53 protein-coding genes and 1 tRNA gene (2 of these 54 cut by a window edge) are annotated in these 56,076 nt (G+C 72.2%); 27 read left to right on the forward strand and 27 right to left on the reverse strand.

Features of this window, described 5'->3' with window-relative positions:
* From AC0NZQ_RS03450 to AC0NZQ_RS03460, 3 genes are all read left to right on the forward strand, one after another.
* A protein-coding gene (locus AC0NZQ_RS03450) for a molybdopterin-dependent oxidoreductase (RefSeq protein ID WP_474528243.1) crosses the window boundary here: on the forward strand, nt 1–1,706 show its 3' portion. The gene continues 838 nt to the left of window position 1, outside the view; the window shows 1,706 of its 2,544 coding nt (coding positions 839–2,544); the start codon falls outside the window, past its left edge; its stop codon occupies nt 1,704–1,706.
* Nucleotides 1,703–2,563, forward strand: coding sequence for a factor-independent urate hydroxylase (pucL, locus tag AC0NZQ_RS03455; protein WP_474529410.1), 861 nt, complete (start codon nt 1,703–1,705; stop codon nt 2,561–2,563). The genes AC0NZQ_RS03450 and pucL overlap by 4 nt, the downstream gene beginning before the upstream one ends.
* Nucleotides 2,564–2,894: 331 nt before the next feature.
* Nucleotides 2,895–3,050 (forward strand): hypothetical protein, encoded by a 156-nt coding sequence (locus AC0NZQ_RS03460; RefSeq protein WP_474528244.1) that lies wholly within the window; start codon nt 2,895–2,897, stop codon nt 3,048–3,050.
* A gap of 305 nt (nt 3,051–3,355) precedes the next feature.
* On the opposite strand, the gene AC0NZQ_RS03465 is transcribed toward AC0NZQ_RS03460, so the two are convergent.
* From AC0NZQ_RS03465 to AC0NZQ_RS03490, 6 genes are read right to left on the reverse strand one after another with little or no spacing between them, the layout of a single operon-like run.
* Entirely contained in the window at nt 3,356–4,057 is a 702-nt protein-coding gene (locus AC0NZQ_RS03465; RefSeq protein WP_474528245.1) for an urease accessory protein UreD, read from the reverse strand.
* A 1-nt stretch (nt 4,058) separates the two neighbouring features.
* Nucleotides 4,059–4,742, reverse strand: coding sequence for an urease accessory protein UreG (gene ureG, locus AC0NZQ_RS03470; RefSeq protein ID WP_474529411.1), 684 nt, complete (start codon nt 4,740–4,742; stop codon nt 4,059–4,061).
* Nucleotides 4,743–4,758: 16 nt separating this feature from the next.
* Complete coding sequence (locus AC0NZQ_RS03475) at nt 4,759–5,379, reverse strand: urease accessory protein UreF (protein ID WP_474528246.1); 621 nt, start codon at nt 5,377–5,379, stop codon at nt 4,759–4,761.
* Nucleotides 5,379–7,094: an urease subunit alpha gene (locus AC0NZQ_RS03480; RefSeq protein WP_474528247.1), complete on the reverse strand. Its 1,716-nt coding sequence runs from the start codon at nt 7,092–7,094 to the stop codon at nt 5,379–5,381. Before AC0NZQ_RS03480 ends, AC0NZQ_RS03475 begins: the two co-directional genes overlap by 1 nt.
* Nucleotides 7,087–7,389 carry an urease subunit beta gene (locus AC0NZQ_RS03485; RefSeq protein ID WP_474528248.1) on the reverse strand — a complete coding sequence of 101 codons (303 nt, stop codon included), beginning with the start codon at nt 7,387–7,389 and terminating at the stop codon, nt 7,087–7,089. Before AC0NZQ_RS03485 ends, AC0NZQ_RS03480 begins: the two co-directional genes overlap by 8 nt.
* Entirely contained in the window at nt 7,386–7,688 is a 303-nt protein-coding gene (locus tag AC0NZQ_RS03490) for an urease subunit gamma (protein ID WP_474528249.1), read from the reverse strand. The genes AC0NZQ_RS03485 and AC0NZQ_RS03490 overlap by 4 nt, the downstream gene beginning before the upstream one ends.
* An 85-nt stretch (nt 7,689–7,773) precedes the next feature.
* Here AC0NZQ_RS03490 and AC0NZQ_RS03495 point away from each other — a divergent pair, with 85 nt between their 5' ends.
* From AC0NZQ_RS03495 to AC0NZQ_RS03505, 3 genes are all read left to right on the forward strand, one after another.
* Nucleotides 7,774–8,124, forward strand: coding sequence for a 2-oxo-4-hydroxy-4-carboxy-5-ureidoimidazoline decarboxylase (locus AC0NZQ_RS03495; RefSeq protein ID WP_474528250.1), 351 nt, complete (start codon nt 7,774–7,776; stop codon nt 8,122–8,124).
* Nucleotides 8,121–9,584, forward strand: coding sequence for an SDR family NAD(P)-dependent oxidoreductase (locus AC0NZQ_RS03500; RefSeq protein WP_474528251.1), 1,464 nt, complete (start codon nt 8,121–8,123; stop codon nt 9,582–9,584). The genes AC0NZQ_RS03495 and AC0NZQ_RS03500 overlap by 4 nt, the downstream gene beginning before the upstream one ends.
* Before the next feature lie 116 nt (nt 9,585–9,700).
* Complete coding sequence (locus AC0NZQ_RS03505; RefSeq protein ID WP_474528252.1) at nt 9,701–13,726, forward strand: Ig-like domain repeat protein; 4,026 nt, start codon at nt 9,701–9,703, stop codon at nt 13,724–13,726.
* 25 nt (nt 13,727–13,751) lie between these two features.
* Here the strand turns inward: AC0NZQ_RS03505 and AC0NZQ_RS03510 are convergent, their stop codons facing one another.
* A complete protein-coding gene (locus AC0NZQ_RS03510) occupies nt 13,752–14,132 on the reverse strand; it encodes a VOC family protein (RefSeq protein ID WP_474528253.1) in 381 nt (126 codons plus the stop codon).
* An 84-nt stretch (nt 14,133–14,216) separates the two neighbouring features.
* Nucleotides 14,217–15,116, reverse strand: coding sequence for a bestrophin family protein (locus AC0NZQ_RS03515; protein ID WP_474528254.1), 900 nt, complete (start codon nt 15,114–15,116; stop codon nt 14,217–14,219).
* Between the two features lie 124 nt (nt 15,117–15,240).
* Here AC0NZQ_RS03515 and AC0NZQ_RS03520 point away from each other — a divergent pair, with 124 nt between their 5' ends.
* Nucleotides 15,241–16,041, forward strand: a complete 801-nt coding sequence (locus tag AC0NZQ_RS03520) for a tyrosine-protein phosphatase (protein WP_474528255.1) — start codon at nt 15,241–15,243, stop codon at nt 16,039–16,041.
* Between the two features lie 20 nt (nt 16,042–16,061).
* Here AC0NZQ_RS03520 and AC0NZQ_RS03525 read toward each other — a convergent pair whose 3' ends face one another.
* Together AC0NZQ_RS03525 and AC0NZQ_RS03530 are read right to left on the reverse strand one after the other, a co-directional pair.
* Complete coding sequence (locus AC0NZQ_RS03525; protein WP_474528256.1) at nt 16,062–16,745, reverse strand: TetR/AcrR family transcriptional regulator; 684 nt, start codon at nt 16,743–16,745, stop codon at nt 16,062–16,064.
* Nucleotides 16,746–16,788: 43 nt separating this feature from the next.
* Nucleotides 16,789–18,315 (reverse strand): MFS transporter, encoded by a 1,527-nt coding sequence (locus AC0NZQ_RS03530; RefSeq protein WP_474528257.1) that lies wholly within the window; start codon nt 18,313–18,315, stop codon nt 16,789–16,791.
* Nucleotides 18,316–18,524: 209 nt separating this feature from the next.
* On the opposite strand from AC0NZQ_RS03530, the gene AC0NZQ_RS03535 reads away from it, so the two are divergent.
* Nucleotides 18,525–19,181, forward strand: coding sequence for a hypothetical protein (locus AC0NZQ_RS03535; RefSeq protein ID WP_474528258.1), 657 nt, complete (start codon nt 18,525–18,527; stop codon nt 19,179–19,181).
* A 38-nt stretch (nt 19,182–19,219) separates the two neighbouring features.
* On the forward strand, nt 19,220–20,461 hold the full coding sequence (locus tag AC0NZQ_RS03540; RefSeq protein ID WP_474528259.1) for an MFS transporter: 1,242 nt from the start codon (nt 19,220–19,222) through the stop codon (nt 20,459–20,461).
* On the opposite strand, the gene AC0NZQ_RS03545 is transcribed toward AC0NZQ_RS03540, so the two are convergent.
* Nucleotides 20,458–21,135 (reverse strand): hypothetical protein, encoded by a 678-nt coding sequence (locus tag AC0NZQ_RS03545; RefSeq protein ID WP_474528260.1) that lies wholly within the window; start codon nt 21,133–21,135, stop codon nt 20,458–20,460. The genes AC0NZQ_RS03540 and AC0NZQ_RS03545 overlap by 4 nt on opposite strands.
* 149 nt (nt 21,136–21,284) lie before the next feature.
* On the opposite strand from AC0NZQ_RS03545, the gene AC0NZQ_RS03550 reads away from it, so the two are divergent.
* Nucleotides 21,285–21,373 (forward strand) — tRNA-Ser (locus AC0NZQ_RS03550).
* A 116-nt stretch (nt 21,374–21,489) separates the two neighbouring features.
* Here the strand turns inward: AC0NZQ_RS03550 and AC0NZQ_RS03555 are convergent.
* A complete protein-coding gene (locus AC0NZQ_RS03555) occupies nt 21,490–22,296 on the reverse strand; it encodes an RES family NAD+ phosphorylase (RefSeq protein ID WP_474528261.1) in 807 nt (268 codons plus the stop codon).
* Entirely contained in the window at nt 22,179–22,790 is a 612-nt protein-coding gene (locus AC0NZQ_RS03560; RefSeq protein WP_474528262.1) for a helix-turn-helix domain-containing protein, read from the reverse strand. The genes AC0NZQ_RS03555 and AC0NZQ_RS03560 overlap by 118 nt, the downstream gene beginning before the upstream one ends.
* A gap of 154 nt (nt 22,791–22,944) precedes the next feature.
* On the opposite strand from AC0NZQ_RS03560, the gene proS reads away from it, so the two are divergent.
* Complete coding sequence (proS, locus tag AC0NZQ_RS03565) at nt 22,945–24,354, forward strand: proline--tRNA ligase (RefSeq protein WP_474528263.1); 1,410 nt, start codon at nt 22,945–22,947, stop codon at nt 24,352–24,354.
* A gap of 112 nt (nt 24,355–24,466) precedes the next feature.
* On the opposite strand, the gene AC0NZQ_RS03570 is transcribed toward proS, so the two are convergent.
* From AC0NZQ_RS03570 to AC0NZQ_RS03580, 3 genes are all read right to left on the reverse strand, one after another.
* Nucleotides 24,467–25,402 (reverse strand): peptidoglycan-binding protein, encoded by a 936-nt coding sequence (locus tag AC0NZQ_RS03570; protein ID WP_474528264.1) that lies wholly within the window; start codon nt 25,400–25,402, stop codon nt 24,467–24,469.
* A gap of 103 nt (nt 25,403–25,505) precedes the next feature.
* Entirely contained in the window at nt 25,506–26,294 is a 789-nt protein-coding gene (locus tag AC0NZQ_RS03575; protein WP_474528265.1) for a citryl-CoA lyase, read from the reverse strand.
* Complete coding sequence (locus AC0NZQ_RS03580) at nt 26,294–27,418, reverse strand: CaiB/BaiF CoA transferase family protein (RefSeq protein WP_474528266.1); 1,125 nt, start codon at nt 27,416–27,418, stop codon at nt 26,294–26,296. Before AC0NZQ_RS03580 ends, AC0NZQ_RS03575 begins: the two co-directional genes overlap by 1 nt.
* An 87-nt stretch (nt 27,419–27,505) precedes the next feature.
* Between AC0NZQ_RS03580 and AC0NZQ_RS03585 the strand changes: the two genes are divergently transcribed.
* Nucleotides 27,506–28,933 (forward strand): amidohydrolase family protein, encoded by a 1,428-nt coding sequence (locus AC0NZQ_RS03585; protein ID WP_474528267.1) that lies wholly within the window; start codon nt 27,506–27,508, stop codon nt 28,931–28,933.
* Between the two features lie 4 nt (nt 28,934–28,937).
* Here AC0NZQ_RS03585 and AC0NZQ_RS03590 read toward each other — a convergent pair whose 3' ends face one another.
* Complete coding sequence (locus tag AC0NZQ_RS03590; protein ID WP_474528268.1) at nt 28,938–29,732, reverse strand: IclR family transcriptional regulator domain-containing protein; 795 nt, start codon at nt 29,730–29,732, stop codon at nt 28,938–28,940.
* An 80-nt stretch (nt 29,733–29,812) separates the two neighbouring features.
* On the opposite strand from AC0NZQ_RS03590, the gene AC0NZQ_RS03595 reads away from it, so the two are divergent.
* Both AC0NZQ_RS03595 and AC0NZQ_RS03600 read left to right on the forward strand, forming a co-directional pair.
* Nucleotides 29,813–30,673 (forward strand): DODA-type extradiol aromatic ring-opening family dioxygenase, encoded by an 861-nt coding sequence (locus AC0NZQ_RS03595; protein ID WP_474528269.1) that lies wholly within the window; start codon nt 29,813–29,815, stop codon nt 30,671–30,673.
* Nucleotides 30,670–31,032 (forward strand): hypothetical protein, encoded by a 363-nt coding sequence (locus AC0NZQ_RS03600; RefSeq protein WP_474528270.1) that lies wholly within the window; start codon nt 30,670–30,672, stop codon nt 31,030–31,032. The genes AC0NZQ_RS03595 and AC0NZQ_RS03600 overlap by 4 nt, the downstream gene beginning before the upstream one ends.
* Nucleotides 31,033–31,059: 27 nt before the next feature.
* Here the strand turns inward: AC0NZQ_RS03600 and AC0NZQ_RS03605 are convergent, their stop codons facing one another.
* Nucleotides 31,060–31,506: a hypothetical protein gene (locus AC0NZQ_RS03605; RefSeq protein WP_474528271.1), complete on the reverse strand. Its 447-nt coding sequence runs from the start codon at nt 31,504–31,506 to the stop codon at nt 31,060–31,062.
* Between the two features lie 33 nt (nt 31,507–31,539).
* Nucleotides 31,540–32,556: an aldo/keto reductase family protein gene (locus AC0NZQ_RS03610; protein ID WP_474528272.1), complete on the reverse strand. Its 1,017-nt coding sequence runs from the start codon at nt 32,554–32,556 to the stop codon at nt 31,540–31,542.
* Nucleotides 32,557–32,615: 59 nt separating this feature from the next.
* On the opposite strand from AC0NZQ_RS03610, the gene AC0NZQ_RS03615 reads away from it, so the two are divergent.
* The 3 genes from AC0NZQ_RS03615 (at nt 32,616) to AC0NZQ_RS03625 (ending at nt 36,044) form a co-directional block, all read left to right on the forward strand.
* On the forward strand, nt 32,616–33,455 hold the full coding sequence (locus AC0NZQ_RS03615) for an LLM class F420-dependent oxidoreductase (protein WP_474528273.1): 840 nt from the start codon (nt 32,616–32,618) through the stop codon (nt 33,453–33,455).
* Nucleotides 33,456–33,466: 11 nt separating this feature from the next.
* On the forward strand, nt 33,467–34,195 hold the full coding sequence (locus AC0NZQ_RS03620; RefSeq protein ID WP_474528274.1) for an NRDE family protein: 729 nt from the start codon (nt 33,467–33,469) through the stop codon (nt 34,193–34,195).
* A gap of 97 nt (nt 34,196–34,292) precedes the next feature.
* Entirely contained in the window at nt 34,293–36,044 is a 1,752-nt protein-coding gene (locus tag AC0NZQ_RS03625; protein WP_474528275.1) for a PAS domain-containing protein, read from the forward strand.
* A 43-nt stretch (nt 36,045–36,087) separates the two neighbouring features.
* Here the strand turns inward: AC0NZQ_RS03625 and AC0NZQ_RS03630 are convergent, their stop codons facing one another.
* The 3 genes from AC0NZQ_RS03630 to AC0NZQ_RS03640 all read right to left on the reverse strand — a co-directional run bounded on the left by AC0NZQ_RS03630 (nt 36,088) and on the right by AC0NZQ_RS03640 (nt 41,090).
* Nucleotides 36,088–39,087: a fibronectin type III domain-containing protein gene (locus AC0NZQ_RS03630; protein ID WP_474528276.1), complete on the reverse strand. Its 3,000-nt coding sequence runs from the start codon at nt 39,085–39,087 to the stop codon at nt 36,088–36,090.
* A gap of 87 nt (nt 39,088–39,174) precedes the next feature.
* Complete coding sequence (locus AC0NZQ_RS03635; RefSeq protein ID WP_474529412.1) at nt 39,175–39,858, reverse strand: response regulator transcription factor; 684 nt, start codon at nt 39,856–39,858, stop codon at nt 39,175–39,177.
* Nucleotides 39,852–41,090 carry a sensor histidine kinase gene (locus tag AC0NZQ_RS03640; RefSeq protein WP_474528277.1) on the reverse strand — a complete coding sequence of 413 codons (1,239 nt, stop codon included), beginning with the start codon at nt 41,088–41,090 and terminating at the stop codon, nt 39,852–39,854. The genes AC0NZQ_RS03635 and AC0NZQ_RS03640 overlap by 7 nt, the downstream gene beginning before the upstream one ends.
* 151 nt (nt 41,091–41,241) lie before the next feature.
* Here AC0NZQ_RS03640 and AC0NZQ_RS03645 point away from each other — a divergent pair, with 151 nt between their 5' ends.
* Nucleotides 41,242–42,147 (forward strand): ABC transporter ATP-binding protein, encoded by a 906-nt coding sequence (locus AC0NZQ_RS03645; protein WP_474528278.1) that lies wholly within the window; start codon nt 41,242–41,244, stop codon nt 42,145–42,147.
* Nucleotides 42,144–42,920 carry an ABC transporter permease gene (locus AC0NZQ_RS03650; protein WP_474528279.1) on the forward strand — a complete coding sequence of 259 codons (777 nt, stop codon included), beginning with the start codon at nt 42,144–42,146 and terminating at the stop codon, nt 42,918–42,920. Before AC0NZQ_RS03645 ends, AC0NZQ_RS03650 begins: the two co-directional genes overlap by 4 nt.
* Here AC0NZQ_RS03650 and AC0NZQ_RS03655 read toward each other — a convergent pair.
* Nucleotides 42,913–43,956: a DUF371 domain-containing protein gene (locus AC0NZQ_RS03655; protein ID WP_474528280.1), complete on the reverse strand. Its 1,044-nt coding sequence runs from the start codon at nt 43,954–43,956 to the stop codon at nt 42,913–42,915. The genes AC0NZQ_RS03650 and AC0NZQ_RS03655 overlap by 8 nt on opposite strands.
* Nucleotides 43,957–43,978: 22 nt before the next feature.
* Here AC0NZQ_RS03655 and AC0NZQ_RS03660 point away from each other — a divergent pair, with 22 nt between their 5' ends.
* Nucleotides 43,979–44,635 carry a class I SAM-dependent methyltransferase gene (locus AC0NZQ_RS03660; protein ID WP_474528281.1) on the forward strand — a complete coding sequence of 219 codons (657 nt, stop codon included), beginning with the start codon at nt 43,979–43,981 and terminating at the stop codon, nt 44,633–44,635.
* Nucleotides 44,636–44,751: 116 nt separating this feature from the next.
* Here AC0NZQ_RS03660 and AC0NZQ_RS03665 read toward each other — a convergent pair whose 3' ends face one another.
* The gene (locus tag AC0NZQ_RS03665) at nt 44,752–45,243 is read right to left on the reverse strand and encodes a TrmH family RNA methyltransferase (protein ID WP_474528282.1); all 492 of its coding nucleotides are present in this window, start codon (nt 45,241–45,243) and stop codon (nt 44,752–44,754) included.
* Nucleotides 45,244–45,252: 9 nt separating this feature from the next.
* Nucleotides 45,253–46,095 carry a PaaX family transcriptional regulator gene (locus AC0NZQ_RS03670; protein ID WP_474528283.1) on the reverse strand — a complete coding sequence of 281 codons (843 nt, stop codon included), beginning with the start codon at nt 46,093–46,095 and terminating at the stop codon, nt 45,253–45,255.
* Nucleotides 46,096–46,226: 131 nt separating this feature from the next.
* Between AC0NZQ_RS03670 and boxC the strand changes: the two genes are divergently transcribed.
* The 6 genes from boxC to AC0NZQ_RS03700 all read left to right on the forward strand — a co-directional run bounded on the left by boxC (nt 46,227) and on the right by AC0NZQ_RS03700 (nt 54,298).
* Nucleotides 46,227–47,867, forward strand: coding sequence for a 2,3-epoxybenzoyl-CoA dihydrolase (gene boxC, locus AC0NZQ_RS03675; RefSeq protein WP_474528284.1), 1,641 nt, complete (start codon nt 46,227–46,229; stop codon nt 47,865–47,867).
* Between the two features lies 1 nt (nt 47,868).
* Entirely contained in the window at nt 47,869–49,287 is a 1,419-nt protein-coding gene (gene boxB, locus AC0NZQ_RS03680) for a benzoyl-CoA 2,3-epoxidase subunit BoxB (protein ID WP_474528285.1), read from the forward strand.
* A gap of 161 nt (nt 49,288–49,448) precedes the next feature.
* Nucleotides 49,449–51,002, forward strand: coding sequence for a benzoate-CoA ligase family protein (locus AC0NZQ_RS03685; protein WP_474528286.1), 1,554 nt, complete (start codon nt 49,449–49,451; stop codon nt 51,000–51,002).
* Nucleotides 51,003–51,091: 89 nt separating this feature from the next.
* On the forward strand, nt 51,092–51,949 hold the full coding sequence (locus AC0NZQ_RS03690; protein WP_474528287.1) for an amidohydrolase family protein: 858 nt from the start codon (nt 51,092–51,094) through the stop codon (nt 51,947–51,949).
* 11 nt (nt 51,950–51,960) lie between these two features.
* On the forward strand, nt 51,961–53,397 hold the full coding sequence (locus AC0NZQ_RS03695; protein ID WP_474528288.1) for a DHA2 family efflux MFS transporter permease subunit: 1,437 nt from the start codon (nt 51,961–51,963) through the stop codon (nt 53,395–53,397).
* Between the two features lie 91 nt (nt 53,398–53,488).
* A complete protein-coding gene (locus tag AC0NZQ_RS03700; RefSeq protein WP_474528289.1) occupies nt 53,489–54,298 on the forward strand; it encodes a hypothetical protein in 810 nt (269 codons plus the stop codon).
* On the opposite strand, the gene AC0NZQ_RS03705 is transcribed toward AC0NZQ_RS03700, so the two are convergent.
* Nucleotides 54,295–55,074, reverse strand: coding sequence for a lysophospholipid acyltransferase family protein (locus AC0NZQ_RS03705; RefSeq protein WP_474528290.1), 780 nt, complete (start codon nt 55,072–55,074; stop codon nt 54,295–54,297). The genes AC0NZQ_RS03700 and AC0NZQ_RS03705 overlap by 4 nt on opposite strands.
* A 119-nt stretch (nt 55,075–55,193) precedes the next feature.
* On the opposite strand from AC0NZQ_RS03705, the gene AC0NZQ_RS03710 reads away from it, so the two are divergent.
* Nucleotides 55,194–55,769: a 23S rRNA (adenine(2058)-N(6))-methyltransferase Erm(C) gene (locus tag AC0NZQ_RS03710; RefSeq protein WP_474528291.1), complete on the forward strand. Its 576-nt coding sequence runs from the start codon at nt 55,194–55,196 to the stop codon at nt 55,767–55,769.
* On the opposite strand, the gene egtD is transcribed toward AC0NZQ_RS03710, so the two are convergent.
* Nucleotides 55,711–56,076 carry the 3' end of an L-histidine N(alpha)-methyltransferase gene (gene egtD / locus AC0NZQ_RS03715; RefSeq protein ID WP_474528292.1) on the reverse strand. The gene runs 615 nt beyond the window's last position, so 366 of the gene's 981 nt are visible here — the last part of the coding sequence; the start codon falls outside the window, past its right edge; it ends in the stop codon at nt 55,711–55,713. The genes AC0NZQ_RS03710 and egtD overlap by 59 nt on opposite strands.

A 56,076-nucleotide genomic window follows, 5' to 3' on the forward strand; every position in this document is an offset into this window, starting at 1 on the left:
TCCATCCCGACCGCGTCGCCGCCCACGGCATCGCCGACCCGTCGCGCAATCTCGCCGCCCGGGTGACCGGCGATGTCGGGGACGTCGACACCGCCTGGCGCGAGAGCCCCCACCGCTGGTCGGGGACCTTCGACATCCACCGGGTGCAGCACGCTGCCCTCGAGACGCATGCGGCCCTCGGCCGGATCGACGACGACGGGCGGCTGGTGATCCGGACCTCCAGCCAGGTGCCCTTCCTCACCCGTGACGCCCTGGCACGGATCTTCGACCTCGACCGCGAGCGGATCCGGGTGCACGCCGCCCGGGTCGGCGGCGGGTTCGGCGGCAAGCAGGAGCTTCTCGTCGAGGACGTCGTCGCACTGGCCGTGCTGCGGCTGCGCCGGCCGGTGCAGCTGGAGCTCACCCGTGAGGAGCAGTTCACGGCGACGACCACCCGGCACCCGATGCACGTCGAGGTACGGGTGGCGGCGAGTGCGGACGGCACCCTCACCGCGTTGGACGTCAGGCCCCTGGCCGACACCGGCGCCTACGGAAATCATGCGACCGGCGTGCTCTTCCACTCCTGCGGTGAGGCGCTCGCGCTCTATCGGTGCCCGAATAAGCGCGTTTCCGCGCAATCGGCGTACACGAACAGCGTGCCGTCGGGCGCGTTCCGAGGCTACGGGCTGTCGCAGACCCTCTTCGCCGTCGACTCCGCCCTCGACGAGCTGGCCCGGCTGGCGGGTTTCGACCCGCTCGAATTCCGGCTGGTCAATGCCGTCCGCCCTGGCGACCCACTGGTCAGCATCGCCGAGGACGAGTCGGACGTGACCATCGCCAGCTACGGCCTGCCCGAGTGCGTCGAGCTGGTCCGGACGGCGCTGGCGTCGGGGCGCGGCCGTCCCGTCCCGCCCGGCGACGGCTGGCAGGTGGGCACCGGGTATGCGGTGACGATGCTCGACACCGTCCCGCCCAACGGGCACATCGCGCACGCCCGCATCACCCGCGCCGGCAGCGGCTACCGCCTCGCCGTCGGCACCAGCGAGTTCGGCAACGGCACCGCCACGGTGCACCGCCAGCTAGCGGCGCGGGCCCTCGGCTGCGCGGTCGACGACATCGTCCTCGAGGCCGCCGACACCGACGCCGTGGCCCACGACACCGGCGCCTACGGCTCGACGGGGACGGTGGTGGCCGGCACCGCGACGCTGCGCGCCGCGTCGGCGCTCGCCGCGGACCCGACCCTGCCGCACGCCGACGGGTACGCCGACGGCACGCCGCGCTCCGTCGCCTTCAACGTCCAGGGCTTCCGGGTCGCCGTCCGCCCCGCGACCGGCGAGATCGAGATCCTGCAGAGCGTCCACGCCGCGGACGCCGGCACGGTGATCAACCCGATGCAGTGCCGTGGCCAGGTCGAGGGCGGCGTGGGGCAGGCGCTCGGCGCGGCGATGTTCGAGCACCTGGACATCGACGACGCCGGCCGCGTCACCACCCGCGCGCTGCGCGAGTACCACCTGCCGGCCATCGGCGACCTGCCCGCCACCGAGGTCTACTTCGCCGACACCCACGACCCGCTCGGCCCGCTCGGGGCCAAGCCGATGAGCGAGGCGCCGTTCAACCCGGTGGCGCCGGCGCTTGCCAACGCCGTCCGCGACGCCACCGGGGTCCGGATCACCCGCCTGCCGCTGACCCGCGATCGGGTGTGGCTCGCCCTCGAAGGGAATCGCTGATGGTCGTGCTCGGACCCAACCGCTACGGCAAGGCCGAGGTCCGCGTCGTGCGGGTGACCCGCGACCCGGCCGGGGACGTCATCCGTGACCGCTCCGTCTCGACGAGCCTCTCCGGCGACCTCGCCGCCACTCATCTGTCCGGCGACAACGCGCAGGTGCTGGCCACCGACACCCAGAAGAACGTGGTCAACGCCTTCAGCCGCAGCCTGGGCGACACCGAGCCGGAGGCCTTCGCACTCGCCCTGGCCGAGCACTTCGTCACCGGGCCGATCACCCGCGCCCGCGTCGCCGTAGACGAGGTGGCCTGGACTCGCCTCGGCCCGAACCCGCACGCCTTCTCGCGCGACGGCTCCTCGACGCGCACCACCGTCGTCGTCCGCGACGCCGCCGCCGGCACCAGCGTGGTGTCGGGCATCCGGGACCTCGTCGTCCTCAAGACGACGGAGTCGGAGTTCCACGGCTTCCCGCGCGACGAGTACACGACGCTGGCCGAGACCGACGACCGGATGCTGGCGACCTCGGTGACGGCGTCGTGGCGGCACACCGGCACCGACGCCGACTGGTCCGCCGCCTTCACCACGGCTCGCGACGCGATGCTCGCCGCCTTCGCCGACACCTACTCCTACTCGCTGCAGCAGACGCTTTTCGCGATGGGGACGGCGATCGTCGAGGCCGTCCCCGGCATCTGCGAGGCGCGGCTGGCGCTGCCGAACAAGCACCACTTCCTCGTCGACCTCTCCCCGTTCGGCCTCGACAACGACAACGAGGTCTACTACGCCGCCGACCGCCCGTACGGCCTCATCGAGGGGACGGTGCTGGCCGACGATGCACCGCCGGAGGGCCTGGCCTGGAGCTGACGGAGTCGGAGCAGGATCCGGCGGCTGCCGGTCAGCGGACATCTCCCGGAAACGTTCGCGTATCGGGAAGCCGCTAGCGTCCTGGAGCTTCAAGGACGGTCGCGATCCGTCCACATTGCGGAGGGAAACGCAGATGAACCGAGTCGTATCAGTGACGGCAACCGTCGTGTTGACGCTCTCGCTGTTGGTGGTGATTGCGTTGGCCGGGCCATCCAAGGCCTCGGCATGCACGAACTCACGCAGCGGGTCCCCCGGCTCGACGTCGTACACCATCACGTTCACGACGTGCTCATCGCACTACATCTTTCGGACCTTGGCCGTGGTCGTTGACGTGTACGGCGACCATGTGCGGAAGTACGGCGACTGGGTCGTGAACGGCAAGAGCAAGGCGTCCTGGTCGTGGACCGACGACCTCGTCTGCTGGGGCTACCAGGGTCAGGCCCAAGGGGGTCCAGTGCAGACGACATGGCAGAAGGGCCCCTGCTGATCTCGCCGCAGCGCGATAGTTCCGAAGCGCGCGTGACGCCGGTGTCGGTGTCACGCGCGTTGTCGGGTCGGCACCTGCCGACGTCCGTGCGGGCGAAGCGACGCCAGTAGGCGGGCCACTGCGGCGGCGTCGTCACCGAGGACCGTCGTGAACTCCGTGCGGGCGTCGACCTTGTGGATCACTGCGGTCGGCGATCGTCGCGGTCAGCGTCATCGCCTCGGTGCTGCTGTACCTGGTGGCGACCATCGTCGAGTCGGCCGTGCTGGCGGCGTGGGGCCCGGAGGCCGGGACGCGCTGACGGCCGGTCAGCGGACGGGCAGCGGCGCCCCGGCACGGGCCGTGAGCGCGTCGACATCGCGGGCGACGTCGGCGGCGTCCCGACCCAGGACGGTGAGCAGCAGCGTGTCGGCGTCCACCCGCTGCGCGACCGCGGTCGGCGAGTGGACGGCGGTGGCGGCGGCGAGGCCGGGGGCCGAGACCAGCACCGAGGCCATGACGCGGTACGGGGCGAGGTCCGCCGACGCGATCTGCTGCCGCAGTACCGGTCGGCCGGCGCGGGTGACGTCCCAGCGCAGCGTCGCGGTGCCGGGGACGGTATCGCCGCTGCGGCCCAGCACCACCAGCTCCTGCCACCGGACGGCGCCGGTCGCACCGAGGTCGATCGCCACCGTCACCGAGACGTCGCTACCGGTCGCGACCACGAGCGGCCCGGGGTCGGCGTGGAGCTGACCGTCGATCCGCGCGCGGACGTGCACCGCAGCGTGGCCGCCACCGCGTCCCTGGGCCAGCGAGGCTCCGGTCGCGACCAGCTCGGCCCGACCGCCGGTCGCGACCTCCAGCTCGAGGGTCAGGTCGTCGCCGGCCAGCGGCCCGGCGGCGCTGCCGACCAGGCAGAGCCGGCAGACGTCCGGAGCGGCGTGGACGCGGCGCAGCGTGAGCGGTGGCGCGCTCGTCAGCTCGACGAGCCGGCTGTCCGCGGCGACCCGGGCACGCGAGACCGTCCGCACGTCAGACGAGCTCGGCGTGCACCTGCCGGACCCAGTCCGCGATCTCGCTCGCGGCCGGGTCGGCGGTGAGGCTCGAGAAGAGGAAGGGTCGCTCGCCGCGGATCATGCCGGCGTCGCGCGACATGACGGAGAGGTCGGCGCCGACCATGGGGGCCAGATCGGTCTTGTTGATCACGAGCAGGTCCGATCGGGTGACGCCGGGGCCGCCCTTGCGGGGCACCTTGTCGCCGCCGGCGACGTCGATGACGAAGATCTGCCGGTGCACCAGACCGTAGGAGAACGTCGCGGTCAGGTTGTCACCTCCGCTCTCGACGAGCACCAGGTCGAGTTCGGGATGGTCGGCCTCGAGCTGCTCGACGGCGTCCAGGTTGGGGGTGATGTCGTCGCGGATCGCGGTGTGCGGGCAGGCGCCGGTCTGCACGGCACGGATGCGCTCGTCGGGCAGCACACCCTTGCGACGCAGGAAGTCGGCGTCCTCGGTGGTGTAGATGTCGTTGGTGACAACGCCGAGCGTGAGCTCGTCGGAGAGCGTGCGGCACAGTGCGGCGACGAGGGCGGTCTTGCCGCTGCCGACCGGCCCGCCGATGCCGATCCGTGGCACCGTGGCGCCGGCCGGTGACCCGCCGCCGGTTGCGGCGTGCTTGTGGTCGTCGTGGTTGCCGTGCGCCGGTGGGGCTGGGCGCAGGGCGGCGGGCAGCAGGTCACGAAGCAAAGAGACGCACCTCCGTGGTCAGGTGGAAATCGGCGAGCAGGTCGAGGGCGGGCGCGCTGTCGGCGGGGAGCGCGGCACCGGTGGTGATCGTCATGCGGTCGATGTCGGCGGCGAGGCCGGCGAGCATGCCCTGCACCGCGAACGGGTCGAGGCCGAGAAGCCGGACGGCGGCCGACGCCGGGCCGGTCACGGCACCGAGCGCGGCGGCCCGGCCGGCCAGCTCGGGCGTGCCGCCGGCGGCGCGGACGGCCGCGCCCAGCACCAATGGATGGTGCTCGGCCGGGACGGCGAAGCCGGGCAGCATCGAGCGGACGAGGCGCCGCAGCCCGCGGCCCAGCTGCCGCGAGCTGTCACGCACCGCCGCGGACGGGGTGCGGGCGTCGTACTCGGCCTCCAGCACGTCCCATTCCGGGGCATCGTCGGCCGCCGCGGCAGCGAAGGCGGCGGCGACTCGGCCGGCCGTCCGCAGCCGCAGCGCGCAGAACCGCTCGACGCCGGCGAGGTCGTGCACGGTTCCCGTGGTGATCGCCGCCTCCATGCCGGAGGAGTGGTTGTGTGCACCCGCGGGCGAGCGCGAGTCGAGCAGCAACAGCAGCAGCGCACCGGCCATCAGAAGAGGAAGTACCGCTGCGCCATCGGCAGCTCGGCGACCGGTGCCGGCTCGATCAGCTCGCCGTCGACGCGGACCTCGAAGGTTTCGCTGTCGACGTCGATGGTCGGCAGCGCGGTGTTCTCGGGCAGGTCCGCCTTCGTCAGGGACGAGACGTCGTCGGTGGCCACGAGCGGACGGTCACTGTCCCAACGGTCGGCGAAGCCGTCCTCGAGCGCCACCGCCGAGACGAAGGCTCGACCGAGCCGGGACGGCAGCGTGCCGAACGCACCGAACATCGGCCGTGGCAGCTGGGGCTGCGGGGTGGGGATGGAGGCGTTGGCGTCGCCCATCGTCGCCCACGCGATCACGCCGGACTTGAGGACGACGTGCGGCTTCACGCCGAAGAAGGCGGGCTCCCAGAGCACCAGGTCGGCGAGCTTGCCCGCCTCGATCGAACCGATCTCGGCGGCGAGACCGTGGGTGACGGCCGGCGCGATCGTGTACTTGGCGACGTAGCGGCGGGCGCGGTGGTTGTCGGCGGGGCCGTCGCCGGGCAGCGACCCGCGGCGTTGCTTCATGACGTGCGCGGTCTGCCAGGTGCGCATGATCGTCTCGCCGATGCGTCCCATGGCCTGCGAGTCCGACCCGATCATGGAGATGGCGCCGAGGTCGTGCAGCACGTCCTCGGCGGCCATCGTCGAGGGCCGGATCCGCGACTCGGCGAAGGCGAGGTCCTCGGGGATCGACGGCTTGAGGTGGTGGCAAACCATGAGCATGTCGAGATGCTCGTCGAGGGTGTTGCGGGTGTAGGGCCGCGTCGGGTTCGTCGAGGACGGCAGCACGTTGGCGTGGGCGGCGATGCGGATGATGTCCGGCGCGTGCCCGCCCCCCGCACCCTCGGTGTGGTACGTGTGCAGCGAGCGGCCGCCGATCGCGGCGAGCGTCGACTCGAGGTAGCCGGCCTCGTTGAGGGTGTCGGTGTGGATCGCCACCTGCGCGCCCGCCTCGCGCGCGACGGTGAGGCAGGCGTCGATGACCGCCGGGGTGCTGCCCCAGTCCTCGTGCAGCTTGAACCCTGACGCGCCGGCGCGCAGCTGCTCCCACAGCCCGTCGGCGGACATGGTGTTGCCCTTGCCGAGCAGCGCCACGTTCACCGGCCATGCGGTGGTCGCCTGCAGCATCGCCTCGAGCCAGAACGCGCCGGGTGTGACGGTGGTGGCCTTGGTGCCCTCGGCCGGTCCGGTGCCGCCGCCGATGAGCGTGGTGATGCCGGCCGCCAGCGCCACCGGGATCTGCTGCGGGGCGATCATGTGGACGTGGCTGTCGACGCCGCCGGCGGTGACGATGAGGCCGTTGCCGGCCAGCACCTCCGTCGACGGGCCGATGACGAGGTCGGGGTGGACGCCGTCCATGGTGTCGGGGTTGCCGGCCTTGCCGAGGGCCACGATCCGGCCGTCGCGGACGCCGATGTCGGCCTTCACCACGCCCCAGTGGTCGAGCACGACGGCACCGGTGATCACCAGGTCCGGCGTCCCCTGCGCCCGGGTCGCGACGGCCTGGCCCATCGACTCGCGAATGACCTTGCCGCCGCCGAAGACGGCCTCGTCACCGGGCGCCGGGGCCGACAGGTCCTCGGTGATCTCGATGAGCAGGTCGGTGTCGGCCAGCCGCACCCGGTCGCCGGTGGTGGGGCCGTAGAGCGCGGCGTAGCGGGCCCGTGAGATCTCAGCCATCGAGGCCGTCCAGCCGCAGTCCGGGCACGACGCGCGCGCCGGCGAGGCGCACGAGGGCGATGTCGACCGAGATGCCGGGCTCGAAGCGCACCGACGTGCCGGCGGGGATGTCGAGGCGGAAACCGGTGGCGCCGGCACGGTCGAAGGCCAGCGCCGGGTTCGTCCGCTCGAAGGAGTAGTGCGAGCCGACCTGGATGGGACGGTCGCCGGTGTTCTCGACCCGCAGCTCGATGCGGTCGCGGCCGGTGTTGAGGGCCAGGTCCTCGTCCGGCGTCAGCACCTCACCCGGCGTCACGCGATCGGCCCGTGGACGGTGACGAGCTTGGTGCCGTCGGGAAAGGTCGCCTCGACCTGCACCGATTCGATCATCTCGGGCACGCCGGGCATGACGTCCTCACGGCTGAGCACCTCGCGTCCCGAGGTCATCAGCTCGGCGACCGTCCGTCCGTCGCGCGCCCCCTCCAGCACGAACGAGCTGATGATCGCGACTGCCTCGGGATGGTTGAGCCGCAGCCCCCGCTCCCGGCGGCGCCGGGCGACGTCGGCCGCGTAGCTGATGAGCAGACGCTCCTGCTCGTACTCCGTCAGGCGCATGGCCGCACCGTATGCCAAGGTCGTTTCGTGGCGATGACGCCACGTCGTTCCGGACCGCGGTGGCGCCGCCACTACCGTTGCGGGCATGTCCGAGACCGAAGACATGCGCCTGGCCGTCGCCGCCTACGACGCCATCTCGCCTGCGGCCGCGCTCGAGGTGGTGCGGCCACTCTGCGCCAGCCCCGCATGGCTGGACGGCATGGTCGCGCGACGCCCGCTCCGCACGCTGGAGCGTGCCCTGCAGATCAGCGATGCCGTGGTGGCGGCGCTGTCGTGGCAGCAGGTGGAGAAGGCTGTCGCCGGGGATCTGGAGCTGCAGGCCGCCGACGAGAGCGCCACCGCCGAGGCCGCCGGCGACCGGGTGCGGCGGCAGCTCGCGCTGCGCGCCGCGCTCGCCGAGCACCTGCGGGGTCGGCTGCGGGAGGCCCTGGCATGACCGGCACCCGGACCGAGTCGGTCATCGACCCCGACGACTTCGAGACTTTCCGTCGGGTGCTCGCCATCGCCGAGCAGCTTCCCGGCGACCATCCTGACGCGGTGGCGGTGCGACGGGCGACGCATCGGATGTACAAGGTCGTGAAGAAGGCCCGCCGGGACGAGCGGCGCGACGCGATCAGCAGCGCCGATCGCGCGGTCGTCCACGCCACCGCGACCGGATCGCCGCAGCGCATCGACGACGAGACCGCGGGATTGCCGCTGACCTCCACCGCGCGCGGTGCGCTCGCCGGTGTCTTCATCCGGCCGCGTCCCTGCTACATCTGCAAGACCGACTACACCGAGGTGGACGCCTTCTACCACCAGCTCTGCCCCGCCTGCGCGGCCGCCAGCCACGCCAAGCGGGACGCGCGGACCGACCTCACCGGCCGCCGCGCGCTGCTCACCGGTGGCCGCGCCAAGATCGGCATGTACATCGCGCTGCGGCTTTTGCGCGACGGTGCGCATACGACGATCACCACCCGGTTCCCGAAGGACGCGGTGCGCCGCTTCGCGGCCATGCCCGACAGCGGTGACTGGCTGCACCGGCTGCGCGTCGTCGGCATCGACCTGCGCGACCCCGCCCAGGTCATCGCGCTGGCGGACTCCGTCGCTGCCGCCGGTCCGCTCGACATCCTCATCAACAACGCCGCGCAGACCGTCCGGCGCAGCAGCGGCGCCTACGCCCCGCTCGCCGCGGCCGAGGAGGAGCCGTTGCCGGCCGGACTGCTGCCGGAGGTGCTCACCTTCGACCATGTCTCGGACGCCCATCCCGCCGCGCTCGCCGGCTCGCTCTCGGCGCAGTCGCTGCACCGACCCGACGGGGCAGGCGGTGCCGGGGGTGCCGAGCTCTCCCGGCTGGCGTTGCTCGCCGGGTCCGCCTCGGCCGAGCTCGGCGACCGCGCCATCGACGCCGGCGGCCTCGTCCCCGACCAGGTCTCGGTCAACTCGTGGACGCAGACCGTCGACCAGGTCGAGGCGTTGGAGTTGCTCGAGGTGCAGCTCTGCAACGTCACCGCTCCCTTCGTCCTGGTGTCCCGGCTGCGGCCGGCGATGCGGGCCAGCACCGCACGGCGCAAGTACGTCGTCAACGTCTCGGCGATGGAGGGCGTCTTCGGCCGCGGCTACAAGGGTCCGGGACACCCGCACACGAACATGGCGAAGGCTGCGCTGAACATGCTGACTCGCACCAGCGCCGGCGAGCTCTTCGACGACGGCATCCTCATGACCTCGGTCGACACCGGCTGGATCACCGACGAGCGGCCGCACACGACCAAGCTGCGACTGGCAGAGGAGGGCTTCCACGCCCCGCTGGACCTGGTCGACGGCGCCGCGCGGGTCTACGACCCGATCGTCCGGGGCGAGGCCGGCGAGGATCTCTACGGCTGCTTCCTCAAGGACTATCAGCCCAGCCGCTGGTGAGCCGGGGCGGGACCTAGGTCCCCGATCCTGCCGCTGATCTTCAGACTTGATTATGGCGGTCGATCGTGCGAGCGGCGCCACACACCGTGACGACCAGCTGTCGCGAGGGACCCCCGTTGCCGAAACTCGTCCGATCACGCGCCGCCAGGCGGATCACCGCTGTCACGACCATCGTCCTGCTCGCCGCCGGTATCGCGGCCGCGGTGCCGGCCCAGGCGGTGCCGACCCTCACGGCGCTGACGACGGAGTCCTTCACCAACGCGATGACCCAGTCGGCGGGCTGGACGCGGCCCGGCGGCGCCGGTAACCAGGCGTGCCTGACCGCCGGCGGCGACGCCGCGCAGCGGCCGATCCCCGGCTGCGCCCTGGCTACCAGTGACAGCGCCGGCAGCGGCACCCTGCGGCTGACCACCAACGTCAACAACGCCGTCGGCACGGTCTACAACACCACCAGCCTGCCGACGACCAAGGGCCTCGACGTCCGCTTCAACACCTACCAGTACAACTCCACCACGAACCCGGGCGCGGACGGCATCGCCTTCATCCTCGCTGCCACCGACCCCACCAACCCCGCGCCGCCGGCCACCCTCGGCCCGCTCGGGGGGTCACTGGGATACAGCGCGGCCGGCGGGACGCCCGGCGTGAGCTACGGCTACCTCGGCTTCGGCGTGGACGTCTTCGGCAACTACCGCAACTCCGCCTTCGGCGGCAGCGGCTGTGCCAGCTCGTCGGCCAATCCGCAGAACATCACCGTGCGCGGTCCGGGCAACGGCACGGTCGGCTACTGCGTGGCCGGCACGCAGCAGGTCTCGGCCGGTGCGCTCGACGCCCGGACCACCACCTCGCGACCGGCTGCGGTCCCGGTCGAGATCGCCGTCAACCCCGATTCCGCGGCGGCGACGGCCCAGGGCGGCTTCACCGTTCCGGCCAAGAGCTGGGCGATGCAGGTGACGCCGCTGGGCGGGTCGGCGCAGCTGCTGACCGGTGCGCTGCCCAGCGCGGCGACGCTGGGTGGGTTGGGCTTCCCGTCGTCCTATGTCGACCCCGACACCGGCCTGCCGTATCAGCTCACCTTCGGCTGGGCGGCCTCGACCGGAGGCAACAACGAGATCCACGAGATCAACACGCTCGCCTCGCAGACCCTCACCGGCAAGCTGCCGGTGTATCGACTCGACGTCTCCGACGACGAGGCCGGGACGCTGCTGGCCGGCAACCGCGCCGTCGTCTCCGTCACGCCCTCTCTCGACGCCGCCGAGGGCGGCGAGGCCAAGGCCCCGACCGTCACGACCACCTTCCCGAGCGGGATCACGCCCGCCTCGTCGGTCACCACGGCCGGGTACTCGTGCGCGACGAGCGGCCAGGTGGTCACCTGCACCTTCACCGGAACCCTCCCCGTCGACCCCGGCGGCAGCTTCCCGGCCGTCCGCATCCCGGTCACCGTGGCGGCGAACGCCGGCGGCAACTACAGCGTCAGCAGCAAGGTCTCGTCGGTGGACGGAAACCCCGCGGTGGCGACGCGCACCGTGGTCGTCTCGGCCCTCGCCGCCACCGCGACACCCGCCTCGGTCAACCACGGCACGGCCGCCACGCTCGCGGTCACCGGCATGCCCGCCTCGGCGACCGGGACGGTGACCTTCGTGTCGGGCGCCACCACGCTGTGCACGGCCACCCTGCCGGCGACCTCGTGCACCACGTCGACCGCGACGACGGCCGGTTCGTACCCGGTCACGGCCAACTACAGCGGCGACTCCGCCTTCGCGGCGCAGGCGGCCACGACGAACCTCACCGTCACCAAGGCGACGGTCACCGTCACCGCCTCGGCCACGCCCGCCTCGGTCGTGCACGGCGCGGCGTCGACGCTCGCCTTCGCCGGCCTGCCCGGCGACGCCACCGGGACGGTCAGCTTCGACGACGGCGGCACCCACCTCTGCACCGCCACGCTGCCGGCGACGTCCTGCCAGACCTCGACGTCCCTGGCCGCGGGCGGATACACGGTGATGGCCCACTACAGCGGCGACGCCAACTACACCTCCCGTGACGCCGGCACCTCGCTCACCGTCACGAAGGCCACGCCCTCGCTCACCGCGGCCCCGGCCAGCGCGAAGGTCGGCTACGGCACTGCCCAGACCCTCGGCGCGACCGGTCTGGCCGCCGACGCCACCGGCTCGGTCACCTACACCTCCGGCGGTGCGACGCTCTGCACGCAGGCCGTCCCTGCGGCGACCTCCTGCCTCACCTCGGCCGAGCTCCCCGCCGGGAGCTATGCGGTGGTGGCCTCGTACTCCGGCGACGCGAACTACACCGCGGCGAGCGACGGCTTCGCCTTCGAGGTCACGCGCGCCGTCAGCACCCTGGTCGCAGGTGCCACCAGCCCCGCGGTCGTCTACGGCACCTCCGACACCCTCACCGCGTCGGGGCTGCCGACCTCCGGCGCCACCGCGGCGACCGGCACCATCACCTTCACCGCGGGCGGCGCCACGCTCTGCAGCGCCACCCTGCCGGCGACCTCCTGCGCCACTGCCACCTCGCTGGGGGCCGGGACCTACGCCGTCACCGCGGCCTACTCCGGCGACGCGAACCACCAGGCTGCGAGCGCGACGACGACCTTCCAGGTGACGAAGAAGAGCGTCGGCAGCGGTCTCGCCGCATCGGCCACTCCGGCCACGGTCGCCTACGGCAGCACCAGTCTGCTGGCGCTGACCGGACTCCCCGCCGGCGCGACCGGCACCGTCCGGTTCGGTCACGGCGACGAGACGCTCTGCACCGCCACCTTGCCGGCGACGTCCTGCACGACCGACCGCTGGCTCGACGCCGACGAGTACGACCTCACCGCGGCCTACTCCGGTGACGACAACCATCAGGGCGCCAGCACCACGACCGCGCTGACGGTGACCAAGGCGGCGACCCCGCTCACCGCGGCCGCCGCTGATCCGACGGTCACCTACGGCACGGCACAGACCCTGCTGGCCGGGGGCTTCGACGGGCATGCGACCGGGACGGTCACCTTCACCGGGGGCGGGACGACGCTCTGTGTCGCCACCCTCCCTGCGGTCTCGTGTGCCGCGGCCGCCGAGCTGCCCGCGGGGAGCTACCCGGTGAGCGCCAGCTACTCCGGCGACGCGAATCACCAGGCTGCCACGGCCACCGCGACGTTCGTGGTCGCCAAGCGCGCCACGGCCGTCACCGCAGCGGTGTCGCAGCCGTCCGTCGCCTACCCGGCGGCGCCCCGCGTCGTCGCCGGCGGACTGCCGACCGGTGCCACCGGCAAGATCGTCTTCGCCTCGGCAGGCCGCGAGCTCTGCAGCGCGACGCTGCCGCAGACCGGCTGCGAGGTGCCCGGCCGGCTGTCGACGGGGACCTACCCGGTTGACGCCAGCTACTCCGGCGACGACAACTTCACCGGTTCCTCGGCCGACACGACCTTCGCCATCGAGAAGGGTCGTGTGGCGGTCCTGATGCCGGTGCCACCGGCCGCCGTGGACGCCGGGGACCCGACGCGGTTGACCGTGACCGGTGTCCCCGCCGGTGCCGGCGGAACCGTCACCTTCACCGCGGGTGGCAAGCAGCTCTGCATGGTCACCCTGCCGGCGGCGTCGTGCACCACGACCGACCTCATCGCGGGTCACTACGACGTCACCGCGACCTACTCCGGCGACGCCGACCACACCGCGGCCACCACGACGCGGACCTACACCGTCGCCGCCGTGGTCCCGACGACGGCGACCTCGGGTCAGCCGCGCAGCGTGACGCTGCCGGGCGGGGGCACCGCCACGAAGATCACCATCACCGGACCGCCCCGCCGCGGCGAGGCGAAGATCGTGAACGGCCGCCTCGTCTACACCCCCCCGGCCGGCTGGACCGGTACCGAGAGCGTCACCGTCACCGTGGTCGGCGCCGACGGGGAACCGCAGGTGCTCACCTATCGCTTCGCCGTCGACGCTGCGAGCTCCGTCCGACCGCAGCCGGTCGCACCGCGGGGTGCGGCACCGGCCGGCGGCTCGGCGCAGCCGGTGACCGGGACCGCGGCGACGGGGGCACCCGTCGTCCCGCTGCTGGTCGGTGCGATGGCGTTGCTGGCCGCGGGTGCGGCGCTGCTGCTCGGCGCGCGTCGTCCGGGACGGCTCGTCACGGGGCGGGACTGAGCGGTCGGAGGCGGTTGGGTCTTCGTCAGCGCAGCTGCTCGCCGACGTCGATCCGGTTGCCGTCCGGATCGGCGAAGACGAAGCCCCGCACACCCTCGGTGACGGTGCGCAGCGACTTCACGATCCGGACGCCCGCCGCCTCGAGGTGCCGGTACAGCGCGTCGGCGTCCGAGACGAGGATGTGCGCCACGTTGTTCGTGCTGCCACGGTGACCGCGGGCAAGGGTCAGGTGCAGCTCGGCGGCGTCGCGCCGCAGGATCGCGAAGCCCACGGGGGAGCCGTTGCTGAAGGTCAGCTGCATGCCGAGGGTCTCGGTGTAGAAGCTGATCGCCCGCGGCATGTCGCTCACGGCGACGGTGGGGGCGGCGCGGCCGAAGCTGACGCCGGTAAGGGGTTGATCGGTCATGACCGCTCCTCAAGAGCAGACCCGGCGGGAGCGGTGTCCCGGTGGGTCAGGTGCGGCGCGGTGGCCCTCGGCGAGGAGCTTAGATCACCAGAGCACCTCGTCCACGGGCCGGACGGCCTCCGGCGCGCTCTCGCCGATCATCTCGAGCAGATCGATCTCGATGGTGCGGCAGATGGTGGTCATGGGGACGTCGTGGACGTCGTCCACGAAGGGCTCGGCCAGGTCCTGACCGACCTGGACGGCGAGCAGGAACATCAGCGCAACGAGTCCGGACCCCACCGGCGTGAACCAGTGCAGGTCGCGGACGATGGCGAAGGGCAGGATGAGCGCGAAGACGCGGGAGAAGAACGACGGCAGGAAGCGGTACTGCACCGGCAGCGGGGTGTTCTTGATCCGTTCCAGACCGCCCTGGGCGTCGCTGAGGACGGTGAGCGTCGACTCGATCCGCTGCCGCGAGATGTCGCTGACCATGCCGCGGCGCTCGGCCTCGGAGAGCAGCAGCCCGATGTGGGTGAGGATGGCGGTGGGGACGTTGGTGGCCCGCGAGGCGCCGAGGTGGGCCTCGGCGGTGAGGTAGGTCCTGACCTCGGCGGGCAGCTCCTGCCTGCGCAGCGAGGTCCGCAGCGAGTGGACGTAGGCGATCTGGGCCCGGACCAGCTCGTCCACCAGGTCGGGGCGGGTGTCGGCCGACGGCCGGTCCAGGGTCGTCACGGCCTGGCGGGCGAGGCTGCGCGAGTTGTTGACCACCGACCCCCACAGGGTGCGTGCCTCCCACCACCGCGCGTAGGAGGCGTTGACCATGAAGCCTAGGAAGAGCGCGATCGCGGTGCCGAAGAGCGAGTACTGGATCGAGATGCCGTTGAGGCCCGGGATGCCGAACTCATAGGCCAGGACGACGCCGACGTCCCACGCGAGGATGGCCGCCATGGGAGCCACCAGCCGTCGCCACGCGCGTCCCGGACGGGGCACCTGCGAGATGATCATGTCCTGACTGTTGCCGGGCCCGGCGGGCTCCTCACCGAATGTGGCCGACTCGTCGCGCACAATCTGCTTTCCGGTCACGGGACCGCCGGCCCGCGTCCGGCCGCGGCGAATCTAGGCTCGAGGGGTGACCACCCCCCACTGGATCGACCTCGACGGTGCCGCCAACGTCCGCGACCTCGCCGGGTTGACGACGCAGGACGGTCGGCGGCTTCGGCCGCGCCGGCTGATCCGGTCGGACAACCTGCAGGGACTCAGCCAGCGCGACGTCCGCCGGCTCGTCGACGAGGTCGGCGTCCGGGATGTGGTCGACCTGCGCACCGGGGTCGAGGTGCGGGCCGAGGGACCGGGGCCGATGACGCGGGAGCCGGCGGTCCGGGTGCAGCACCTCTCGCTCTTCCCGGAGGCGGGGCAGGCCACCGACGTGGTGGCGGTCGACGGGCCGGTCGTCCTGCCGTGGCAGGAGCGTGCGACCGACGGGCGGGAGGAGACCCGTCCGGGGGCGGTCGGGGTGTATCTCGGCTATCTGCGCGACCGTCCCGACTCGATCGTGACGGCGTTGCGCACGATCGCGACCAGTGCCGGCGCCACCGTCGTCCACTGCGCGGCCGGCAAGGACCGGACCGGCGTCGTCGTGGCGCTCGCCCTGACCGAGGTCGGCGTCCCGGCCGCCGACATCGTCGCCGACTACGCGCTCACGGCCGACCGCATCGACGCCATCCTTGCCCGGCTGCGGGCCAGCGACACCTACCGGGCCGACATCGCCGCGGCGGGTGCGGATGCGAGCCGACACACGCCTCGCGCCGAGACGATGGCGGGTCTGCTCGCCGCGCTCGACGAGGACTTCGGCGGGGCGGGCGCGTGGCTGCGGGACCACGGCTGGAGCGAGGACGACTCCGCAGCGCTTCGGGCCGCTCTGGTCGAGTAGGGCCTCGGGTCGAGCAGGGCTCAGCCGCAGCCGCGCTGCTTGTAGGAGACCATCGCCCGGCGCAGGTCGTCGAGGCTGAGGGGTGACTCGTCCAGGGCCGGGCCGCCCGGCCGCAGACCGGCGAGCAGCAGCGGTAGGTAGCGACGCCACAACCCGGTGTTGGCGTCCCCGCCGATGTCGGCGACCGTGCCGAGCATGATCACGATGACGCCGATGTCCGTCGGGGCGGCGTCCGGCCGCAGCGCGCCGGCCTCGCGGCCGCGGGCGATGATCGACTCCAGGGCGACGGTGAGCCGCTCCTGGATCCGGTCGAAGGACTCGACGTCGTGGAAGCCCATGAGGGTCTCCCGCAGGCCGCGGTCGGCACACTGCGCCTCGGCCGCGCCCTCCAGGAAGCGCACCAGACCCGCCCACGGGTCGGGATCGGCCGCGGCGGAGTCGGCGAGATCGAGCATCCGGTCCACGCCCTCGGCGAAGATCGCCCGCGCCAGCTCTCGCTTGTTGGCGAAGTGCCGGTAGGCGGTGCCGACGCCGAGCCCGGCGTGGTGGGCGACGTCGTCGAGGCTGGCGTCCAGTCCGCGCTCGGCGAAGACGACGCGGCCGGCGTCGATGAGGGCCTGCCGGTTGCGCGCCGCGTCCTTGCGCAGCGGACGGGAGCTTCCCGTGACCGAGTCCTGCTCGACGTCACTGTCGATGGTGGTCATACGAGAAACTCCCGTCCGTCGTGCGTGGTGGGTAGCTGACGTGTCAGCCTACGTGCGCCATCGGCGCATCCGGGTCGGCCTGAGCGATCCCCGACTTGAGGATGAGGGCCGCGATCACACCACCGGCGGCGAAGACGGCGGCCGCGATCCAGAAGGCGACCTGGTAGCTGTGCACGGCGGCCTGCGCCTGCAGCAGCTGTCCGGCCTGCTCCCGCAGGCTGGCCGGTGCGGCGGCCACCTTGGCCTGGTTGTCGGTGACGTAGCTGGTCAGCACCGAGGCGGCGACCGTGTTGAAGAGCGCGGTGCCGACGGCGCCGCCGACCTGCTGCATCGCGTTCACCGACGCCGAGGCGACGCCGGCGTCGTGCGGTTCGACGCCGAGCACGGCGAGGTTGAAGCCGGGTGCGAAGACCAGGCCGAGCCCGACGCCCATGATGATCGTGGCGGGCAGCACGCTGCTGACGTAGTTGCCCTCGACCGTGATGCGGGTGAGCAGCGCCAGACCGACGGCGGCGATGATCATGCCGGCCGGGATGAGCACGCGTCCGGAGAACTTCTGCACCAGGATCGTGCTGCCGACCGAGGCGACGACGATGATCGCCGCGGTGAGGGGCAGGAAGGCCACGCCGGACTTCACCGGGCTGTAGCGCAGGTTGCCCTGCAGGTAGTAGGTGAGGAAGAGGAACACCGCGAACATGCCGATGCCGGCGAGGAACATGACCAGCAGCGCGCCACCGCGGTTGCGGTCGGTGACGATGCGCAGCGGCAGGATCGGGTGCTCGACGACCCGCTCCACGAGGACGAAGGCCGCGAGCAGGACGGCGGCCGCGACGAGGCAGACGATGGTCAGCGGGTGCGACCAGGACTCCTGCTCGGCGTTGCTGAAGCCGTAGACCAGGGCGAAGAGACCCAGCGTGACGGTGATCGTGCCCCAGGTGTCCGAACGCTGCCGCTCGGCCGGCCGCTCCCACTTGGGCAGCAGCAGCACGGCGCCGATGATGGCGGCGACGGCGAAGACGAGGTTGACGTAGAGCGTCCAGCGCCAGTTCGCGTACTCGGTGAGGAAGCCACCGAGGAGTAGGCCGATCGAGGCGCCGGCGCCGGCGATGGCACCGAAGATGCCGAAGGCCTTGCCACGCTCCTTGGCCTCGGTGAAGGTCGTGGTGAGCAGCGCGAGGATCGCGGGGGCCAGCAGCGCGCCGAAGACGCCCTGGACGGCGCGGGCCGCGACGAGCATGCCGAAGTTGACGGCGGCGCCGCCGACCGCAGAGGCGACCGCGAAACCGGTGAGGCCGACGATCAGCGTCGCCTTGCGGCCGAAGAAGTCGGCGACACGGCCGCCGATGAGCAGCAGGCTGCCGAACGCGAGCGCGTAGGCGGTGACGATCCACTGCCGGTCGGCGTTGTCGAAGGCGAGATCGGTCTGCGCGGTGGGCAGCGCGATGTTCACGATGGTCGAGTCGAGCACGACCATGAGCTGGGCGAGGCCGAGGACGGCGAGAATCCACCAGCGCTTGCTGTGGACGTCCCCGCCGACCGGCGGTGCCGGCTTGCTGAGGGTGGTGGTCACGAGGGTCTCCCGAGAAGATGACTAGCGGAGTGGGTCCCTCCGCTTCGTCGAAGACGCTACCCCCCGATGCGGAGGTGGTCACTCCATTTTCTCGTGGTCTGGCCCACACCCGCCATCGAGGTTGGTCGGCAAGGTCATGGTCGTACCGGCCTGTCGGGGCTAGCCTGAGCCCACCTGCCCCGGCTCGGGGCCCGCGAGAGGGAGTCCGCATGACCGACCCGTCCGACGTCCTCACCAGCGAGCACCTCGCCACGATGCAGGCGGGCCTGAAGAAGGTCGAGCCGCTGCTGCAGACGATCAAGGTCAAGGGCGCGAAGGTGCCCTTCTTCGCCCGGCAGCACGCCGAGCTCAGCGAGATGCAGACGACGCTCACCAACCGGATCGAGCGACTGCGAAGCGAGGTCGGACGGCGTTCCCGCAAGGATCGGGCCGTCGTCGGGATGTTCGACGCGATCAAGGCCCACGGCACCCGCGCCCTGAAGGTGAGCAAGGCGCAGGAGGCGATGACCTTCTACTACGGCAAGACCAAGGTCGCCAGCGACGACGCGCTGCTGGCCAAGGTCAAGGCCGCGCTGCCGCAGCTGGCGAAGAACTGCGCGTCGGGGGCCCTGAACGACGCGCTCAAGGGAGACGCCAAGGACGCCTCGAAGTTCGGCACCGGGTTGCGACACGCCTCCGCCGGAGCCAAGAACGTCAAGGGCAAGTCCTGCACGGTGTTCTTCACCCGCGAGAAGTCGGCCGACGGCCTCGAGACGGTGCTGACCATCAAGGCCGTGGGCGGTCACACGACCTCCGGTTCGGCGAGCTACGAGATCTTCGATTCCTCGACGGACAAGCTGCAGGTGGGCAAGGAGTACTCGCTCTGACCTGAAAGTCAGTGGTCCCGGGGCGATAGCGTCGCCGGGTGAGTCGCGTCGTCGAGGCCGTGGCCCCGTCCCGTTTCGGGCGCGGGTTCCGCTGGCTGCTCGCCTCGACGTGGACGTCAAACTTCGGCGACGGTCTCGCCCTCGCTGCGGGGCCGCTGCTGATTGCGTCCCAGACGGACTCGGCCTTCCTCATCGCCCTCGGCGCCACCGTGCAGTGGCTGCCCCCGCTCGTCTTCGGACTGCTGGCCGGCGTCCTCACCGACCGGCTGGACCGACGCGCCATCGTCATGGCCGTCGACACCGCGCGGGTCGCGGTCCTGGCCGTGCTGGTGACGACCGTCGTGACGGGGACGGTGTCGGTGGGGCTGGCGCTGGGGGCGCTCTTCCTGCTCGGCACCGCGGAGGTCTTCGCCGACAACGCGTCGCAGACGCTGCTGCCGATGCTGGTCGCCCGTGACGATCTGGCGATAGGCAACGCACGGCTGCAGACCGGTTTCGTCACGCTGAACCAGCTGGCGGGACCGCCGCTGGGTGCCGCCGTCTTCACGGTCGGGGTGGCATGGCCCTTCGCCTCGCAGGCGGTGCTGGTGGCGGTGTCGGTCGCCCTCGTCTCGCGGGTCGCGCTGCCGTCGCACGGCCGGCAGCCGGGGACGTCGACGCTGCGCCGCGACATCGCGGCCGGATTCGGCTTCGTCGTCCGTCACGCTGCCGTCCGGACGCTCGTCTTGACGATCTTCATCTTCAATCTGACCTTCGGCGCCGCCTGGTCGGTGCTCGTCCTCTACGCCACGGAGCGGCTGGACCTCGGCAGTGTCGGTTTCGGGCTGGTGACGACGGTCCAGGCGGCGGGTGGCCTCGTCGCGACGCTGCTCTACGACAAGATCACCCGCTACGTCAGCCTCGGCAACCTCATGCGGATCGGGCTGATCATCGAGACGCTGACGCACCTCGGCCTGGCGTTGACCACCCTGCCCTGGGTCGCGCTGTCGATCTTCTTCGTCTTCGGCGCCCACGCCTTCGTCTGGGGCACCACGTCGATCACCGTTCGGCAGCGTGCTGTGCCGACCGCCCTGCAGGGGCGGGTGAACAGCGTCAACCTGGTCGGTGTCTTCGGTGGGCTGGTCATCGGCTCGGGGGTCGGCGGCGTGCTGGCCCAGCACTACGGGGTGACGGCGCCGTTCTGGTTCGCCTTCGTCGGCTCCGCCGTCTTCGTCGTGCTCATCTGGCGCCAGCTCGCCCACATCGCCCACGACGCGCCGCCGGTCTCGGCGGCGGTTTAGGCGGCGGGGCCGCCCTGGCTGTTCGGCCCACCCTGACCGCCGCCCTGACCGCCGCCCTGGCCGCCGCCCTGGCCGCCGCCCTGGCCGCCGCCCTGGCCGCCGCCCTGGCCGCCGCCCTGGCCGCCGCCCTGGCCGCCGCCCTGGCCGTTCGAGCCGTTGCTGTCGCGACCGAAGGCGCGGGTGGCGGAGGTCCCGGCGAGGATGCGCTCGGCCGCTGTGGAGGTGCCGCTCGTCGCGCCGGGGCGTCCGGTGAGGACGACGACCTTGTCGCCCGCCTTGAGCGCCGAGAGCGAGCTGGTGGCGCCGTCCTTCTCGACGACACCGCCGCTGGCCAGGGTGTACGTCGTGGTGGTCCCGGTGCTGAGCTTGACGGTGACGCTGCTGGCGGTCGCGGCGGTGACCGTTCCGGACGGGGGTGTGAACCCGCCGCGGCCGCCACCCGGCATCCCCTGACCACCGCCGCCACCGGGGCCCCGCGCCGAGCTGACCGTGGCCGAGTCGTCGGTGCTGCGGGCGAGAGCGTAGGTCCCGCCGCCGATCACCGCGGCCGCCGCGACGGCCGCCACCGCGGCGGTGACCCGTCGCTTCGTCCGGCCGGGGTCGACCGGTGGGGTGTAGATCGGACGGTAGGGCTCGGCCGGCGGGGTCTGCGGCTGCTGGTCGGGCGTGGTCATCTCGTCTCCTGCTGGTCGGGGCCGCCGATCGGCGACCACGCCAGCCTCGGCCGCTGCGGCTCAGGACGGACCCAAGCCCACCTCAACGTTTCGTCAAGCCGCGGTAGGAGCCGGCCGGGATGCTCAGTAAGGTCGTCGCTGCACCACCTGGAGGGCTCGCATAGTGGCCTAGTGCGGCGGTCTTGAAAACCGCTATGGCGCGGAAGCGTCATCGTGGGTTCGAATCCCACGCCCTCCGCAGATGTCGGGCTCCGCCGGGTTGGCCGGGCTTTTGCCGGGCCGCGACTCTCGCCATCGCTACGAGATAACTCTGGCGCCGGTCCCCGTGCGTACGTGCATCTACAGAGCGCCGGATCAGGGGCAGTCCTTGCACGCGGCGGAGGAGATGAGTTCGAGGTTGATGTGCCTGACGAGGCAGATCTGGCGGAGTCGGGGCAGGACGGCGGGAGAGGAGAGCGGCTGGTCGGCGAGGCGGCCTCCGCTGAGCCGGGTCCGGACCCGGCCATTGCTGTCCCACAGCGCGAGGGAGATGCCGCTGTTGTAGGCGGAGCGGTACCGGATCCCGGTGACCGGCCGGCGGCCGGGCTGGTCCTCGTAGATGGCCCGGGCCCACTGTTGGGTCAGGTCGCGGTCCTCGTTGCCGTCGGCGAGTGCGGGGAGCGCTCCGATGGCCATCGCTGCGCCAGCCCGGCACAGGTCGAACAGCACCATCGGGCGGGCCGGTTCGACGATGGCGGCGCGCCAGCTCGGGCATAGGCCGGCGTCCCGGCTCTCGCCGAAGACCTCGCAGAAGCTGGTCGCGAGGTTCGCGCCCACGTACAGCACCGATCGTCCGTCCGGGTCGTCCTGCCGGTGCCCGGCCGGATCGGGTCGGTGCGGGTCGAACCGGGCGATCGGCCCGTAGGTGCGAGCGCTGTCTCCGTGCGGGCTGTAGTGGCCCTGGTGATAGATCCGCACCCATTGCCAGCGGGGCTTGCTGCCGCGCTGCCAGGTGCAGGTGGCGCCGCCGCGCGGTAGCGGTCTGGTCGGGGGCGGTAGCTGGACTACCACCCGGCGGCGGTCAGCGTGGAAGCGAGGTCGAGGACCTTGTCGACGTCGCCGGCGGCGATCGCGTCGCGCGGCGTACGGGCGTTCAGATCCGCGCTGGGGCGGGTGATCCACCGGGTCAGGGTGACGACGCCGCCGGGGAAGGCGCGCTGGAGTTGGCGCAGCCCGGGCAGGAAGCCGCGTTCGGCGTCGGGTTCGAATTCCCACGCCGGAATGAGCCATGAGCGCCCGCTCTTGAGGCCGAGCAGGTCACCCTTGCGCAGGTATTCGGTGACCATCTGCGGGGTGACGTCGAGCAACTCGGCGGCCTGGTCGCGGGTCAGGGATTGCTCCTCGAGTCGGCGCCGGTCTTCGAAGCGGCGGTGCAGCAACGCGATCTGGGCGGCGCTGTCCTCGGCCGGGGTCGGGGCCGGCCCCCAAAGGTTCTCGTCGAGAGCCTCGGTGTCGTCGACTGGACTGGCGGTGCGCACGGCCTCGACGAGCAGCCGCTGCTCGTGCGGGTCGGCATGATCGAACAGCTCGGCCGCCCCCTCGGCCACGACCTCGCGGAGGGCCTGCCGTCGGGACGCGTGGGTACCGACGGGGCGGACGGTCGCGGTCTTGCCCATAGCTCAGATGGTACCTGGAGGACGAGTCAGTGCAAGCTACGCAAGAAGTGAAAGTAACGGGCGTCCGAACCTGGACCGGTCGGGTGCCGACCTTCTCGGCTGTGCGCCCCGCCGGAAAGACGGGGGCGGAGCGGGGCGTCGGTAGGCTCCGCCCATGGCCAAGCAACCGGTGCTGACCCCGCAGGATCAGGACTTTCCGCGCTGGTATCAGGACGTGATCGCCAAGGCCGAACTGGCCGACAACGGGCCGGTGCGCGGGACGATGGTGATCCGGCCCTACGGCTACGGCATCTGGGAACGCATGCAGGCGAACATGGACCTGCGCATCAAGGCGGCCGGTGCCGAGAATGCCTACTTCCCGCTCTTCATCCCGCAGTCCTACCTGCAGCGCGAGGCCGAGCACGTAGAGGGCTTCAGCCCGGAGCTCGCCGTCGTCACGGTGGCCGGTGGCAAGGAGCTGACCGAGCCGGTCGTCGTGCGACCCACCTCCGAGACGGTCATCGGCGAGTACATGGCCAAGTGGGTGCAGAGCCACCGCGACCTGCCGCTGCTGCTCAACCAGTGGGCCAACGTGGTGCGATGGGAGCTGCGACCCCGGCTGTTCCTGCGCACCTCGGAGTTCCTGTGGCAGGAGGGGCACACCGCGCACGCCACGGCCGAGGACGCCAGCGCCTACGCCTTCCGCATCCTGCGCGACGTCTATGCCGACTTCATGGTCAACGACCTCGCGATCCCCGTCTTCGTGGGACGCAAGACCGCCGCCGAGCGCTTCGCCGGTGCGGTGAACACAATGACCTGTGAGGCCATGACGCGTGACGGCAAGGCCCTGCAGATGGGGACGTCACACGAGCTGGGCCAGAACTTCGCCCGGGCGTTCGACATCGACTACCTCGCCACCTCCGGCGAGCGGGAGCTGGCCTGGACGACGTCGTGGGGCTCCTCGACCCGGATGGTCGGCGGGCTGATCATGGTGCACGGTGACGACGCGGGGCTGCGGATCCCGCCGCGGATCGCGCCCGTCCAGTGCGTGGTCGTCGCGGTGAAGGCCGAGACGGTGGAGGTGGCCTCGCGCCTCGTGGACGACCTCAGCCGGGCGGGCGTGCGGGCTCGGCTCGACGATCGCGTCGACACCGCCTTCGGTCGGCGGGCCGTCGACTGGGAGCTCAAGGGCGTGCCGGTCCGGATCGAGATCGGCCCCCGTGACCTGCAGGAGGGGACGGCCGGCTACGTCGACCGCCTCGCCGGGACCCGGGGTCCGGTGCCGTTGGCCGGGCTCGTGGAGGCGGTGCGCACGGGCCTCGATCAGGGACAGGCCCGCCTACTCGAGGCGGCGACCCGCGACCGCGACGGCCGGATGCACACCGTCGACTCGGTCGATGCGGCGCGAGCGGCCTGCGAGGCCGGTGATTGGGCCCGGCTGCCGTGGTCGGTCGTCTCCGGCGAGGGCGAGAAATCCCTGGCCGGCGCGGCGATCACGGTGCGCTGCCTGCAGACGGCCGAGGGCACCGTCCCCGCCGACGCCCAGCTCGACGACGCATTCGCGCTCGTGGCCAAGGCCTACTGACACCCTCCCCGCTGACCCACACCCGGCTGCCTGCTGATCGCGGGACAGCCGGTCCGGCGGCGAGACGTAGCCGCCGGGGGCTGCGGGGTCGCCCGCAGCCCCCGGCGTGCCGTCATTCGCCGTCCCAGCTCCAGTGCCAGGACTCGCTCGGCAGGTTGTAGAGGTGGTAGCGCGACGCGTTGTCCGCCAGCCAGGAGAAGACCGCCGTGTCATGGCTGCCGCAGTCGGCGAAGTCGATGGCCAGGCCGCGCTCGTGGCGCGAGGTGCCGGGGATGGCGGTCGGCGGCGAGCAGTCCGAGGCCGGCATCTGGTAGATCGCGTAGTCGCTGGTGCCGCAGTTCTGCTTGCGCAGCTCGATCTGCTCCGACGGGTCGCGCCACGAGCTGTTCGCCGACAGGGAGATCCCGGCCGAGGCCGCGTCCGAGACCATCTGCTGCACGGCACCGGCCAGGCAGGTGTTCACCCGGATGTTCGACGCGGCGACCACCGTCTGGGACTCCGGGACACCGGAGGTGACGGCGTCGCAGTCGCCGCTGGGCGGGGCGCTCGAACCGGTGCCGAAGAGGTAGGACCAGGTGGCCTGGCCGACGATGCCGTCCGCGGTGAGCGACTGCGAGCTCTGGAAGCTGGTGACGGCGTTCTCGGTCGCCGGCCCGAACTGGCCGTCCACGTCGATGCCGTAGCCCCGAGCCACCAGCAGCGTCTGCGCCGCCGAGACGGCCTCGCTGTTCGAGCTGCCGGAGGAGATGACCGGCACCAGCGCAGCCATGGTGTTCGGGCCGGGAATGCCGTCGACCTCCAGGCCGTGCTGGGACTGGAACGTCTCCACCGACGCCGTCGTCTGCGGGCCGAAGTCACCGTCGGCGGTGGTCGACACGCCCGCGGCGGTCAGCAGATGTTGCAGCGCGGCGATGTCTGCCGTGGACGACGACGAGCTGACCGACATCGATCTGGCCTCGTCCGCGGTGGCCGGCGATGCGGCCAGCAACCCTGCCAACAGGACACCGATGAACATGACGACGGTCGTCGATATGCGGGCGCGAGCCACGACTCACCCTCCGAAAGGTCGGGAATGTGGGCGACCATCGTAGCGATTTGTCCGCTTTGGCGGCAATCTGTCCGCACCTGCGGGGAGCGAGCGCGCCTTCGGATCACTCCGCGGGGCGGTAGACGGCGTGCGACTCGACGTCGGCGAAGATCTCTCGGGCGATGGGGGTCCGCATCTCCTCGGCGAGGTGTCCGAGCAGGCCGGCGCACCGCGCCAGCAGCACCACCCCCCGCAGCAGCTCCAGCGGGATGCCGAGGTCGGCGAGCACGGCTCCGCAGACACCGGCGCCGTTGAGCGGCAACGCCTTGCCCAGTGCCTCGGGGGCCACGCGGCCGACGGCCTCGAAGAGGGCGAGGTGCGGACCGTAGCTCCCCTCCTCGCGCGCGATCCCGATCAGCACCGGCACCCGTGGGTCGCCCTGCTTGTGCAGGTGGTGACCGAGGCCCGGGACGAGGCCACCGCCGGCGCGGCGCTCGGCGATCGCGGTGCGGGCCAGCTCGTCCCAGTCGTGGTCCGACTGCGGCAGCGCGCCGTCCGCCGGCAGTGCGGCGGCCAGGAAGGCGCCGGTGTCCTCGCTGACGCCGAGGAAGCGGGAACCGCCGCCGAGCAGGCCGGCCGCGAGCGCTCCCTGGATGGCGTCGGGGGCACTGAGAAAGGTCAGCCGGGCGGCGATGGCCGTCGGTGTGAAGCCGTGGTCGGCGAGCGCGACGAGGACCGCCTCGAAGACACGGGACTGCTGCGGCGTCGGCTCCTGCAGGGTGATCAGCCGGTAGGCGAGGTGGCCGAAGCTGATCTTGCCGATGAGGTCGGCCGGCAGGTCCTGGCCGAAGAGCGAGATGGTCTCGGCCGTCGACACGCCCAGCGAGGTCGGATACTGCCTGTCGTCGCTCATCAGCTCTCCAACCAGGCGCGGATCTCGGCGCCGTGCTCGTCCAGCGCCGGTGGCGCGAGGTCGTAGCGGGCCGGCGTGGCCGACAACCCGATCGGGTTGCGGATCGAGGGGATCCCGCCCGGCTCCACGACCGGATCCAGTCCCAGCGAGGTGGCGAGTTCGACCCCGCCGCGGACGTCGTTGATGGGTCCGCAGGGGATGCCCGCCGCCGAGAGCGTCTCGAACCACTCCTGCGCCGACCGGGTGGCGAGCCGGGCCAGCAGGATCGGCCGCAGCTCGTCGCGGTTGTCGTTGCGGGCTCCCACGCTGGCGAACCGTGCGTCGTCGGCGACCTCGGGGATGCCGAGGGCGGCCGCGAGGGTGCGGAACTGCGCGTCGTTGCCGGCGATGACGATGAGCTCGCCGTCACCGGTCGGCAGCGGTTCGTACGGGAAGAGCGAGAGGTGGGCATTGCCCATCCGGTGCGGCACGACGTCACCGGCGACGTAGGCCGAGGTCTGGTTGACCAGCGTCGACAGTGCCGTCGAGAGCAGGTTCGTCTCGACGTGCTGCCCGGTGCCGGTGCGATCGCGGTGGTGCACCGCGGCGAGGATGCCGATGGCCGACTGCAGCCCGGTCATGACGTCGAAGACGGAGATGCCGGCACGGAACGGCGGCCCGTCGGGGTCACCGGTGAGGCTCATCAGCCCGGAGACCGCCTGCACGAGCAGGTCGTAGCCCGGCAGCCTCGCACCCTCGCCCGCGCCGAAACCGCTGATCGAGCAGTAGATGCTGTCCGCGCGGCGCGCCCGCACCGATTCGTAGTCGAGGCCGAACTTGCGCAGCCCGCCGGGTTTGAAGTTCTGGATGACGATATCGGCGCGTTCGGTGAGCCGATGGGCTACCGCGACGTCGTCGGCGTCGGCGAGGTCCAGCACGATCGAGCGCTTGTTGCGGTTGATCGCGAGGTAGTAGGTGCCGGTGTCCCCGCGGCGCGGCGGGACCCAGTGCCGGGTGTCGTCGCCGGCGGACGACTCGACCTTGATCACGTCCGCGCCGAGGTCGGCCAGCAGCATCGTGCAGTAGGGCCCGGCGAGCACCCGGCTGAAGTCCGCGACGACGAGCCCGTCGAGCGGTCCACTCATCGGCTGCTCCTTGACATGTCGTCGACGTTACCCGAGCGTGTCCACCAGACGGACACATGTCCGTCCTTGAACGGAAGGTAGCACGCGATGAGCCGCACCCCGATCGTCTTCCGGCACGGCACCGTCCTGGTGATGGACGACGCCCGTACCGTCTGGCCGGACGCCGACGTCCTCGTCGTCGACGGGCGGATCGAGCGCGTCGGCCCTGATCTCGAGGTGCCCGAGGGCACCGAGGCGATCGACGCCCGCGGCGGCATCGTCATGCCCGGCATGGTCGACACCCACCGCCACATGTGGCAGACCGCGATGCGCGGTTACGGGGCGGACTGGACGCTGACCCAGTACTTCGTCTGGAACTACCTCGAGCACGGCAAGCTGTTCCGGCCGCAGGACATCTACGCCGGCAACCTGCTCTCCGCGTGGGAGGCGGTCGAGGCCGGGGTCACCACGAGCGTCGACTGGTCGCACAACCTGCAGACGACCGATCACGCCCGCGCCGCCGTCGACGCCCTGCGCCAGGTGCCGGCCCGCTTCGTGCTGGCTTACGGCAACATCCAGGCCGCGCCCTGGGAGTGGGCCGCCAGTCCCGAGGTGCGCTCCTTCCTGGCGGAGGTCCCGCGCGACGACCGGCTCGGCGTCCAGCTGGCCTTCGACGTGACCGGCGATCCCACCTTCCCGGAACGGGCGGCCTTCGAGGCGGCCCGCGAGCTGGGTCTGGCGGTGACGACTCACGCCGGGGTGTGGGGCGCCACGAACGACGACGGCATCCGGCTCATGTACGAGGGCGGCTTCATGACGCCCGAGACCGTCTACGTCCACGCGGCGACGCTGAGCGACGACTCCTACCAGCGCATCGCGGCCACCGGCGGGACGGCCTCGGTCTCGGCCGAGAGCGAGTCGACCTGCGGCCAGGGTTACCCGTCGAGCTGGGCGCTGCGGCGGCACGACATCGGCATCTCGCTGTCGATGGACTCCAGCGTCTGGTGGAGCGCGGATGCCTTCTCGGCCATGCGGGCCACGCTCTCGTCGGACCACGCCCGCGAGCACACCGAGGCGCACGCCGTCGGTGGCACCGTCACCAACCTCGCCGTCCGCGCCGGCGATGTCGTCGAGTGGGCCACGCGTGGTGGCGCCCGGGCCCTGGGCATGGACGACCGGATCGGCAGCCTCGAGGCCGGCAAGCAGGCCGACATCGTGCTCATCAAGAACGACGACTCGCCGGTGATGTTCCCGATCCTGAACCCGTACGGCCACGTCGTCTTCCAGGCCCAGCGCGGCGATGTCGACACGGTGCTGGTCGGCGGCGAGGTGCTCAAACGCGGCGGCAAGCTGGTGGGGGCGGACCTGGCGCGGGTGCGGGCGGCGATCGAGGAGACCGTCACCTACCTGCGCGAGACCCTGGGCGAGGACGAGTGGGCCCGGGGCATGACGCCGGACATCCCCGAGTCGAAGGTGCTCGACAACCCCTACACGTACACCGAGTACGCCGACGCCTCGACGCACGAGCGTCGGTGACGGGTCAGCCGCCGACGTGAGGTCGCGACTGCCACCTCGACCAGTCCGCCGAGATGGCGTCCGCGGCGCGGAGCAGCAGCGGCAGGTGCGTGCCGGTGAGCGTCGCCACGCTCGTCTCGGCAGCGTGGACGGTCACGTTCACCGCCGCGCGGACCTCGCCGCTGCCGTCGCGGACCGGTGCCGCGATGGAGCGGACGCCCGGTGCCAGCTCCTCGTCGGCCAGGGCCCAGCCGCGCTCGCGCACCGTGGCCAGCTCGCCGTCGAGGGCCGCCCGGTCGATGCGCGGCGCGGGAAGGCCGGAGCGGGTCGGCTCGCGCAGCACGCGCGTCAGCTCGTCGGGTTCCAGGGCGGCGAGCAGCACCTTGCCCTGCGAGGCGACGACTGCCGGGAACCGGGTCCCGATCTCGACGCGGAGCGTGATGATCTTCGGGACGGAGACCCGCGCGACGTAGACGATGTCCGAGCCGTCCAGCTGGCTCATCGACGACGACTCGCGGGTCTGTGCGACCAACTCCTCCAGGTGCGGCCGCGCCATCTCCCACAACCCCAGCGAGCTGGCGTAGGCCGAACCGAGGCGCAGCACGGCCGGGGTGAGGGCGAACCGGCCGTCCAGCTGCCGGACGTAGCCCAGCTCGGCCAGGGTCAGCAGCAGGCGGCGGGCAGTGGGCCGGGCCAGATCCGTGGCCGCCGCCACCTCGGCCAGCGTCATCTCCCGGTGCAGGTCGTCGAAGCAGGTCAGGACGTCGAGCCCGCGGGCAAGCGCCTCCACGAAGTCGGGTCCTGTTCCACGGCCGGCCACGGGAGGCATCGTTCCACACCCGGCACCTTGTGTCCGCCAGGCGGACAGTTGTACGTTCCAGGAGACGAAGGGAAGCTCGCATGGCTCAACTGGTGGCGGTGCTCGCGACGACGCACCACCCGTTCTTCTACAAGACCAGCCTGCTGCCGCCGGAGGAGGCGCCACCCTTCGCGGCGGAGTGGGTGCGCAAGGTCGAGGCGTATCGCGAGACGCTGACCCGCGCCCGTCCGGACGTCCTCGTCATGGTCGGCTCGGACCACTTCCACCAGCTGTGGCTGGACAACATGCCGCAGTTCCTCGTCGGCAAGGCACCGTTCTACGACGCCAACTACTACAACGAGGAGCGCGAGTTCGGCCTGCCCCGGATGCTGCTCAAGGGCCACGAGGAGCTGTCTGCCTACATCCTGCGTGAGGGCATCGACCGCGACTTCGACCTGGCGTTCTCCAACGAACTGCGGGTGGACCACTCCATCACCTGTCCGATCATCACCACCCGGCCGCAGAACGACCTGCCGGTGGTGCCGATCTACACCAACATCTTCGCGCCGCCACTGCCGCGACCGGAGCGCTTCGTCAAGCTGGGCCAGACGATCCGGGAGCTCATCGAGGCGTGGCCGTCACAGCTGCGCGTCGCGGTGATCGGCACCGGGCACCTGTCGCTGGAGCTCGGCGGTCCGCGTCAGTTCGGGCCGCACGGCCCCGATCCGGAGTTCGACGCCAAAGCGGTGGAGTGGATCGCCAACGGCGACATCGACGGCTGCCTGTCGGAGGTGACGCTCGACAGCTTGCACGCCCCCGGCAACGCGACGCACGGGTTCATGGACTTCATGCTGATGATGGGCGTGGCCGGCTACGCCAAGGCCGACTACGCCGACAGCCTGGACCTCTTCCACACCATGGAGGCCTACTTCACCTGGTACCCGAACGGGGTGCCGGCGTGAGCAAGTACCTCGTCGACAAGTTCCTCTACACCGTCGACCGCGACCCCGACCTGGTCGAGCGCTACCGGGAGGACCCCGCCGGCACGGTGGCGTGGTGGGAGGCCGAGCAGGCCAGCGTCATCCTCAACTGCCACGTCGGCGAGGCCACCACCTGGCTGAGCTTCACCGACGAGGAACGCACCGCGCTCGCCACTCACGATCACGTCCGCCTCTTCGAGCTGGGCGTGCATCCGTTCCTCACCCTGACGCTCTGGATCGCCATGTTCGAACGTGATCACTCCGCGCCGCTGGCCATGCAGCTCGACTACGCCGCCCAGCTCTCCCACCTGTCGCTTCCGTACCCCGACATCTCCACCTGATCTCGTCGGGACGGCCGCGGTCCGAGCTCAGGACCGCTGCTGGCGTCGCAGCTCTTCGTTGAGGCGCAGTGCCTCCTCGGTGAGCGCCTGGGAGCGCATCGCCTCGTAATCGTGGTCCAGGTCGAGCCAGTTGTCCGGCCGCCGCGGCTGCGGTCGCCGCTTCTCCGTGCGCTGGCGCAGCCGCGTCGTCACCCGGCTACCGGCCGCACGGGCGGCGTCCCGGGCCGCGCCGCCGAGCACGTCGACGTCCAGGCCGGTGCGCCGCTCGATGGAGTCCTTGATCTGGGCCCGCTTCTGCGCCCGCAACGCGGCCCGACGCGCAGCGCGCTCGGCGGCGAGCCGCTCCCGCCGGCGGCGCCGCAGCGGCGCGGTCAGCCAGCCGAGGGCGCCGACGACCACGCCGCTGACGAGCGCCAGCCACAGCGGCGCCTCGAGGATCAGCGCCGCCACGAACACGAGAACGCCGTAGATCATGGCCCCAGTCTCCCCGATTCCGGGCGAGCCCGCTCAGACCATGCGCCTGCGCGGCGTCGACTTGTCGGTCAGCGACGGGTCACCGGTGACGACGTCACCCAGCGCCTCGTCGATGCGGGCGAGTGCCTCGGCGGGGATGGTGACGCCGCTGGCCTTGACGTTGTCGGCGATCTGCTCGGGCTTGGAGGCCCCGATGATGGCGGCCGAGACGTTGTCGTTCTGCAGCACCCACGCCACGGCGAGGGCGGCCATGGAGAGTCCGAGGTCCGCGGCGATGGGCTGCAGGTTCTGCACGCGGGTCAGCACCTTGTCGTTCATGAAGCGCTTGATCATGTCCGCGCCGCCGGCGGTGTCCGTGGCGCGGGAACCGGCCGGCGGCTCCTGGCCGGGCTGATACTTGCCGGTGAGCACGCCCTGCGCGATCGGCGACCAGACGATCTGCCCCAGGCCCAGCTCGCGGCTCGCCGGGACCACGTCGCCCTCGATGACGCGCCACAGCATCGAGTACTGCGGCTGGTTGGAGACCAGCGAGATGCCGAGGTCGCGGGCGAGGATGGCGGCGGCACGGATCTGCGCGGCCGTCCACTCGCTGACGCCGATGTAGAGCGCCTTGCCGGCGTGGACGACATCGGCGAAGGCCTGCATCGTCTCCTCCAGCGGGGTGAAGGTGTCGTAGCGGTGGGCCTGGTAGAGGTCGACGTAGTCCATCTGCAGCCGTCGCAGCGAGTTGTCGATGCCCTCGCGGATGTGCTTGCGGGACAGGCCGGTGTCGTTCTTGCCCTTGGGGTCCGGTCCGACCGGGAAGAAGACCTTGGTGAAGACCTCCAGGCTCTCGCGCCGCTGACCCTTCAGCGCCTCGCCGAGCACCGTCTCGGCCTTGCCGTTGGCGTAGACGTCGGCGGTGTCGAAGGTGGTGATGCCGTGGTCGAGGGCGGCATGGACGCACTGCGTCGCGATGTCGTTCTCGATCTGCGAGCCGTGGGTCAGCCAGTTGCCGTAGGTGATCTCGGAGATCTGCAGGCCAGAGTTGCCGAGGTAGCGAAAGTCCATGTGCCCATCCTTCCCACGGCGCGGGGAAGCCATCGGACCCGGTCGGCGTTGTGCCCGATATGAGCACTCCGACACTCGGCACCCTGGGCGCCTGGGGCCACTCGTCCCAGTTCGACCCGACCCTCGCGCACCGGCTGGAGCGGGCCGGCTACAGCACGATCTGGCTGGGCGGCTCGCCGCCGGCGGACCTGGGCGAGGTCGAGCCGCTGCTGGACGCCACCGAGAACGTCGTCGTCGCGACCGGCATCGTGAACATCTGGTCGGCCGACGCCCGCGAGGTCGCCGCCTCCCACCGCCGGATCACCGACGCCCACCCCGGCCGGTTCCTGCTCGGCATCGGCGTCGGCCACCCGGAGGCGACCTCGGACTACCGGCGCCCGTACCAGGCGCTCGTGGACTACCTCGACATCCTGGACGCCGAGGGCGTCCCGGCCGACGAGCGCGTCCTCGCCGCGCTGGGACCGAAGGTGCTGGAGCTCTCCCGCGACCGCAGCGCCGGGGCCCACCCCTACCTCGTCCCGCCGGAGCACACCCGGCGCGCCCGGGACATCCTCGGGCCGGACGCCCTGCTCGTCCCCGAGCACAAGGTCGTCGTCGAGACCGATCCCGTCGCCGCCCGGGCGCTGGGACGACCGCCGGTCGACCAGCCGTACCTGCACCTGACGAACTACGTCAGCAACCTGCAGCGGCTCGGCTGGACGGAGGCCGACATCGCCGACGGCGGCAGCGATGCCCTCATCGACGCGCTCGTCGCGCACGGCGACGCCGCGTCCATCGCGGCCCAGCTGCGCCAGCACCTCGACGCCGGGGCCGACCAGGTGGCGGTCCAGCTCATCGCCCCGGACGGCGCGGACCGCGCGGCGCTCTTCGTCGAGGTCGCCGAGGCGATCCTCGGGTAGGTTCGGCGGCCGTGTGCACGGTCGTGATCAGGATCGGCGCCGCGGGTGAGGCGGTGCCCGTGCTGGCGCTGCGCGACGAATTCGTCGGGCGTGACTTCGACGAGCCCGACGCCTGGTGGCCCGAGCAGCCGGACGTCATCGGCGGCCGGGACCGCATCGCCGGTGGCAGCTGGTGTGTCACCGACGTCGCGACCGCCACCACGGCGCTGATCGTCAACCGCACCGAGCGTCTCGGCGGCACCCCATCGCGGGGCCTGCTGCCGCTGGCCGCGGTCCGTCACGGTGCGGCATGGACCGATGTCGTCAGCCACGAGGCGATGGCGAGTTTCCAGCTCCTGCTGGTGGCTGCCGGCGGCGTGACGGTCTGGACCTGGGATGCGGTGACGCTGCAGCGGACCGAGCTCGGTGCCGGCACCCACCTGCTCACCCCCCACGGCGTCGACGCCGATGACGCGAAGACGACGAAGTTCGCGCCGTGGTTCACCGACTCCCCGGTCGCGGACTGGCCCCGCATCGTCGCCGGCTGCCTCCCGTCGGCCGCCGAGAGTGCCCTGGTGGTGCGGCGCGACTACGCCGGTCGGGGCTACGGCACGGTCTTCGGCCAGCTCATCGACGCCCGGCCCGGACGGCTCGCCCTGCGCAGCACACGCACCCCCTGGACAGCTGCCGAATGGCCGCAGCGAGTATGGCGCTCGGGCAGGCCCCGGCCGGTGCCGCAGCCAGCTCCGACGCGGACTTGAGGACCAAAGGGTTCTTTCTCCACGTCGGTGCGCATGACACATTCGTGAGGAGCACGTGAAGGCAGTCTCGAACAGCCGGGACGGAGGATGGAGCACCATGGAGTCGGACGCGGTCGCGCCCCGTCGCGCCACCGCCGAGCCGGCAGGTGGCGAGGGCGGTCCGCTGCGGACAGCTGCCGAGCTGGCCTCCGTCCTGGACGACGTCCCCGCCGTCATCGCCTTCTTCGACATGGAGCTGCGGAACCGCTTCGCCAACTGGGCGCACGTGCCCTGGTTCGGTCTGCAGCCGCACGACCTGGTCGGCTGCACCCCTGACCGCATGGTCGGCAGCGCCACCTTCAACGAGTCCAAGCCGTACTACGACGCCGTCCGCGAGGGGCGCAAGCAGACCTTCGAGCGCATCAACACGCTCCCCAACGGCGTTCGTCGGCACTCCCTGGTGACCTACGTGCCGTTCGTCGTCGACGGCGAGATCCGCGGGGTCGTCACGATGGCCAGCGACGTCACCGGCCGGGTCCGGGCCGAGTTCGCGCGTCAGGAGCTCGCTGCCCGTGCCGCGGCGATCGGCGCCCGCGAGCTCGCCGCGATCGACAAGCAGCACGCCGCCACCGAGACGCTGAACCGGATGGCCGCCGACCTCGCCGCCGTCGCCGAGCGGCACCCGGCGCACGCCACGGAGATCAGCGACGCGGCACGCTCGCTCGGCGACGCCGCCCGTCGGCTGCGGACCCTGGTGGCTCACCGTCCCGGCCCGGGACGTCCCCCCGGCCCCGAACGCATCGTCCGCGAACGTGTGGAGCGGGCCGAGGTCCGCCTCGGCTTCGCCCCCTCGCTGCTGGTCATGGGCACCCTGGACGCCGTCGACCACGACCTGGCGCTGCACCTGGGCCACGCCATGGACGTCACCCTGGACAACGTCGCGCGCCACGCCGCCGCCGAACGCGTGGAGGTGACGGTCGGCGTCGAGCACGGCGACCTGGTCCTGGTCGTCTCCGACGACGGCACCAGCCTGATCCGGCCGCAGCCCGGCGGCGGGTTGGACCGGCTCCGCAGCGCGGCGCTGGAACGTGACGGCTCGTGCCTGTGGCACATCAACGCCGACGGCGGCACCACCGTCGAGTGGCGCGTCCCCCTCCACCCGGCCGAGAACCAGCCGCATGCGGTGCACGCCAACGGCGTCCTCGCCGGCCCCGTCGACCGTGGCCAGCGCGCGCCGGAGGGCTACCGGGAGGGCAACCAGCTCGGTCTCGACGCCGAGGAGATGCGGCTGCTGCTCGAGCACGTCCCGCTCGGCCTCGCCGTCTGGAACCACGACATCGTCAACCAGTACGCCAACGCCACGGCGGCCCGGTGGCTCGGCCGGCCCGACCCGGCAGCGGTGGTGGGTCGCCACTACCGCGAGCTGGCCGACCGCGAGGCCTACGAGCGGGTGGTCCCGCTGGCGCGGGCGGCGCTGGCCGGGTCTCACGTCGTGGTGGAGCGGCCCTTCGCCGCGCGCAACGCCGAGCGGCCGCACGACATCCGCGCCGAGTTCCTGCCGCGCCGGGTCTGCGGACGCGTCGTCGGGGTGAGCGTCCAGGTCACCGATGTCGGTGCCCGGATCCGGGCCGAGTCCGCGGTCCGCGCCGAGCAGGCGCGGATCGACGCGCTGCGGGCGCGCTACGCGGCCGAGGAGGAGATCCACCACCTGGCGATCCAGGAGGTCTTCGCCGCGGCGATGCGGCTGGACACGCTGCGCCACATCGGACCCGACGCGCTGGCCGAGGTGGACGACGCGCTCGCCCCGATGGACCGGGCCGTGGCAGACCTGCGCGAGTCGGTCATGACCACCGAGCCGCTCGCCACCTGAGCTCCCCGGACGGCCACGACCGGTCGTGCGACCCCGAAGGCGCTCAGCGCACCCGGACGGTCCGGGTGACGCTGTGCGCGGTGGCGAAGTGGCTGTCCCCGGCGGCAACGACCCGGTAGCTCACCGTCCCGCGGCGGGTGGGCGTCACTGAGAAGCTGTAGGTCGAGCCGGCCACCCGGCGGGCAGTGACCTGCTGCCACCGGCCGCCACTCCACCGCTGGACCGCGAGCACGCCCCGATGCAGCGGGCTCACCGTTCCCCGCAGCGTCACCGCACGGCCGCGGGCGACGCTGGACCGGGGCTTGCCGAGCGTGACGACGCGGCTGACTGCCACGGTCCGCGCCGGCGAGGTGGCCGCCACGTAGTCACCGACCGAGACCGACACCAGCCGCACCGAAGCGGTGCGAGCCAGGCGCAGCCCGGTCAGCCGGACGCTGCCGTCCGTGGCGGTGCGCGCGCTCGCCGCCGTCACCCAGCTGGAGGTCCCGGCGAGCCGGTACTGGGCGCGGACCAGCGCCCCGGCGACCCCGGAACCGGCCGAGGAGAGGCGCCCGGTCACGGTCGCGGTGGTTCCCCGGACCACTGTCCGCGGCAGCGAGGAGACCGCCAGCGCGGCCGGACGCGGCGCCTGCGCCGTGACGACCGGGGACTCCGGTGAGGTGTCGCCGGCCCCGACGCGGTTCGTGGCGGCGACGGTGAAGGAGTAGTCGATCCCCTCCGCCAGCCCCGTCACCGTGCAGGTGGTCGTGGTGCTGAGGCAGCTGCCGGCGGGGGTGCCCGTCACGCGGTACCCGGTGATGGGCGCGCCGCCGTCGTCCGGAGCGCTCCAGCGGACCGTGACGGTCCGGCCGGTCGGGACGGCCGAGGTGACGACCGGCGCGGCCGGGACCGTGGCCGGCACCGTCACCGAGCCCGTCGGCTGGGAGGCGAGGCTGTCACCCATGGCGTTGCTGGCCACCACCCGGAAGGTGTAGGTGCGGCCCCGATCCAGACCGTCCACCGTCGTCTGCGTCGCGCCCGCCACCTCCACGGCGGCCTGTGCGACGCCGTCGCGGAGCGGGATCACGCGGTAGCCGGTGATCGCCGAACCGCCGTCGTCGGTCGGCGCCGACCACGTGACGAGCGCGCTCGTCCCGTCGCCGGCGGCGGTCGCCGTCCCGGCCTGCGGGGCCCGCGGCACGCCCGCGGCCACCGCGACCGGGTCGCTCTGCGCCGACGCCGGCCCCTCGCCCACTGCGTTGCGGGCGGTGACGGTGAAGGTCCAGCTGCGGCCGCGGACGAGGTCCGGGACCGTCGTCGAGGTCGCCGTCGCCGCCGCCGAGACGCTGCGGGTGGGCAGCCCGGCACTCGCCGCCGAGACCCGGTAGCCGGTGATCGCGGCGCCGCCGTTGTCGGGGGCGCTCCAACCCAGGCTGGCGGTGGTGCCCGAGACGGTGGCACGGGTGATGGTCGGCGCGGCCGGGACGGTGGCCGCGGTCCGGCCCGCGCCCAACACGGTGAGGCTCGGGGTGCCGCCGGCGCGGGTGCTGCTGTGGCCGGCCCCGTCGACCAGCGTCACCGAGGTCACCGTCCAGGCACCGTCCTCGGCGCCGGCCGGCAGCGTGAAGCGGGCACGGAAGGTGCCCGCGGCCGGGTCGCCGGCGGCCAGGTCGTCGCCGCTGATCGTCGCGGTGGCGGTCTCGTTGCCGCTCGGGCTGCGCAGCCCGACGCTGCCCGAGACGATGCCCGAGGGCACGGTGTCGGGATCGGTGCCCGAGACGAGGACGACACCGGCGCCGTCGCTGCTGCGGACGTCCAGGGTGGCGGGGCTGAAGGTGTAGTCGCCGATCGTCGGGGCCAGGGTGTCGGCGGCGGCGGTGGTGACGTCGAAGCCGGCGCCGGTGAGGATGCTGCCGCTGGTGACCGTCGTGACGTTGCCGGCGACGTCGTCGATCTCGACGGCGGCGACTTTCCAGCTGCCGCTGGCGAGGCCGTCGACGTAGATCGGCACCGTGACGGTGCCGTTGCGCGAGGTGCCGGTCCGGATGTCCGCGTCGGCGACGGCGATCGGCTGCAGGTCGTTGTCGTCCGGCGTGCCGTTCGGCCGCTTCAGGGTCACCGTGACGGTGTCCGCCCCCGAGACGTCGTCGGTGTAGCCCACCCGGGCGTAGACCCAGCCGGAGGTGCCGTAGGCCGTCGACCGCTTCGTCGGACCGACACGCAGCGACGTCAGCACCGGTGCGGTGTCGTCCGCCGCGGTGGTCACCGCGATGCGCAGCGGGTCGACCACCGGTGAGGAGGCGTCGTAGCCGGCGGTGTTGTTCTGGCCGTCGGCCAGCTCGACTGCGTCGAGCTGCCACATGCCCGGCGTGCTGCGGGCGCCGAAGGTGACGGCGACGTTCCAGCTGCCGTCCTTCGGCGTGCCCTCGACCGGGGGACCGCTGAGGTAGCCCTCGGCGGTGTCGCCGTCGGGGGAGACGAAGCGCACCGTGCCCGAGACGACGCCGCTGAGGTCGTCGGTCGCGCGCACCCGGACCGTGGCGTCGGCCGGACCCGCGGTGGTGTCGACGGCGGTCGTCACTGCGGAGACGCCACCCAGGACGGGCGCGGCGGTGTCGCTGGTGCGAGTGACCGTCACGCTGGCACTGCCGGCGTCGAGGGTGGCGGAGTTGCCGGCGCGGTCGGTCGCCGTCAGGCTCGTCACGGTCCAGGTTCCGGGGACGTCGAAGCGGGAGCTGAAGGACTGGGTTCCGGTCCACACCCCGGAGGCCGCCGTCCCGGAGGTCCGCTGCAGATCCACCGAGGCGCCGGGGACGCCGGGGCCGGCGAGGACGAGCTCGACGGCGTCGACGCCGCTGCCGGTGTCGGCGACGGGGATCCGCACCGCGCTCAGCGCGTCACGATCGGTGATGTCCACCGTGGCCGGGGCAAAGGTGACCGGACCGGCCAGCGTGGGGGCCGTCGTGTCGTCCGCGGCGGCCGCGGGCGCGGCGAGGCTCAGGCCGGTGGCCAGCAGGGCGGCGGTGACGGCGGCGGTGATGCCGCGGCGCGCAGGCTGTGTCATGTGCGGGGACTCCCGGGTGGTCGTGATGCGACCCCGCTCCCCAGCTAACGTCGAACTTACATGACGGAGCTGGACCCGGGAACCCCGTCAGCCCGCCTCGTGGACGACGATGGCCACCTGTACCCGGTTCGTGGCACCGAGCTTGGTCAGCAGCCGTGAGACGTGGGCCTTCACCGTCGCCTCGCTCATGAAGAGCCCGGCGGCGATGTCGGCGTTGGACTCGCCACGCCCGACGGCGAGGGCGACCTCCCGTTCCCGTTCGGTGAGCTCGGCGAGCAGGCCCCGGGCCCGGTCCCGGCGCTGCGCCGCGGCGAGGTCGGTCGGCGCGGCTCCGGCCGCCACCCCGGCGGCGGCCACGTGGCCGAGCAGTGTCCGGGTGACGGCCGGCGAGAGCATCGCCGCCCCGTCGTGCACCAGCCGGACGGCGTCGATGATCTCGTGCGGCGCGGTGTCCTTGAGCAGGAAGCCGTCGGCCCCGGCTCGCAGCGCCCGCAGCACGTAGTCGTCAGCACTGAACGTGGTGAGGACGACGACCCGCGGCGGGTCGGGTACCGCCTGCAGCTTCGCCGTCGCGGTGATCCCGTCGGTGCCGGGCATGCGGATGTCCATGAGGACGACGTCCGGTCGCAGCTCTCTCGACCGCTGCACGGCGGTGTCGCCGTCCTCGGCCTCTCCGACGATCTCGAGATCGTCGGCGGCAGAGAGGATCATGCGCAGCCCGGCACGCACCAGCGCGTCGTCGTCGACCAGCAGCACCCGCACGCTCACCAGGTCAGCCTCGCATCGACGACGAAGTCGCCGGCCGGGTCCGGTCCGTGCGACAGCGTGCCGCCGGAGAGCGTCACCCGCTCGCGCAGACCCAGCAGGCCGGTGCCGGCACCGGGCAGGCTGCTGCCCGCGACGACCGGCAGCCGGTTGCGCACCTGCACCCGCAGGCCGGCACCGGGACCGCCCTCGATGCGGACCGTGGTGGCGGTCCCGGTCGCGTGCTTGGCGACGTTGGTGAGCGCCTCCTGGACGACGCGGTAGGCGTCGCGCCCCAGGCCGGCAGGGGTCTCGGTCGTCTCCGGCACCGCCATCACCAGCTCGATCCGGGCCCCGGCCCGCCGTGTCTCCTCGACCAGCCTCGTGATGTCGCGCAGCGTCGGCTGCGGCGCCGCCGGGACCTCCGTGGTGCCGTCGGGCTCGGTCTCGGCCCGGAGCACGCCGATGACGCCCCGCAGTTCCTGCAACGCCTGCTGTGCGGTCTCACGCAACAGGCCGGCGGTCTGCTGCACCTGCTCCGGGGGCAGGTCGGGACGCAGCTGCAGCCCGCCGGCGTGCAGCGCCATCAGGGAGATGCGGTGACCGAGGACGTCGTGCATCTCGCGAGCGATCCGGGTGCGCTCGGCGGCTCGAGCCCGCTCGGCGTGCTCGAGCTGCTCGGCCTCGGCGCGTTCGGCACGCTCACGCAGCGTCCAGACCAGCTGCCGGCGGGCCCGCACGAACATGCCCCACGCCGTGACGATCGCGGTGAAGGCCAGCGAGAAGATCATGTCGGAGGCGAACGAGCCACCACTGCTGAGCAGGCTGTATCCGGCCGAGGCGGCGAGCTGCACGCAGGCCACGGCGACGGCCACGCGGGTACGCCGGTGGACAGTGACGCTGAAGAGAGCGGCGATGCTGGCCGGCGCCGCCGAGGCGACAATCATGGATGCCGCGGCCGAGACGACGGCGACTGCCACCGGGTAGCGCCGCCGCCACCACAGCGCCACGCAGGCGACGAGCCCCAGGATCAGGTCGACGATCGGCATGTCGTCGGTGAGGACGGTGCCGCCGCTCTGCCGGACGAGGGCGAAGAACAGCGCACCGGACCCCAGCGCCAGCAGGAAGAGCAGCACGTCCACGAACCAGTCGCGGATGGTGCGGCGCCCGGAGCGCGACGGGTCCTCCGGTGGCAGCAGCGTGGCCGGCACCAGCCGGGGGTAGGAGAGCGCGCGGCTCGGGGGCGCGGCATCGTCCATGCGACCAGCCTAGAAGCGCGGCTCCGGCCCGGCGTCCGACGAAAGTCGACGGCGGGGTCGCCTCGGCATCGACGAAAGTCAGCGCCGGGACCGGCGGAGATCACCGAACGGCCGATGTCCGCCGCGCCCCCGATCCGGCAGGGTCGAGGTCATGATCACCGCCGAACACCTGACCAAGGCCTACCGAGGGACACCCGTCGTCCGCGACGTCTCCTTCACCTGCAGTCCCGGGACGATCACCGGCTTTCTCGGCCCCAACGGGGCGGGGAAGTCGACGACGCTGCGCATGATCACCGGCCTCACGCCGCCGGACGGCGGCACGTCCTCGGTGGCGGGACGGCCTTACCGGGAGCTGCCCAACCCGTCGCGGGTCGTCGGGACACTGCTCGACGCCAGCGCCATGCACGTCGGACGCTCCGGCCGGGCCACCCTCGAGATCGCCGCCGGCATCGCGGGGGTGCCGCGCCGCCGGGTGCCGGAGGTGCTGCAGCTGGTGGGGCTGGCCGGACCCGCGGCGGAGAAGCGGGTCGGCACCTACTCGCTGGGCATGCGGCAGCGGCTCGGCATCGCGCAGGCGCTGCTCACCGAGCCGCAGGCGCTCATCCTCGACGAGCCCGCCAACGGTCTCGACCCCGAGGGCATCGCCTGGATGCGTCGGCTGCTGCGGGACTTCGCCGACCGGGGCGGGACAGTGCTGCTCTCCAGTCACCTGCTGCACGAGGTCCAGGCGACGGTCGACCACCTCGTCGTCATCGCCGGTGGCGCCGTCGCCGCCTCCGGCCCGATGCAGGAATTGCTCGCGTCGTCCGGATTCGTCGTCGCCTCGCCCGACCCCGACGCGCTCGCAGCGGCGCTCTCCGGCCTGGACGTGACCCGAAACGAGGACGGCAGCGTCACCGTGGACAGCAACGACGGCTCCCTCGACGCCGCCGCGATCGGACGCCGCGCCCTGGAGCACGGCGTCGTCCTCAGCGAGCTGCGCCGCTCGGACTCCGCGGGGCTCGAGGAGCTCTTCTTCAGCCTCACCGCCAACCAGAACAAGGAGCAGGCCGCATGAGCGCCGCGACGCAGACCGTCCCCGCCCGCCCTGCCGCGTCGGCGGCGGAGGCTCGCATCCCGTTCGGCCGGCTCGTCCGCGTCGAGTGGCGCAAGGCCACGGACACGCGGGCGGCCCGCTGGCTGCTCGCCGTCACCGCGGTCGGCACGATCGCGCTGATGCTGGCGCCGTTGCTGGCCAAGAACTCGATCGAGCAGAGCTGGTCGTCGTACCTGCAGTTCACCGCGTTCGGCCTCGGGACGTTGCTGCCCGTCGTGTCGATCCTGACCATGACCAGCGAGTGGAACCAGCGGACCGTGCTGACCACCTTCGCGCAGGAGCCGCGGCGGGCACGCGTCGTCGGGGCCAAGGTGGCGGTCTCCGGGTTGATGGCGGTGGCAGCGATCTGCTTCGGTGCGCTCGTCACCGCCGGGGCGTTGGGCATCGCCGGGGCGAGCGGCCGGGACCTGAACTCCGATCTCGACGCGGCGCGGCTGATCGGCTACGCGCTGTTTATCACCGCCAACATCGGGGTGGGCGTGGCGTTCGGTGCCCTCTTGCAGAACACGCCTGCCGCCATCGTGCTGAACTTCGTGCTGCCTACGGTCTTCGGCATCCTCGGCGCGGCCGTCGCCTCGCTCGGGCGCTGGATCGACACCGGCACGACGTTCAACTGGCTGGTGGAGGGGGACTTCGACGGGCACGTCCCCAACATCCTGGTGTCGGTCGGGCTGTGGCTGGTGCTGCCGCTGGTGCTCGGTGTCCTGCGGACCGTGCGGCGTGAGATCAAGTAGGCCAGTCGAGCAGCGCTGCGTAGGCGCGGCGGCGCTCCCAACCGGTGAGCGCCGCCAGCGCCTTGGCCGCGGTCTTGGTGGCGACCCCGTCGGCGACGAGCGCCTGTACCGCCGCCCGGGTGGCGGGGTCCAGGACGTCCTCGCCCGGCGCCGGATGCAGGCAGCAGGCGACCGTCTCGGCGCCGGCGAGATCGGGCAGGTCGTCGGGACCGGCCGGCAGCGGGCGGCCGTGCTGCTGCATGACCGTCGCCACCCCCGAGCCACGGCCGGCGGCGGCCCGGTGCAGCAGCTCCGGCAGCCGGTCGCGGGGGAGCAGGACGGCGAGGCGGTGCGTCGCCGGGACGGTCGCCAGCGCGCCGGCGTCGGCCAGTGTCAGGGGCGCTCGTGACGGGCAGGCGGCGGCCACCGCGAGCAGCGGCGGCAGACCGACCGTGTCGACCGCGGCGCCGGCGAGCCGCTCCGGACAGCTGCTTCCCGGCAGGTCGAGCGTCGCCACGACGACCGTCCGGCCGCCCGCTGCGCCGCGCGTCGGGCCCGCGAGCCGGCGCGCGGCCGCGTCCTCGACGATGACCTCGTCGGCCCGCTCCAGCTCCGCGGCGAGCGCGGCGGGAGCCACGGCGACATCGGGGTCGACCGCGCAGAGCACGATCGTGGCCTCGCCGGGGACGGGATGCACGTCCACCGTGACGAGGGCGTCGGGATCGCGCAGGGCGTCGACGAGCGCACGCGGCAGATCGCTCGCCGCCGCGGTCGCCGCCGTGGCGAACGTGCCGGGGAGTCGCAGCGGTCCGCGCCGCACCACGACCGGACCGGTGGGGTCCCAGGACGGGTTTGCCAGCGCCTCGAGGGTGAAACGCTCGTCGCCGACGGCGATGCGCAGCCGGATCGGACCGGCCAGTGGCCGCGGCGGCTCGGCCTCGGCGGCGACCGCGACGATGCAGGTGCCGCGCTCGCTGAGGTCCGTACCGGGGGTGAGTTCGAGCGTCTTGGCATGCGTGGCCCGCACCGCTTCGTGGCCGCGCCCGGTGAACCGCACCCGCTCACCCTAGGGTTGTCCCGTGCGTCAGGTGATCGGCAAGGCCACCCGGGAGCTGGGCGCCGGCGCGCTGGCGCAGCACCGCGCCGGACGGCAGGCCGTCCTGGACCTGGGTACCGGCGACGGCAAGCACGTGGTGGCGGTGGCGCGGCAGCGGCCGGATGCGCTGGTGATCGGGCTGGACGCCGGTCCCGACGCGATGCGACCCACCGCGCACCGGGCAGCGGCGAAGCCGGCCAAGGGCGGCGTGCCGAACGCGCTCTTCGTCTGGGCCTCGGTCGAGGCGCTGCCGGCCGAGCTGACCGACATCGACGAGGTCCACAGCCTGATGCCGTGGGGGAGCCTGCTGCGCGCCCTCGTCACGCCCGTACCGGAGGTGCTGCGCGGGGTGGCGCGGAGCTGCCGTCCCGGTGCGCCCTTCCTCGTCACCCTGAACCTGCACGCCTGGCGACCGCCGGTCGTGGACGTCGGCGGCACCCCGGAGCCCACCCCCGACACCGTCGCCGAGACGCTGGGCCCGGCCTACGCCGAGGCGGGCTGGACGATCACCGGTGCCGACTACCCCGACGCCGCCGCCCTCGCCGAGCTGGGGACGTCCTGGACGAAGCGCCTCGGCTCGACCCGAGACGAGCTCGCCGTCCTGAGGTTGACGGGAACGATCACCCCGCCAGCGGGCTGAGCCGCGTGCCCCGATCCATCCCCCTGCGGTGATCAACTTGTGGTTTCCGTCGCCAGAACGGCGGAAACCACAAGTTGATCACCGGGACGGGCGGGACGCCGATGGGTGCGGGACGCCTAGCTCGGGAACTGCCGGCAGTACTCGTACAGCGCCATGGCCGTGGCGGTGGCGACGTTGTAGCTGTAGGGCAGCCCCCACACCGGGATCTCGATGGTGTCGTCCAGCAGTGCGAGCTCGGCCTCGCCGATGCCGGCGCGCTCGTTGCCGATGACGAGCGCGGTGCGCTCGGCGAAGCGGTACTCGTGCAGGTTCCGGCTTCCCGTCGTCTGCTCCAGCCCCACCAGCCGGTAGCCGTCCGCCTTCAGCGTCTTGAGCACCGGCGCCAGCGAGTTCCGGACCTCCAGTTGCACCGTGTCGGCGCCGTCGCGGGCGATGGTCCGGTCCAGCTTGGCGTGACCGCAGACGATCATCCGTTCGACGCCGCAGCACCCCGCCGTCCGGGCCATGGTCGAGAGGTTGACGTTGGAGCGCATCGGGACGCAGGCCAGCACCAGCTGTCGCGGCCGGGACAGCGGCGAGGGCGGGCGATGGCGGACCTGCTCGAACACGCTGTCACGCTACCGACCCGGACCCTCGCGCCACGCCGCCCTCGCGACGGGGGCCAGCCGCTCGTGCAGCTCGGCGAAGCGGACCGACGCCTCGTGCCCGCGCCACGGCTCGGGGAGCAGCTGCCGGGGCAGGGTGGGGTCGACCCAGGGGAAGCGGCGCCAGGCGTGGACCAGCTCGACCGTCGCCACCAGCGGATCATCGGTGCCGTCCGCACGGAAGCGGTCGAGGAACTCCTCGTAGTCGGCTTCGAGGCCGGCGAGGTCCCAGGCGCGGGCGACGAGGTCGGCCACCCGGCCCCGACCGGCCAGCTCGCCGACGAAGACCTGGGCGTCGGCCAGCGCGCCGACCCGCTGCAGCGCCTCCTCGACCTCGGCCAGCCGGGACGAGTGCGGGGTCAGCCAGACCCCCGGCGCCGGTGAGCCGAGACCGACGCCGGTGAGGCGCGTTCGTAGCAGATGGCGGGTCGGTCGCTCCGTCTCCGGCGTCCGGGTCAGCACGAGCAGCCAGCGGCCGTCCCAGGTGGGGGCCACGCCGGTGAAGGAGTGGATGCGTTCGGTGCCCTCGACGAGCAGCTGCTCCGCGCTCGGCGTCAGCGCCCACCGGGTGCGGCGTCCGACGCGTTCGGTGGTGAGCCAGCCGTCGGCGGCGGTCCGCATCAGCGCCTGCCGCGTCGCCTTCTCCTCCACCCCGAGCCGGGCGAAGAGGTCGATGAAGGCCGACGTCCAGGCCGTCTTGCCGCAGGGGAGGACGAACTCGCCGAGCACCGTGAAGAGCAGCCCCCGCGCGCTGGTCGAACCCGCGGCGTGCCGCCGTGAGATGACGGGGGCGGTGCCGGGCTCGTCCTGGGTCATGGTGGGCCTCAGCGTGGCACATCCGGCCGGGGCAGGGCCGAGCCGCGGCTCGGCGCTTGGTGAGAACCTGCTACGAACTCTTGACGCGACACGTCCGATACGTAGCATGTTGGGCAGCGAAGGGGAGTCCCATGACCCATGTCGAGTTCCGCACCGATCCGTCCCGCTACCGCCACTGGCGCCTCACCACCGAGGGCGCCGTCGCCACGCTGACCATGGACGTCGCCGAGGACGGGGGGTTGGTCGAGGGCTACGAGCTCAAGCTCAACAGCTACGACCTGGGCGTGGACATCGAGCTCTACGATGCCGTGCAGCGGCTGCGCTTCGAGCACCCCGAGGTCCGCACGGTGGTGGTGACGTCGGGCAAGGAGAAGATCTTCTGCGCCGGGGCGAACATCCGCATGCTCGCCGCCTCGCCGCACCCGTGGAAGGTCAACTTCTGCAAGTTCACCAACGAGACCCGCAACGGCATCGAGGACGCCACCGCGAACTCCGGTCAGACCTACCTCGCGGCCGTCAACGGCACGGCCTCCGGCGGCGGGTACGAGCTGGCGCTGGCCTGCCAGCACATCATGCTGGTGGACGACCGCTCGTCCGCCGTCTCGCTGCCCGAGCTGCCGCTGCTCGGCGTCCTGCCCGGCACGGGTGGCCTCACCCGGGTCGTCGACAAGCGGCACGTCCGACGCGACCGTGCCGACTACTTCGCCACCAAGTCCGAGGGGCTGGGCGGGGCGAAGGCGCTGGCGTGGAACCTCGTGGACGAGGTCGTCCCCCGGCAGCAGTGGGACGAGCGGGTCAACGAGCGCGCCGCCGAGTTCGCCGCGCACTCCCCCCGGCCGGCCGGTACCGCCGGCATCGCCCTGCCCGAGCTCACCAAGACCCGCACCGACGACGCCATCGGCTACGAGCACGTCGAGGTCGCGCTTGATCGCGAGGCCCGCACCGCCACGATCACCGTGGCGGCGCCGACGCACGACCCCGGCGAGCTCGACGCGAGCTACTGGACCCTGGCGATGACCCGCGAGCTCGACGACGCCATCCTCGACCTGCGTACCAACGAGAACGAGCTCGGCACGTGGATCCTCACGACGACCGGCGACGCCGGGAAGGTGCTCGCGCACGATGATCATCTGCTCGCGAACGCCGACGATTGGCGCGCCAACGAGATCGTCCACTACCTGAAGCGGACGCTGAAGCGCCTTGACGTCACCAGCCGTTCGCTCGTCGCGCTGATCGAGCCGGGATCCGCCTTCGCCGGCTCGCTGCTCGAGCTCGCCCTCGCGGCCGACCGCTCCTTCCAGCTCGTCGGCGTCTTCGAAGACATCGACCCCGACGCCGCGCCCGCCGCCATCACGGTCGGCGCCATGAACCTCGGACCGCTCCCGATGGGCAACGGCCTCACCCGGCTGCAGACCCGCTTCCTCGGCGACGAGGCCGCGCTGGCCGCCGTCGAGAAGACCGCGGGGGAGCCGCACGAGGCCGAGGAGGCCGAGCGGCTGGGGCTCGTCACCTTCGCCCCGGACGACATCGACTGGGGCGAGGAGGTCCGCATCACCGTCGAGGAGCGGGCGTCCTTCAGTCCGGACGCCCTCACCGGCCTGGAGGCGAACTACCGCTTCGCCGGCCCCGAGACCATGGAGACCAAGATCTTCGGCCGGCTCTCGGCCTGGCAGAACTGGATCTTCTACCGCCCCAATGCCTCCGGTCCGGACGGCGCCCTGCGCCGTTTCGGCACCGGCCGGCGCGCCGACTTCGATCAGGAACGGGTGTGACATGACCAGCGTCGCCGACTACACCGAGAAGATCCCCAACAACGTCGACCTGCGGGAGGATCGGCGGCTGCAGCGGGCGCTGGAGTCCTGGCAGCCGAACTTCCTGAACTGGTGGGAGTCGATGGGCCCCACGCTGCCGACCGAGGAGGTCTACCTCCGCACCGCCGTCAACGTGGGCCGGGACGGCTGGGCGCAGTTCGGTCACGTCGCCATGAAGGACTACCGCTGGGGCATCTTCCTCGCCGAACGCGACGGCGACCGGCGGATCGGCTTCGGCCAGCACCAGGGCGAGCCGGCCTGGCAGAAGGTGCCGGGCGAGTACCGCGCCGACCTGCAGCGTCTCATCGTCATCCAGGGCGACACCGAGCCGGCCTCGGTCGAGCAGCAGCGCAATCTCGGCGCGACCGCACCCTCGCTCTACGACCTGCGCAACCTCTTCCAGGTCAATGTCGAGGAGGGGCGCCACCTCTGGGCGATGGTCTACCTGCTGCACGCCTATTTCGGCCGCGAGGGACGCGAGGAGGCCGAGGAGCTGCTGCACCGCAACTCCGGCTCGGACGACGCCCCGCGCATCCTCGGCGCCTTCAACGAGGAGACGCCGGACTGGCTCTCCTTCTTCATGTTCACCTACTTCACCGACCGGGACGGCAAGTACCAGCTCGGGACGCTGAAGGAGTCGGCCTTCGACCCGTTGAGCCGCACCTGCGAGTTCATGCTCAAGGAGGAGGCCCACCACATGATGGTGGGCACCACCGGCATCGACCGCGTGGTGGAGCGCACCGCACAGCTCATGAACGAGGTCGACAGCGACGAGGTCGCCGGCGCCGGCGGCATCCCGCTCGACGTGATCCAGAAGTACCTGAACTTCCACTACTCGGTGTCGCTGGACCTCTTCGGCGGCGAGACCTCGACCAATGTGGCGAACTACTACACCGCCGGGCTGAAGGGTCGCTGGCTGGAGGACCGCCGCAAGGACGACCACAGGCTCACCGAGGACGCCTTCGCCGTCGACGCGGTGGTGGACGGCGCGATCGGGACCACCGAGGTCGCGGCGCTGCTCGGCCTCAACAGTGACCTGCGGCGCGAGTACATCGACGACTGCCGCGGTGGCGTCAAGCGGTGGAACCGCATCCTCGAGTCCCACGGCATCGACGCCCGGCTCGCGCTGCCGCACGTCGCCTTCAACCGCAAGGTCGGGGCCTTCGCCGGCATCGAGGCGACTCCGGACGGCCGGGTGCTCAGCCGCGAGGAGTGGGAGCGCGAGCAGGGGCGCTACCTGCCCACGGCGGTCGACAAGACCCACGTCCGCTCGCTGATGCACCCGGTCTACGAGCGGGGCAAGATCGCGTCCTGGATCGCGCCACCCCGCAACGGCATCAACAACCAACCGCTGGACTACGACTACGTCCGCCTGCCCTGACGCACTCCCCGTCCCCTTCCTGCGTTGAGTGGGCCGACAACCGTCGAATGGGCCGATGTACCGGCCCACTCAGCCGGTTACGGCCCACTCAACGAGAGAACGCACCACCCAACGAGACGACCCGACCAGAGAACGCACCACTCGACGCAGAGGCGGCCCGCGTGAGCGACATCTTCAACGCCTGTGACTACCTGCTCGACCGGCAGGTCCGCGACGGGGGCGGGGCACGACTCGCGCTCACCGGCGTCGCCGGCGACCTCAGCTACGCCGAGCTGCTGGAGCGGGTGGTCCGCACCGCGGCCGGGCTGCGCGCCTTCGGCCTGCAGCCCGAGCAGCGGCTGCTCATGATCATGTCCGACTCCCCGGAGTTCGTGACGATCTACCTCGCGGCAATGCGCATGGGGGCCGTGCCGGTGCCGGTGTCGACCATGCTCCGGGCGGACGGGCTGGCCGAGTTGATCGCCGACTCCCGAGCCCGTCTCGTGGTGGCCACGCCGGAGTTCGTCGAGACGGCGACCCTCGCCGCGGGCGGTATCGCCGTCAGGACGGCCGACTCGCTCACCGCGGACCCGGCCGGCGGCGGGGTGCAGCCCACGACCGGCGACGACCCGGCCTTCTGGCTCTACACCTCGGGCACGACGGGCCTGCCCAAGGGCGCGATGCATCGCCATGCCTCGATCCGGCACAGCTGCGAGACCTACGGGACGCAGGTCCTCGGCATCGGACCGGACGACCGCTGCCTCTCCGCGGCGAAGGCATTCTTCGCCTACGGCCTCGGCAATTCGCTGCTCTTCCCGCTGTCGGTGGGGGCGACAGCGATCCTGGAACCCGAGCCGTCGCGTCCGGAACTCATCGCGGCCCGCGCCCGGGCCTTCGGCGCGACGCTCTTCTTCGCCGGACCCACGTTCTTCGCCAACATGCTCCGGGCCGAGCTCCCCGCCGACGCCCTCGGCGGGGTGCGGCTGGCGGCGAGTGCGGGCGAGGCGCTGCCGGCGAGCCTCTACACCCGCTGGACGACGCACTTCGGCGTCGACATCATCGACGGCATCGGCATGACCGAGATGCTCCACATCTTCTGTTCCAACCGGCCGGGGCAGGTACGGCCGGGGACGACCGGCGTCGCGGTGCCCGGCTACGAGCTGCGCATCCTGGACGACGACGGCCGCGAGGTCGGGCCGGGCGAACCGGGGACGCTCTTCGTCCGCGGCGACAGCACTGCCACCGGGTACTTCGCCCGCTACGACGCCTCCCGCCAGGTGTTCCGGGGCGAGTGGCTGCGCACCGGTGACACCTACGTCCGGGACGCCGACGGCTACTACACCTGCCTCGGCCGCACCGGCGACATGCTCAAGGCCAGCGGTATCTGGGTGAGCCCGGCCGAGGTCGAGGCGCGGCTGCTCGCCCACGACGCCGTGGCGCAGGCGATCGTGGTGGCGGCGCACGACCGCGACGGTCTCGAGAAGCCGGTGGCCTACGTGATCACGTCGGCGCCGGTGAGTGAGGACGATCTCGTCACCTGGTGCCGCGACGCCCTGCCCTCGTTCAAGCGTCCCCGGCGGATCGTCTTCGTCGACGCGTATCCGACGACGGCCACCGGCAAGATCCGGCGAGTTGAGCTGCGCGAGATGGCGCGGCGGGCGCTCAACGCCGCTGCGTCCGAGACCGCCGGCGAGGTGCCGGTCGGGCGGAGTGTGCCGCAGGAGCAGCCCGTCTGATCGACCGGATGTCCGGCCAGAGCGTCGGGGTGCCCCGGCTGCGGTTCGCCGGGCGGCATGGAGGACCTCCCGGCGGTAGGGTCGGCCGTGTGCTGGACGGCCTGCCGCTGATCGACGTCCACCTGCACCCGGCCCACAAGGACGGACTGAAGCTGCCCTGGGACGTCTGGACCCAGGACTTCGGCGGCCCCGAGCTCGACGGCCTCTACGACGACACCGGCGCCGTCGACGGCGCCCGCTTCGATGCGCTCCTCGCCGGCGAGGGTGTCGACGTGGCCCTGATCCTCGCCGAGTACAGCCCGCGCGTGACGGGGTGGCAGACGGTCGAGCAGATGGCCGCCGTCGCCGCCGCCAATCCGGCGCGCATCAGGTTCGCGGCCAACGTCAACCCGCACGTCCACCACCCCGTGGACGAGGAACTCGACCGCCAGCTCGCTTTAGGAGCGGCTGCGCTCAAAATCCATCCCGTCCACGCCGGGCTGGCCTACAACGACCGCGCGCTCTACCCGGCGTACGCGATGTGCCAGGAGCGTGGCATCCCGGTGGTGCTGCACTGCGGCACCTCCACCTTCCCCGGCGCCCGCAACCAGTTCGGTGATCCCACCCTGCTCGACGACGTGCTGCGCGACTTCCGATCCCTGCAGCTCGTCCTCGCCCATGGCGGGCGGGGCTGGTGGTACGACGCCGCCGCCTTCCTGGCGCTCTCCTACCCGACCGTCTGGATCGAGCTCTCGGGACTGCCGCCGTCGCGGCTGCAGACCTACTACGCGCGACACAACTGGCGCCGTCTCACGAGGCGGATGATCTTCGGCACGGACTGGCCCGGCATCCCCGGCATCGCCGCCAACGCACGGGCCATCCGGGCGCTCATGCCCGACGACGAGACCGCGGCGGCCGTCCTGGCCGGGAACGCGCAGCGCGTCTACGGCTTCACGCTGTCGGCATAGGCGGGGACGCCGTGAGCGAACCCGATCTGGTCCTGGCCTCCCGGCAGGGTCGGGGGGTGCTCGCCGCGACCATCCTCGGCAGCGGCATGGCCATGCTCGACGGCACCGTCGTCAACGTCGCCCTTCCCCGCATCGGCCGCGATCTCGACGCCGGGCTGACGGCACTGCAGTGGACGGTGAACGCGTACACGCTGAGCCTGGCCGGGCTGCTGCTGCTCGGCGGCTCGCTCGGTGACCGGCTCGGCCGGCGGCGCGTCTACGTCGTCGGTGTCCTCTGGTTCACCGCCGCCTCCCTCGGCTGCGCGCTCGCACCGAGTGCGGGCCTGCTCATCGCGATGCGGCTGTTGCAGGGTGTCGGGGCCGCCCTGCTCACGCCGGGGTCGCTGGCCATCCTGGAGTCGGTCTTCCGCCGTGAGGACCGCGCCGCCGCCGTGGGGTCGTGGTCCGGTCTCGGCGGCGTCGCCACCGCCGTGGGCCCGGTCCTCGGCGGACTTCTCGTCGGCGTGGCGCCCTGGGGTTGGCGACTGGTGTTCCTGCTGAACCTTCCGCTGGCCGCCGGGGTCATCTGGCTGGCGACCCGTTTCGTCCCCGAGACGCGGGACGACGAGGCCGACCCGCACTACGACGTCCCCGGCGTCGTCCTCGCCGCCGCCGGGCTGGGGCTCACCGTCTACGCGCTCACCGAGGGTCCGGCGCAGCGCTGGCCCGTCACCTTCGTGGTCCTGCTCGTCGCGGGACTGGCCGGACTGGTGGGATTCCTGGTGGCCGAGGCCCGCGGCCGGCACCCGATGATGCCGCTCTCCCTCTTCGCCGACCGACAGTTCACAGCGGCGAACGCAGTCACCTTCGTCGTCTACGCGGCCCTCGGCGGTGCGCTCTTCCTCCTCCCGGTGCAGTTGCAGCGCGTCTCCGGCTTCGCGCCGGTCGAGGCGGGGAGCTCGCTGCTGCCGCTCACCGCCGTCATGCTGCTGCTGTCGGCCCGTGCCGGCCGGCTCGCCACTCGCATCGGACCGCGGCTGCCGATGACGGTGGGCCCGCTCGTCGCCGGTGCCGGGCTCGTCCTCATGGTCCGGGTGGGACCCGAGGCCTCCTACGCCACCGATGTCCTGCCCGCGGTGTTGGTGCTCGCCCTCGGCCTCTCCGCCACCGTCGCGCCGCTGACCGCCACCGCACTGGCCTCCGCTCCGTCGCGGCAGGTCGGCGTCGCCTCCGCCGTCAACAACGACATCGCTCGGGTGGCCGGCCTGCTCGCCGTTGCGGTGTTGCCCGGGCTCGCCGGGATCACCCCCGCCGCCTACGACCGGCCCGCGGCGCTCTCGGCGGGATTCCATCACGCCATGCTCATCACCGGCGGTCTCTGCCTGCTCGGTGGCGTGCTGTCGGCGGTCCTCGTGGCCGGTCGCGATCGCTCCCCGGTGTGTACGGAAATCCACCCGATCCGATCATGATCCGGGTCCATTGGCCCCTGTTCGGGACTTAGCCGGCACTTATGCTCCGACTGCCGCAGAGTGCGGGAGGGAAAGATCGATGGAGTTCGTCATGTCCAGCAAGACCGTCGCGGCCGGTGCCGCGCTCATCACTGCCGCCGCGCTCGTCGCGGCCCCCGCTGCGGATGCCGCTGCCGGCCGTGGCACGACCCACGTCAAGGTGACGTCCCGGCACACCGTCACCGCGCCCGCGACGCTGCGGCCGGGGCTGGTCCACCTGCGCAACGACGGCCGGGGCGAGATCCTCGTCTTCCGCAAGAAGCGCGAGGGCGCCGAGAAGCTCGTGAAGTACCTCCGCACCGAGTCCCGTGCCTCGGTCAAGCGAGCCTTCACTCGCTTCGGTTTCGTCGAGGACCTCCTGCCCAAGGCCAATGACTACGTCACCCTGACCAAGGGGACCTACTACCTGGTTGCCGGTGTCAGCAACAAGATCAAGCTGAAGAACATCCGGACCGTGACGGTGACCGGGCGGCGGGCAAACGCCGTCCGCCCCACCTACCGGAACGTGCGGATCAGCGCCAAGGGCGCCCTCTCCGGTGCGACGACGGCGGCGCCCCGCCCTTATCTGCGGCTGCGCAACGCCGGCTCGGCGCTCCGGGTCGTGACCGCGCTCCCGGTCGACGCCAGCGTCTCCGACGCGGATCTGCGTGCTGCACTGGCCGACAAGAGCTGCGACAAGCTCGACGACGTCCTGGGCTCCGACGACATCGACAGCTACTTCTTCACCGTGCTCGGCGGCAAGCAGGACGTCACCAGCCGGACTACCCTCAGCCGGGGCCGCTACGTGCTGCAGAGTAGGGACGCCTTCTCCGTGTCCATGAAGAACATGTGCGCGAACCAGCGGCTGCTGACGGTCCGCTAGGACCTCTTCGCCGCCTTGGCGAGCTTCTTCGCCACGCGCTGCGCCCGGACCTCCTCCTCCCTCACCGTCGCCTCGGCGACGGTGAGGGCAGTGCCGCCGTGGGCGGCCGGCAGCCACCAGCGGTCGGCGTCGTCACGAGGACGGTCCGGGTAGTCGCGCATCGCCTCGTCCAGCAGCGCCTGCATCCGGCAGCGCAGTTGCGCGTCCACCGCTTCGGGGTCGGCGTGCGGCGGCGGGACCAGGGGTTCGCCGACGACGACCCGGATCGTCTTGCCCCGCCGGAAGCTGTAGTGCCGGTCGACGGTGAAGGTGCGCTGCGGCGCCCAGAGCACGACCGGGACGAGTGGCACGCGTTCCCGGACGGCGAGCGTGGCCGCGCCCCGTTTGAACGACTTCAGGGTGAACGAGCGACTGATGGTCGCCTCCGGGAAGACGCCGACGAGCTCGCCCGCGGCGAGGGTCCGGGCGGCGATGCGGTACGCGGCCGCCCCGCTGTCGCGATCGACGGGGATGTGCCCCATCCGTCGCATCAGCGGCCCGGAGACCCCGTTGTCGAAGGTCGAGCGCTTGGCCATGAACCGGACCAGCCGTCGTCGCTCGGTGGCGGCGAGGCCGACGAAGGTGAAGTCCAGATAGCTGAGGTGATTGCAGGCGAGCACCGCCGGCCCCGCGGCCGGCAGGTGTTCACTGCCGCGAACCTCGAAGCGCAGGCCGAGCAGCCGGAAGACGATCCGGAAGAGCCGGATCACGACGCGGTAGGTGCGGTCGCGCCTCATTGCGTACACCTTGCCAGGTCGAGCTGAGTCGCAGCAGGGACCACCTCTCGGAATTCGGTTGGCCGGGCGGGGCCGGTTCCCTAGGGTCGCCGGCATGAACTTCGCCGTGATGGTCCGCCGTGCCCGCCGGCGGGAACGGGTGGGGCTGGCACCGGCTCGATGACAGCTGGACGCGCCGCATCGTGGCGGCCGCCGCGCCGGGACCCGGCGACCTCGTCCTCGATCTCGGCGCCGGGACCGGGGCGCTGACCCGGCCGCTGCTGGCCACCGGTGCCCGGGTCCTCGCCGTCGAGCTCCATCCGGGCCGCGTCGCCCGGTTGCGCGAGCTCGACCACGGTCGTCTCACCGTCGTCCGCGCCGATCTCCGGGAGCTGCTGCTGCCCCGTCGGCCGTTCCGCGTGGTGAGCAGCCTGCCCTACGCCGGTTCCAGCGAGGTGCTCGCGCGGCTGCTGTCGCGCGGGTCGCGACTGGTCGCCGCCGACGTCGTGGTGCAGCGAGGGCTGGCGCGCCGCTTCGTCGAGGGACGGGCGCCGGGTGCCCGGCGCTGGGAGCGTGTCTTCGAACTCGGCATCGAGCAGGCGGTGCCGCGGCGAGCCTTCCACCCGCCGCCGCGGGTCGACTCGGTGGTGCTGCGGATCAGGCGGCTGGCTCCGGAACCGCCAGCGACATCGCGTAGTCGCCCGCGGCGTCGGTGAACCAGGCCGTCAGTCGCAGTCCGGAGTCCGCGAGCTCGGCCTCGACCCGCTCGCGGCGGAACTTGGAGCTGATCTCGGTGCGCAGCTGCTCGCCGCGGTCGAAGGTGACCTGCAGGTCGAGCTCGGCGATGCGGACCTGCTGCTCGTGGCGAGACCGCAGCAGCATCTCGATGCGCTCCTCACCCGCGTCCCAGTGGGCCACGTGGTCGAAGGCGTCGAGGTCGAAGTCCGCGCCGAGGTCGCGGTTGATCACCGACAGCACGTTCTTGTTGAAGGCGGCGGTGACCCCGGCGGCGTCGTCGTAGGC

The organism is Jatrophihabitans sp. sgz311053 (genome assembly GCF_056135305.1).

Excerpts from the sequence above, each read along its gene's own strand:
- AC0NZQ_RS03610 (WP_474528272.1), bottom strand. The coding sequence starts at position 32,556 with ATGGACTTTCGCTACCTCGGCAACTCTGGCCTGCAGATCTCCGAGATC.
- AC0NZQ_RS03495 (WP_474528250.1), top strand. The coding sequence starts at position 7,774 with ATGTCCGAGACCGAAGACATGCGCCTGGCCGTCGCCGCCTACGACGCC.
- AC0NZQ_RS03525 (WP_474528256.1), bottom strand. The coding sequence starts at position 16,745 with ATGACCACCATCGACAGTGACGTCGAGCAGGACTCGGTCACGGGAAGC.
- AC0NZQ_RS03670 (WP_474528283.1), bottom strand. The coding sequence starts at position 46,095 with ATGACCCAGGACGAGCCCGGCACCGCCCCCGTCATCTCACGGCGGCAC.
- AC0NZQ_RS03545 (WP_474528260.1), bottom strand. The coding sequence starts at position 21,135 with ATGACCACGCCCGACCAGCAGCCGCAGACCCCGCCGGCCGAGCCCTAC.
- AC0NZQ_RS03475 (WP_474528246.1), bottom strand. The coding sequence starts at position 5,379 with ATGGCCGGTGCGCTGCTGCTGTTGCTGCTCGACTCGCGCTCGCCCGCG.
- AC0NZQ_RS03535 (WP_474528258.1), top strand. The coding sequence starts at position 18,525 with ATGACCGACCCGTCCGACGTCCTCACCAGCGAGCACCTCGCCACGATG.
- AC0NZQ_RS03580 (WP_474528266.1), bottom strand. The coding sequence starts at position 27,418 with ATGAGTGGACCGCTCGACGGGCTCGTCGTCGCGGACTTCAGCCGGGTG.
- AC0NZQ_RS03560 (WP_474528262.1), bottom strand. The coding sequence starts at position 22,790 with ATGGGCAAGACCGCGACCGTCCGCCCCGTCGGTACCCACGCGTCCCGA.
- AC0NZQ_RS03605 (WP_474528271.1), bottom strand. The coding sequence starts at position 31,506 with ATGATCTACGGCGTTCTCGTGTTCGTGGCGGCGCTGATCCTCGAGGCG.
- AC0NZQ_RS03515 (WP_474528254.1), bottom strand. The coding sequence starts at position 15,116 with ATGATCATCTCGCAGGTGCCCCGTCCGGGACGCGCGTGGCGACGGCTG.
- AC0NZQ_RS03595 (WP_474528269.1), top strand. The coding sequence starts at position 29,813 with ATGGCTCAACTGGTGGCGGTGCTCGCGACGACGCACCACCCGTTCTTC.
- AC0NZQ_RS03630 (WP_474528276.1), bottom strand. The coding sequence starts at position 39,087 with ATGACACAGCCTGCGCGCCGCGGCATCACCGCCGCCGTCACCGCCGCC.
- AC0NZQ_RS03480 (WP_474528247.1), bottom strand. The coding sequence starts at position 7,094 with ATGGCTGAGATCTCACGGGCCCGCTACGCCGCGCTCTACGGCCCCACC.
- AC0NZQ_RS03510 (WP_474528253.1), bottom strand. The coding sequence starts at position 14,132 with ATGACCGATCAACCCCTTACCGGCGTCAGCTTCGGCCGCGCCGCCCCC.
- AC0NZQ_RS03640 (WP_474528277.1), bottom strand. The coding sequence starts at position 41,090 with ATGGACGATGCCGCGCCCCCGAGCCGCGCGCTCTCCTACCCCCGGCTG.
- AC0NZQ_RS03585 (WP_474528267.1), top strand. The coding sequence starts at position 27,506 with ATGAGCCGCACCCCGATCGTCTTCCGGCACGGCACCGTCCTGGTGATG.
- AC0NZQ_RS03625 (WP_474528275.1), top strand. The coding sequence starts at position 34,293 with ATGGAGTCGGACGCGGTCGCGCCCCGTCGCGCCACCGCCGAGCCGGCA.
- AC0NZQ_RS03705 (WP_474528290.1), bottom strand. The coding sequence starts at position 55,074 with ATGAGGCGCGACCGCACCTACCGCGTCGTGATCCGGCTCTTCCGGATC.
- proS (WP_474528263.1), top strand. The coding sequence starts at position 22,945 with ATGGCCAAGCAACCGGTGCTGACCCCGCAGGATCAGGACTTTCCGCGC.
- AC0NZQ_RS03575 (WP_474528265.1), bottom strand. The coding sequence starts at position 26,294 with ATGAGCGACGACAGGCAGTATCCGACCTCGCTGGGCGTGTCGACGGCC.
- AC0NZQ_RS03650 (WP_474528279.1), top strand. The coding sequence starts at position 42,144 with ATGAGCGCCGCGACGCAGACCGTCCCCGCCCGCCCTGCCGCGTCGGCG.
- AC0NZQ_RS03645 (WP_474528278.1), top strand. The coding sequence starts at position 41,242 with ATGATCACCGCCGAACACCTGACCAAGGCCTACCGAGGGACACCCGTC.
- AC0NZQ_RS03490 (WP_474528249.1), bottom strand. The coding sequence starts at position 7,688 with ATGCGCCTGACGGAGTACGAGCAGGAGCGTCTGCTCATCAGCTACGCG.
- boxB (WP_474528285.1), top strand. The coding sequence starts at position 47,869 with ATGACCAGCGTCGCCGACTACACCGAGAAGATCCCCAACAACGTCGAC.
- AC0NZQ_RS03615 (WP_474528273.1), top strand. The coding sequence starts at position 32,616 with ATGAGCACTCCGACACTCGGCACCCTGGGCGCCTGGGGCCACTCGTCC.
- AC0NZQ_RS03500 (WP_474528251.1), top strand. The coding sequence starts at position 8,121 with ATGACCGGCACCCGGACCGAGTCGGTCATCGACCCCGACGACTTCGAG.
- boxC (WP_474528284.1), top strand. The coding sequence starts at position 46,227 with ATGACCCATGTCGAGTTCCGCACCGATCCGTCCCGCTACCGCCACTGG.
- AC0NZQ_RS03700 (WP_474528289.1), top strand. The coding sequence starts at position 53,489 with ATGTCCAGCAAGACCGTCGCGGCCGGTGCCGCGCTCATCACTGCCGCC.